Source organism: Pseudomonas sp. ICMP22404 (assembly GCF_006227205.1).
Classification (GTDB): domain Bacteria; phylum Pseudomonadota; class Gammaproteobacteria; order Pseudomonadales; family Pseudomonadaceae; genus Aquipseudomonas.
Genome location: NZ_VCNG01000013.1, coordinates 1 through 57,671, shown reverse-complemented (window position 1 = coordinate 57,671; position 57,671 = coordinate 1). Strand labels below are relative to the sequence as shown.

Here is a 57,671-nt window from a genome sequence, read left to right as displayed (position 1 = left end):
CAATGCTTCTTTAACTTTATTCTCATAAAAAACTTTATAGGCAGAGTTATTGAAATTTCTATCCTGAGGAAAGAGGTTGTATCCGTCACAGGTACCGCCCTGGCTGCATGCTTGCGCATGCCCACCGACATCTGTCTCACGCCCCTCTTTACCCGCAGCCGTTTGTCTGGAGTCCCTTGGAACCTTGACCTTACTGGGAGTAAACGTCAGCTCTTCAACCATACCTTTACTGTTCGTGACAAAAGAGTCGCCATTATCAAGCTCGTATCGCGTGTTAGGGCTCCGGACATTTGGATTGTTGAGTATCTCGTACGTCGGAGATCCTTTTACTGACTCGCCGGTGTTTACCTTTACGACGGCTTGGGATGACGTTGCGTTACTACCAGTGCCTGTTTTCGATTCATTAGGCGAAACAGATGACTGATCGCCTCTTGGCCCGGCCTCTACCCATCCCTTCGACGGCGTTTCCCCAAACTTCTTATCCCAATCAGGATCTATCGGCCCTCTTCCCAGCCCATCGGCACCGTCCGTTATACCATCCGAACGCCCTTTCCCTACAACACCAACAACCTTACCTGTCGCCGCACCCGCCGCATTCGTAACCGTCCCCAAGGCGATATTCAGTAGCGTCGTTGCGCCACGAACATACACATCTCCCTTCTGCTCATCCCGGCCCTGTTCGTAGCGAACCTTAAAGAGATTGTCGCTAACCTCCAGGTCATTCTTGTTCTTGCCGCTGAGCTCGCTGGCAATCGATTTCGATATCGAATCCTTGGCCGTAGCGATCTTGTCGCCAAACAGTTTGTTGACTACCACGTTGCCAGCCAGACCGACCGCCATCTTGCCGGGGCCCATAACGGCCTGAATTCCCAAGCCCAAGAGCTGCGCTTGCTCAACTGGAAGGCCATCCAGATAGGTTTGCAGCTTCGCTGTTTCTTGCAGCAACTTCCTGCCAGGGGTGTTTACCTGAACGTCGGTGACGTATCTGAACTTCAAGGTGCCATCCACGTCTTTGTAGATGGCAGCAGTACGCTGCTTGTCGCTAGGATCGCCCGGTGCACAGCCTCCTGTGACGTCGCAGGCCTCTTGCAGTTTGGCGAAGTCCGAGAATCGCTTCGCGAAACTCTGGATAACAGCGACGTCCTCGGACTTCAGATCCTTAATCTCGCCAGGATCCCGACCATTTCGAACGAGATTCTTCGCGATATTCAGCGCAGCCTCATCCCCCAACGCAGCTCGGGCCGAAGCAGGCACCTCCTCAATCGAAACCCTCTGCGCCTGGATGCTGTTCCAGGCTTGTTCAGCGGATCGAACCGGTCCCTGAATCAGCTCAAGGGCTTCTTTGTAGGCCTTCTGACTGTTCTCCGGATATTTTTCAATGCTGGTTTTCCAGGCATGCAGGGTGCCCGAAGCATCGCCCACCGCCTCCAGCGAAGACTTGGTCACATACAAATCAGTGCGCGACTCATCATCCTTGGTGATCTCGTAGGCCTTGCTCACATCCCGATTTAGCCCCGTGGTCGAATCAGCTCCGGTCCGGGCGTCATCACGCACCACAATCTCGCCAGCCCCCACCGTGGCCCTGACGATCTGCTCACGGTCTTTCTCATACTCCCAGCCGCTGACGCTCCAGCCGTTCTCTCCTTCCTTGCCCTTGCCGACCTGACTGGGGTCCTGGGTGGTTTCGCCGCTGCTGCCAGCGGAGTAACTGCCGCCGACGTTCAGGTAATAGCCGTGCTCCTTGTCCTTACCGGCAATGTCACTGAAATCCAGGGTCCCGGTGTCCAGTTTGAGGTTGCCGTTGTCGGCAGCAATCAAAGCACCGTCCAGTTGGGTATGATCTTCAGTGCGAATGTCGACCTTGTTTTTGCCGATGATGCTGGCTTGCTGCTCGACCCAATTAGTCTCACCGGTTGTCTTTCCATACCCCACCGATCCACTGACGCCAGCACCCGGCCCAAAGGTGGCTGTGACACTGAGGTCGAATTCCTTACCCTTGACTTTGCCGGTGTCGGGTGCCGAGGAGACATTCAGGTCGCCGCCAACGCGGCCAACGACTTCATCGCCACGCAACGTGGCGCCCGTGATGTTGGTGTCTTTGTCACTGTCGAAGCCCAGTCGGTTTCCGGCGTACAGGTAGGCTTCTTGCTGGCGCTTGCCTTCACGTTCCAGGTCGCCCTTGCCAATGTTCACACTGACGTAGACGCCGAAGCCTTGTGAGCCGAACGTCAGGCCCGCTTCACCACCGCCATTGTGGCGGTTGTTTTCGCTGTTGCTGTCGTTCTGCGCCGACCGGATGTTCAGGTCATTGCCGGCATCAAGCGCGATATCCCGCCCGGCCTTGGCCTGGGTTCCAACCAGATTGATGTCATGGCTGGCATCGACATTGAAGTCTCTACCGGCAGCGACCTGGGTCGGCGTCGAACTGCCGTAGACGCCATCCCCGGTGGCTAAGCCGTAGCTGCCACCCACGCCCAGCTTGAGGCCGCCACTGGTGCCACCATGAATACCGCTCCAGCTTTGGCGCTCGCTGCTTTCCTGGGTGACACTGCCCTTTGCCACGTCCAGCGTGACGTCGCGACCTTTGATGTTGATGTCACGTCCGGCCTGTAGCTGAGCGCCCTTGACGATGACATCGTTGCCAGCGTCCAGGGTAACGTCATTGCCCGCATCCAGCGTCGACGCTCGATTGGTCTGTTCGATAACCTGCTGGCTACTGGTTTGGGTGCTGTTGCCGAATTTGACGTCCGCCGTCGGGCCGTTGACGAACTGGGTGACGGCATCAATGCCCTTGAGGGTGCTGGAAGCCTTGCTGACTCCGTTCTCACCCTTCCCCGCGCCGCTGACCGCATCCCTGGTGCGGCCATAGTTGTGACTGAAAGACACGCCAAGCCCGTTACGACTGGCTTCGCGTTCCTGTTCAGTCAGTTGGGTTTCGCGCGCGGCATCGATGTTGATATTGCGACCAGCCGTGAGGTCGATATCACGCGTGGCGCGAAGGTCGGAACCGGTCTGGTTTATGTCGCGCAGGGCGTTGATGGCAACGTCCTGGCCCGCACTGATCCGACTGACGGCAGCTGTCTGCTGTTCGAGGCGATCCTTTTCCTTGACGCTATCGGTACCGGCGAAGAAGTTGATTCCATTGGCATCGCTGGAAACGCCTATACCCGACTGCTTCTCCTTGGACCATTGCTGCTCGGAGTTTTCGTTTCTCGCCGCGGCCACATTGACGTCACGTCCGGCATTAAGGCTGACGTTACGCCCGGCATCGATACCGCTGCCAATCAGATTGATATCGCGCTCTGCTTGCAGCATCGCGTCACGATCCGCCGTCACCTGACTGCCCACACTGGTACTGCTCTGCGCTATTCGCCCCGCCTCCTTGGCCGAAGCAAACGACAAGAACCCACCCGAAACCGAAAGCCCGGTTTTCTTCTTGTATTCCTCAGTACGGCTATAAGCAGTGTCGTTGGCAGAGACGAGATTGATATCGCCCTCTTTATTGACCAACCCCGCACGTAGCTCGACATCATTGCCAGCGGTGGTTTGGCTGGCCCGCACACGTAGATCGTTGCCGGCGGCCACCACCACATCGTTGCCTGCGTCCAGTTCACTGGCGACCTGAGACGCGGTGGTCTTCAGTTCGCTCTTGCCGCTTTTGGACAGGCCGAGGAAACCCGATTTGGTCTTCTTGCTGTAGGAACCGTGCTCTTCAACCCCCGATAGCACGGCGATATCACCCGTGCCCCCCAGCATCAGGTCACCCTGAGCCTTGAGCTGGCTGCCAACGACCGTTACATCGCGCCCACCATTGATGCTCATGCCACCATTGGCGTTTTTGCGGGTGTTGACGGTCAGGTCTTGTCCGGCCTCGACCACCGACGCGACATTGGTGCTGTCGTAACTTTCCCGCTGTTCGCTTTTGCTGCGGCCAAAGGAGCCTTTGCTTTTCTTCGAATAGAACTCGGCCGTTTCGTCCTTTGCCGACAAGAGATTGATGTCTCGACTGGCATCGAGGGCAACATTCCCGGCGCCTTTCAGGCGGCTGGCGACCAGGCTCAGGTCCTGCCCCGCTTGGACGCTTAGATTCCCGCCCGACTGGACAACCGAGGACTGCTGGCGAACAAGGTCGTTGCTGCTTTTGATTTTTTTGCTTTGCGAAGAACGGTGGCTTTCGTTGGCGGCGGACTCGATAGCGATATCTCGCCCGGCGCTCAGCGCCAAAGCGGTCTGGGCGATGAGGTTGCTTGCTACAACCCTCAGGTCCTGTCCGGCCGTTACGTTCAGATCACCGCCAGCCGTAACGCTGGAACCGTTCTGGGTGATGGTTTGATCCCGATATCGGTTACCCAACCGGTTGCTATCGGCCTGCTCGGCAGCCGTAATCTTCAGATCCCTGGCAGCGCGCAAGGTGGTGTCGTTACCGCTCTTCAGCGCGCCGCCCGCGTTGTTGAGATCGCGCCCGGTACCCACGCTCAGGTCATGACTCGCCTCGATCCGCGCCGCGCTGTCGACGAAATCCCGCTGCTCAGTCTTGTAGCCCGTGCTGCTGGCATGACGGGTGACAGTCCGCTCGTTGGTCACATCCCCCGCAAGCGCAACAACGCTGACATCCCGGCCAGAAATAACCCCACCCGCCCGGTTAGTCAGATCATTACTCGCCAACGCATCCAGCCGATTCCCCGCCTCCAGCAACCCACTGTTCACCAGGCTGTCGTTAGCCGTGGCAACCAGGTTATTGGACGCCCGCAACGTCCCGGCGTTGTTCAGGTTCTTACCGGCAATCAACGTGACGTCGCTGCCCTGGATCAACGCCCCATTCGGCGCCAGCCGATGGTTGGCGTTCGCCAGGTAAAGCACCGGCACCAGCACTTGCTGGCCGTTCACCGTCTGGTTTTCCATCCAGACGATGTCGTGGGTCAGCGCCGCGACCTGTTCGCCGGTCAGGCTTACGCCCAAGGACAGGTTGAGGGCGTCCTTGCTGGCGATGGCGTTGTTCATCAGGTACTTGAACATGCCTTCATCGGAGGTCTGGCCGTCGAGGAAACGCTGGCCGGTGCGGGCGATGACGGCTTGCTGAATCAGGCGTTGTTCGTAGAAGCCGTCGCCCAGGCGCTTGGCCGCATCGTCGGGGTCGTAACCCAGGTTGGACAGCAGGTAATCCGAGCTCATGAACCGGCGCATGTCGGTCAGCGTCGGGTTGGTTTCGATCAGGTATTTTTGCGGGTTGGCCTGGAACGAGCGGTCCGGCAGGCCGCGCACTTGGGTCAGGCCGCTGCCTTGGGTCGGAGTGCCGCTACCTTCGTTCAGGCGGAACAGGCCGTTCTGGCCGGTGGGCAGGTCGAAGCCGGGCAGGGTTACCGGGTTGACTTGCTGTTGGGCGAGGTCGGGTGAGAGCTGTTGGTTGACGGTGATGCGGGTTGAAAATTGCCCGTCGGCGCCCGTGTCGGTGCGCGGGCCGGCGCCGACGTAGTTGTAGCCGCCCCGGATGACACTGTTGTTGGCGTTGCTCTGGGTGCGGATATCGATTGCACCGCCGGACTGGATGATCGCGGCGTAGGTCTGGGTATCGTGGGACAGGGCCCGGCTGCTGCCGAATTGCAGTAGTTCGCGCTCGGTCGTGCCGATGAAACGGCTCATGTCAGCTTCCAGGCCGCCGAGGTTGGCAGGGTTGTAGCCGGGGCTCTGGAACCAGTACTTGTTGGTGAAATTATCGGCGAGGGTACGCCAGCCGCCAGGACTGCGCGTGCGCTCGGACACGAAGGTGCGCGAGGTTTCGGTGTCGTGGGTTTCGATGCCGATGTTGTTCAGGCTGACGAGGTTGGCGGTGAGGGCGCCGCCTGCGCCGATGGTACTGCTGCTATTGGTCAGGTCACCGGCCCGGATATTCAGGTTGCCGCCGGAGGTGATGCTGGAGGCCACGCTGGCGGCGGTGACCTCAAACTTGTCACGCTGGATGATCTGCCAGACGTGGTTTTCCTTGCCGCCGCTGCAATCCCCAGCGTTGACGCCTTCGATGCAGGCGACTTCCCTGATCGACGCGGTGTAGATGCCGGCGTCGTGGGTGGTCAATAGGGTTCGCACGTTTTCAATCGTGCTGGCGGCCAGGTTCATGTTGCCGTCGCTTTGCAGCGAACCCGAGCTGTTGACGATGCTGGAGGCCTTCGTGCCCAGGCCGTCACGGTCGATGCTCAGGTTGCCCAGGCTGTAGATGTCGGCGTTGAGGTTGGTCAGGCTGTCGACCTTCAGGGCCATGTCGGCACCGCTGAAGATCAGGCCGTTTTCGTTGTGCAGTGCACCGGTGCCAACGCTCAGCAACCCGGCGCTGCCCAGGGTGCCCTGGTTATTGATGCCCTGCGCCGTGACATTCATGCCCGCCGCCGAGGTCACGCGGCCGCGGTTGTTGAATACGCCGTCGGCATGCACCGTGGTATTCCCACCGCCGGCGACACTGGCGTTTTCCTCAAGATCGATCAGTGCGGCCTTGAGGCCCAAGGTGCCCAGGCTGCTCAAGCGGCCGTTACCCGCGTATTGGCCGGAGAGCTGGACATCGATCAAGCCGTCGCTGCCGATCAGGCCGTCGTTGCGCCAGTCGATACCGGTGCCGGTAAAGCTGTTGGCGCTGAGTAACTGGCCGGTCGCAGTCTGGGTCAGGTGCTTGACGTTGACGGTGAGGTGTTCGGCCTGGATCGAGGTGCTGTTGGTCCAGCGGTCAGCATCGAGCACGAGGGTGCCGTAGGTCACCAGGCTGCCGCCGACTGCGCCCAATTGCGTGAGGTTCAGGCCGAATGCGCCGGCACCGATGTGGCGCAGCTTGCCGCTCTGGTTGTTCAGGCTGCCGAGGGTGAAGCCGACGTCGTTACTGACGGTTTCCAGGGTGCCGTTGCTGTTGTCGAACAGGCCACCGATGGAGAACACGGTGGTGCTGTCGCGGCCCAGCGTGCGCAGCTGGCCGTTGTGATTGACGAGGCTGGCGGCGAGGACATCCAGGCTGTTGTCGCCTTCGATGATGCCTTGGGTATTGTTCAGAATACCGTTGAGGTTGAGATCGATCTGCCTGGCACTGATCTGGCCGTGGCTGTTGTCCAGGTTCAGGGCGTCGACCTTCACCTTGCCGCTGGCATAGAGGCCGCCGTTGCTGTTGTCGAAACGGGCGCTGCCGGTATCGAGCACGGCATCCCCAGCCTGCGCCGCGATGCGTCCGCCGTCGTTGAACAGCCCGGCGAGGGCTTCGAGGGTCAGGCCTTTCGCCTGGATCGTGCCGCCCTGGCCATTCAGGTCATGGCCGTTTTTCAGCACGCCGCTGACCTGCGCCTCCAGCGCAGCCTTGACGCTGGACAGCACACCGCCGCGGTTGTCCAGGTTGGTGGCGAAGACATTCAGGTTCGCGTCCTGGGCGATGATCGAGCCGGCCTGGTTATCGATATCGCCCGCAATGTCGACCTTCACCAATCCTTTGCCCTGCAGGGTGCCCTTGGCGTTGTCCAGGCTGGCGGCGGTCACCTTCAGCTCGGCGTTGCGGCTGGCAATCAGGCCATTGTTGCCGTTGTCGATTGCCCCTTTCGTGGCGGTCACGATCAGGTTGCCGTTGGCGGCGATGGTGCCCTTGTCGCGGTTGTTCAGGCTTGCCGCCTTGAGGGTCATCAGGCCTTGGGTCGACAGTTCGCCGCCCTGGTTGTTGACCGCGCCGGTCGCGGTGATATCCAGCTGCTTGCCGGTCATCACCAGGCCGGTGAGGTTGTCCAGGCTACCGAGCACCAGCGTCGCGGTGTTCAGGCTCGACAGTTCACCGGCGTTGTTATCCAACTGGCCCGCCATCACTTGCAAGACGTCCTGGCTATTGATCAGGCCGCCGCTGCCGTTGAGCACTTGATCGGCCTTAACGTTCACCTCGGTATTGCCCAGGATGCGGCCTTTGGCGCGGTTATCCACGACCTTGGCCGTGACGGTGGTCTTGCGCTGGCCGCTGAGCGTACCGCCCTGGTTGTTCAACGTATCGGTCGTGGTCACCGTCAGGTCGCGACTGGCAGCGACTGTTTTGCCGCTGTTGTTCAGTTGTTTGGCGGTGAGGGTGACGTCGCCGCTGGTATTGCGCGTGTTATCGGCGTTGACCCCAGCTTCGATGATCCCGTTGTTACGCAGGGTGCCGCCGCTGTCCAGGCGAATGCTGTCGCGGGCCACCAGGTTGTTCTGGCTCGTCAGGTCGCCCTGGGTTTTCACGGTCAACGCGGTGCCGGCGTAGACCGGTCTCTGGGCGTCGAGACTGGCGGCGTTGACGTTGACGGCACCGGCTGCAGCGGTCTGGGCCAGGCTCAAATGCCCATTGGCATCGAGCTGGATGTCGCCACCGCTGGCGATCAGTTTGCCGTCCAGCTTCACCCCGACGCCGGCCTCGGTGCCCACCAGCTTGATCGCCCCGGCGTACATGCCGCCCAGGGCCGAGGAGTCGATGGCCAGTTGCGGCTTGGCGCTGCCGTCGTCGGCCCGGGCGGTGGCGTTGAGGGTGGATGCGTCGACGTCGTTGCGGCCGGCGACGATGGTCAGGTTCCTGGCCTGGATCTCGGCGTTGATCCTGGCGCTGCGGGTGATGATTTCGAAGCGGTCGACGTTGTTGGCGTTGAGGCCCGCGCCTTCGACGGTGACGCTGCCCTGGTCGACCTGGTAGCTCCGGAGTTGGCCGTTTTCAATGACTGGTTTGCCGGTGGTCAGGGTCGCCTGCGGAGTGTTGATGAAACCGCAACCATTACAGGTGATGCCATAGGGGTTGGCGACGATGACGTGGGCCGACTGCCCCGCCACTTCGGTGTAGCCGCGCAACTGGCTGGGGCTGCCACCGTTGACTTCGTTGAGAATGACCCGGGCCGCCGTCCCCTTCAGATTAGGGTTGCCGAGGATGATCCCGCCCAACTGCGTGGATTGAGCCGGGTTGGTGGCGTTATTGAGAATGACGCCGTTGCTGCCGACGTTGTAGTCCTTGAACTGGTTGTGGGACAGACCGCTGCCGTTGGGCTTGGCGATGTTGACGATGGGCACGCCGTTGCCCGCCTGGCCGAGGCTGGTGCCCGGCGCACTGACGACGATGCCGTCGGCCTGGGCCCACATCGGTTGCCAGAACATGACGTTGGCCAACAGGAACGCCAGGCCGCGCTTGGGCATGCCCCAGAACAGTTCTCGGGTTTTCAGGGCGGCAGAAGGTTGGCGGGCCAGCAAGGCGTATTGGCGGTCGTCCATGATCAGGTCTCGTTGCTACAGCATTTAAAAGGGCAGAATTTAAAAAAGAGCTTCCACGCGGAAATAGATCGGCGCTTCGCGCTCGGTCAGGGCAGCCGGACGTTCCAGGGAGTGGGCGAAGGTGACGCTGGCGCTCAGGTGCTCGCCGCGGGCGAACAACTCCACTGAGTTGCTCGACATGCGCCCGCTCGGTTCCTTGTTGTAGTGATTGCCGCGTATCACGCCCTGGTCATAACCGAGGCTGGTGCCGTATTCGGCAAACACCGGACGCAGCCACTCCAGGGTCACCGGGCGGCTCCAGCGCAGGTCGTTGCGCCAATAGCCACCGCTGTCGCCAGCCAACGACTGGTCCTTGTAACCCCGAATCGAGGACTCCCCGCCCAGGCTTATGCGTTGCGGCGCGAACAGCGCATCCTCGCTGCGCTGGCCGGTCATCAGGCTGCTGAAGCTGAGGGACTCGCCCCATAGCTGGAAGGGTTGCAGGTAGCTGACGGTGGCGGTGTATTTGCGGTAGCGCGCATTCGGCAGTCCGCGGCCCGGGTCATGGTCGCCCTGGGCATCGAACGCGCCGATGCCTTGCTGCATGCCCAGGTCCAGGTTGACGAAGGCACTGCCGACCCGACGGCCGTGGTTGATACCGAACTGCGCCTCACTGATGCGATTGCTGCTATCGCTGAGCTTGCTGTCTTCGATGAAGTTATTGCTGCGCAGATACGCCAACCCGGTGTTGAGGGAGGTCTTGCTCATGGCATCGCGATGGATGACACGCTCGACCCGCAACTGATGGTTCTGGCTGTCGCCGCTCTGCTTGAAGTTGAAACCGTTGGCCGCGATCTGTGAGCGGTACTCGCTCTGGCTGTAGGTGTAGCTGATGTTCCACCAACCAAACGGCAGGTTGTAATAGAGCATGGCGTTGCGGGAGGTGTGCTGGTGATCGCTCATCGCGTCATGACCGCCGCGCAGCATCAATTGATCGGCCAGGCCCAGTGGACTGTCCCACTCGAAGCGGGTGCCCCACTGCTGCTCGCCGGTGCTGCGCTGGCCGTCGTTGCTGCGGGACAGCCCGGCGCGCCAGGGCTTTTGCGGGGTATTCTTGACCAGCACTTCACTGCCGCCGACGTTCTGGCCGGGGGTCAGCTCCATCTGCGCCTGGTTCGACGGCAGGCGGTTGAGCTGGTCCACCATCTGCTCGATTTCTCGCAGGTTGACCAGCTCGCCGGTCTTGCCGGGAAACGCCATAGCCAGTTCACGCTCCGACAGTTGGCTGTTCTCGGCACCTTTCAGGCCTTCGAGCCGGCCTTCGACCACCAGCACTTGGAGGTGACCGCTGGAGAGATCTTGCTGCGGCAGGTAGGCACGACTGGTGACCAGGCCTTTTTCGATGTAATGGTCGGTGATGACCTTGAGCAGTTCATTGAGCTGGGGCACGCCCAGGCATTGGCCGATGTAGGGCTCAAGCAGCCGCTCGCGCTCACGGGCCGAGAGGCTGTCGGCGCCCTTGAGTTCGATGGTCTTGATGGGGAAGCAACGGGTATCGGCCGGCGCGGTCGGCTGGGTCGGTTTCGCCTCCTGGCCGGGCAAGTCCTTGAGCTCTTCCAGACGGCGGCGCTGCTCTTCGAGCAAACGGTTCTGGCGCTCGCGGATCAGGTCGGTTTCACCAGGAGTCGGGGCGGCGAGAGCCAGGGTAAGCGGAGACAGGCACAGCAAAGCCAGGCACAACCTCGCCCAATGGGCGGGTGAGAACATGTTCGATCCCTCGATACGGAAATGACAGCACGCTCGCGAGCTGACTGAAGACAGGTCTCCAGTGCTGTTTTCGAAGGTGCCAGGCGCTCAAGGCTGCCTCGAAAACCGCTCACGCTGCTGATACGCAAAACCACGCGCATACCAGACTGTGCATATCGCTTTCGGTTCAAGGGGGAGGGAATTTTCTGTTAAAAAAAGAGACGTGTCTCACAAGACGCGTCGTTAACCTCGACTGTAGCGGAGCCCCGCAAAGCATGGCTGCCGGCAGCCCAGCGGGAGCAAGCTCCCTCACCACGGAGTCGTCGGCCTGTCCCAGAGCGAGATCAGGCACCACCGAACCTGTGGGAGCCAAGCTTGCTCGCGATGGCGTCTGTACATTCAATAGAGATGTTGACTGACACACCGTCATCGCGAGCAAGCTCGGCTCCCACAAGAAATCCAGGGCGACACATGGATTTTCGTTCACACAGATCGCTGTGGGAGCTGAGCTTGCTCGCGATGGCGTCTGTACATTCAACAGAGATGTGACTGACACACCGTCATCGCGAGCAGGCTCGCTCCCACAAGGGATCCAGGGCGTCACACGGATTTTCATTCACAACAGATTGCTGTGGGAGCTGAGCTTGCTCGCGATGGCGCCGGTACATTCAATAGAGATGTTGACTGACACACCGTCATCGCGAGCAGGCTCGCTCCCACAGGGAATTTCGGCAGGTCTGTACCAGGGAACGGTCATGACGAGAGATCGCATGAACTTTTCTTCACCCTACGCACACATTTGATTCGGTAAAGTCCCCTCGCTCATTCAAGAAACTAAGGTTTTAGCCCGCTCTCCCGCGGGCTTTTTTTTGCCCGCGATTCAGGCGCAGGACTGTGGATCAGCCAGCCCAGGCAAGCCTTCCGTATCCTGCAATGAAGCCTTGGTCGCTACCGGCTGTTCCAAGGCCACACGCCCATAGAAAGCCAACGCCATCAGCAAACAACTCAACCAGACGAAGATCCCTGCCCAAAATGTATGGGACATGTAGTGCCATCCCTGCAGGACTCGCGTTGTGCCATAGACAAACCCCAAGCCCAGGGCGCCATACATCAGCGCTTTCGAGTATCGCCAGCGGTAGCGGCGTGCGACGAAGTACAGCGCCAGCATGGTAAAGCCACCGGAAGCATGACCGCCGGGCCAGCAGCGACCGTCGCCGGCGACCTTCAGCAGGTCGAAGTTCTGGTACCACTCCTTGTGCTCGATCTTGCCCGCGTATTGGGTGGTTTCTACCGGGCAATACACGCTGGTATGTCCCTTGAGGTAATGGATTACCCCGGTACTGAGGGAAAATGCAAAGACCACATAGAGGAAATCACGACGGTGCTTGTAGGCAAAACGTAGCGGCGCGGCCAGCCGGGTTTTCTCCAGGAAACGCAGCAGTCCAGGGCGCTTCTCCGGCTTGAAGATCGGCCAGAGAAACGACAACAGCGCACCGATGATGGCCGCCTCGCCGGTCCAGTTCGGAATGATCCTGGCCCATTTGTGGGTAATTTTTTCGAACAGCTTTACGTGTTCCAGGGGGAACAGCTGGTGCACGGGGTCATAGAACAGATCGCTGAAAGCAATGTCGATGCGGGTCATGTCGAACAGCAAGAACACCACGGCAGCGCAAACCAGGGGAATTCCGAGATTGAGCCCGTAGAAACGGGAGCGAGCAGACGTCAGCATGGGCTGTCCTAATCGTGGGAAAAGTTACTTAAATGTCACCGAACGCCAGTCAGACGCTTCGATAAAACCGATTAACCGAGGCGCCTGTGGCTCAGCTGTGGAAACAAACAGCGACGCACCATAGCCAAACGTCGAGGTCGGTAGCTTGAGCGAGGTTTCCAATGCCTGCATGCATTCGCTATGGGTCACCAGGATCAGGTTGTGCCCGGCTACCTTGTGGGCCAAGGCATTGCGCAACAGGTCACGCCGGCAATTGATCAGCCAATCGTCGCCAGCACTCACCTTGTTGAACATGTACCCCGCCGTCTGGGCCGTGCGGGTGGCCGGACTGTTGTAGATGTCGGTGTTGTCCAGGCCCAGGTGCTCGAACTGGGCACCAAGACCTACCGCGACGGCACGGGCCCGGTCAGTGATGCCAGCGGGATCGTTCAGACACTCAGCCTTGGAGTGATCGCAGCGCTCGACATGGCGCACCAGCACAATCACCTCCCCCTTGGCCCAGCCTTCGGCCAAGGTCCGGGCGCCGGCGACATTGCCATGGGCCAGGTCCGGCAACGCCGCCGGGCTCAGCAACCAGAGAGCCAATGGAATCACCAGCAATGCCGAGGCCAGGACGACGATGGCGTTTCGGTAGCGGGCAAACCGGCGGGGCTCGATCGAGCGCGTCAAGCCGAAAAAACTCAGTCTCAGTTCCACATCAAGCCGCCCCGACGGCATCCACCCCAGTCATTCAATGGCGTGACAGTAGAGACGGTGGCGTAGGCAGCTAGTGAAATGGATGTGAAAAAAAGCTTGGTACACGCGCCTGAAAATTCGGTGAATAGCTGGGTACCGGGGAAAAATCTTTCAGATATCAAGCCGGTGGCCGATACAGGCCTGCTCCCTATTTTGCTGGCTTAACAACAACAAACTTCCAGCCAACCGACGATCAAGCAGCACAACGTTCCTGGAGGAATTTGATGAATAGCTGGTTTGGCAACATTAGCGTCAATATGAAACTGGGCCTGGGCTTCGGCCTGGTGCTGCTCCTGACCTGCATCCTGGCCATGACCGGTTGGAACAGCCTGGGCGGGCTGATCGACCGCAGTAACTGGATGAGTGACATCACCCAGCTCAACGCCGGGCTGACCAAACTTCGGGTCACTCGCTTGCAATACATGCTGACCAACGGCGACGAGACGGCCGCACAGAATGTGCAAACCACCCTCGATGGCTTCGTGGCGCAACAGAACGCGCTGCTGAGCAGCTTCAAGAGCCCGGAAAACGTCAAGCTGCTCAAGGAGCAGAGCGCGACCATCGGCGCCTATCAGGCGTCCCTGAACAAAATGCGCAGCGCCTACCGCACCGGCAATACCGCCCGGGACGCCATGGGTGCCAACGCCGAAACCGCCTATAAACTGATCGAAGTGATCGGTACCGATGTAGCGCAAATGGCCCCGGGCGATGAACGCTTCGAACAGTTCCAGGCGATCACCCAGGCGAAGCAGGCGTTCATGCTGGCTCGCTATGAAGTTCGTGGCTACACCGCCAACAGCAACGCCGATACGGAGCAGAAAGCCGTCGGCCAGTTGGACGCCGCCATCGCTTCGCTCAAACCGCTGAACCAACATTTCACCAGCACCCGTCAGGCTGAACTGCGCCAGCTTGAAAACGCCTTGACGCAATATCGCAGCGCCTTGCAGGCCTTCAAGTCGGCCACTGCCGACGCCGTGCAGGCGCGCAAGGAGATGACCGATCAGGGCGCGACCATCGTCAACCTGAGCGACCAGCTGTATCAGATCCAGCTCGACCGCCGCGACGCCGAAAGCGCCCAGGCCCGCACGCTGCAACTGATCAGTACGTTGCTCGCCTTGCTGGTGGGCATCATTGCCGCTGTGATCATCACGCGACAGATTACCCGGCCGCTGAGCGAAACCCTGGCCGTGGTCGAACGCATTGCCAGCGGCGATCTGTCCCATAACATCATCGTCACCCGCCGCGATGAACTGGGCGTGCTGCAGCAGGGCATCGCTCGCATGGGCGTGACGTTGCGCGATCTCATCAGTGGCATCCGCGATGGCGTGACCCAGATCGCCAGCGCCGCCGAAGAGTTGTCCGCCGTCACCGAGCAGACCAGCGCCGGGGTCAACAACCAGAAAGTCGAGACCGATCAGGTCGCGACCGCCATGCACGAAATGACTGCCACCGTGCAGGAAGTGGCCCGCAACGCCGAGGAAGCTTCCCATGCCGCGGCCGCGGCGGACGGCGAAGCCCGCGCCGGCGATCAGGTGGTCAGCGAAGCCATCGCCCAGATCGAACGCCTCGCCAGCGAAGTGGTACGTTCCACCGACGCCATGACCGTGTTGCAACAGGAAAGTGACAAGATCGGCAGCGTCATGGACGTGATCAAGGCCGTGGCCGAACAGACCAACCTGCTGGCCCTCAACGCAGCGATCGAAGCGGCGCGCGCGGGTGAAGCCGGTCGCGGTTTTGCGGTCGTCGCCGACGAAGTCCGTGGCCTGGCCCAACGCACGCAGAAATCCACCGAGGAAATCGAAGGCCTGGTGGCCGGCCTGCAGAACGGCACCCAGCAAGTGGCGGCCGTGATGAACAACAGCCGCAGCCTCACCGACAGCAGCGTGGCCCTGACCCGCAAGGCCGGGGCGTCACTGGAGAATATCACCCGCACGGTGTCGAACATCCAGGCGATGAACCAGCAGATCGCCGCCGCGGCCGAGCAGCAAAGCGCCGTGGCCGAGGAAATCAGCCGCAGCATCATCAACGTGCGCGACGTATCCGAACAGACCGCCGCCGCCAGCGAAGAAACCGCTGCCTCCAGCGTTGAACTGGCGCGACTGGGCAATCAGTTGCAGATGATGGTCAGCCACTTCAGGGTTTGACCATGAAAAACGCCCGTTTCCGGTGGGAGACGGGCGTTCTTGTGAGGCATGACTCAAGCGTTCCAGGGGTTGATAGTTTCAATTCCTGAGAATTCGAAATCTCTGGTATTTCGAGTTGCAACCAGCGCCCCATGAGTCCGACAAATAGCGGCAATTTGCGCATCGGCCATACCGGCAGCCCTTCCCCTGGCCTCACATGACGCAACGAGGGTTGCATACTCAAGCGCTGCATGGGCATCAAAGGGCAGAATCCTGCCGGCAAAATCCTCTTCGAACATTGCCATTGCATGGGATTCAAGCTTTTGCTTGCGTTTGCCAAAGGGTAGCCGGGCGATGCCATGAAGAATCTCCGCTACCGTAATAGCGCAAATGACCAGATCCATCGCCAACCAGCAGTAACCTCTCGACCGTCCCTGCGGTCAACCAACCCGCACAACGCATCGACATTTCGTACATATCTTCCCTTTCAGTCCTACCCTCTTTTTCTGCACGCTCCTGTACGGTTTTCCCCTGGATAAGCACCTTCAGTGCGAACAGGAGATGGACCACACATGGACGCAAGCAACGACTCGCTGTTGCACAGACTCGTCGCCTTCCCCAACGGCGAGGACACCGTAAAAGCCAGCTTCAGAACCGCCGTGCAGCGCATGGGCTTGAAGTCGGTCTTCGACATCGTGCGCATGGGCAAGGCGCCGTTCGCCCTTGTATTCGCCAAGTATTGCGACGTGGATGCCGGACAGGTCTATGACAACGCTGCCAGCTATGCCAGGCAAATCAGCCGCCTGTACCAGGAACATCGCGTCTCGTCCGGGAGGGATGCCCAGCGACGTGTCCGACGCAGCCTGGGTTCGGACTCGACGTCAGCGTCCGCCGGTTATCAGGCACTCTTTGAAGAAAATTGGGATCAGTTCTGCAACGAAGGCGATATCGGCGCAATCGATTCGCCCGTGGCGTATCTGCGGGCTCTGTATCTGTTTGCCAGGCAACTGGAGCAGCTACCGGCGGTGCCGGCGCAATCCGCCAGGATCACTCTGGAGGAGCGACGCCCAGACCTCAAGAAGCTGACCCTCGATCAACAGAGTGCCTTCGCTACGCGTCCGATGCTCGACCTCATCAATGACACCCTGCGCAGCAACATCGAGGCGTACCTGGAAGATGAAGGCAAGGGCAGGACAGTCCAGCAGGCGCTGGCCAGCGAGCGCTATCCCTTTTCGCTGCCCTACAACCTGCACCATCACCAGTGTCTGCTCGGGTTGGGGGCAGGCAAACCCGCACTGGGCGAGCTGAACTATCGGATCAGCCTGCAATTGCCGTTTTCACCAGGCAACTCAACCTACGGCAGCCTAACGACGTCCCACCTCGACGCGCAAATACTGCTGTCCGGACTCAGTCCGGAACAACAGAACCTGCTGCTCGCGCCAATTGCGTCGATCTCCAAGTCAGATCCACTGAAGAAGAGCTACGGTACCCGAAACATAACGAACCTGGGCCAGCTGGAGTTTTTCAAGGAGCGCACCGGGCTGACGACGGAGCAGGTGGAACAGCTGCTGGCGCAAGGCAGCTACAGCCCTCGGTCCTCAATCAATAGCCCAGACGCCAGGCAGACCGGCTATGGCGCCAGCTACATCAACGGGCCGGAACAGACTTCCGTCCTGAGTATTGAAACCCAAGGGGAGATGCGGGTCTTCACCCACCACTCCCATGAGCGTTTCGACCGTATCCAGCGAATGATCCGCCTGCATCGCTGGACCGGTATCCCCGTTGCCGAACTGGATACGCTGATCGTCAATGCCCAGCGATCCGAAGGGACTGACGCACTCAACGCCAACACGTTGCGCACACTTGGCGTCTATCGCTACCTGAATCAACGCCATGGCATTGCTCCTGAAGAGTTTGCCTCTTTGCTACACGACATGCCGGTTGACGCTTGCGGCGACCGCATGCCGTTGTTCGATCAAGTGTTCAATCGCACCCGACTGCTTGAAAGCCCCGTATGGCAGCTCCCCCTGAGCCCAATGACCGCCACAGACCGGCAGACCCTCAGCTACCTGAGCGCAGGTCTCGGACTTCCCATGACCCAGGATTCGCTGCTGTTGCTTGTGGGACAGAGCGAGAAGTACCTCGGCTCGCCGAAACACGACTTGCCCACAGTCTCTTCTCTCTACCGCCAGGCCCGTATCGCCCGGACGCTGGGCCTGTCGCCTCTCGAATGCACCGAGCTGGCCCGGTTATTGGGAGGGGACGACTTCTGCAAGGCACTGGTAACCGGACGATTGCAAACCTCGGAGTCCGCAGGGGCGGACATTCTCGACGTGTTGATGGCACTGGATTGGGCCGTCGGCTGGCTCAGGCAAAACGAGCTTGATGTACTGCAGTGGTGTCGCCTGTTCGATGAACCGGAAACGAGCTTGTCGCTCAATCAGAATCTGGAGACACGCCTGGCGAAACTGCAAGCGGACGCCAACCACGACCCACAGCATCTGATTGAAACCCTGCTGCATGACGTTACCGACCTTGGCGCCGAATACGTCCCTTGCGTCATGCAGCTGGCTGGCACCGATGCGCTGGCGGTCGTCGCCGCGATCAAGGCCGCCCCGGGCATCATGCCCCCTGTGCTGGCAACAGTACTTCGCACCGCCGAGGCTTGCCAGCGTCTGCACTTGGGCAGCAGCACGCTGAAAGCCTTGATGGAGAACCCGACATGGCTTGCCTCGAACACCTCCAAAACCCTCACACCCCATACGCTGTATCTGCTCGAGCGCTTCAGTCATTGCGCCCGTCATCAGGCGCAGTCGGAAGAGAACCTGCTGCACTACCTGCAAGTTGCCAATCAGGATGGGCGGCACTCGGAAAAAGAGATCAATAACCTGCTGGCCAACCTCCTGAACTGGAGCACCGAGGAAGTGAGTCGTCTGACGGCGCAGTTGGAGCCAGCACAGGCGAACTCAATGGAAGCGGTGGATTGGATCATGCGCTGCCAGGCGTGCTGCGTCAGCACAGGACTGTCGGCAGACCTGTTGCTCCAGGCAACCTCACTGAAAACCCAAAGTCCCGTATCGGACTGGAAAGCCGTTGGCGCAGCACTGATCGCGGCCTGCCATTGACCGGCGCCCCGCTTCAACATTCAAGGATTGAACATGACCGTTGCCATTAAGAAGCAGCTCGATGAAAGCCTGCGCGACGCGCTGCTGGCGCTTTACCTGAACAAGGTCGCGCCTGACCGGGACAGGATGAAACCCTACAAGATCAAGACCGCCCGGGACCTCTACGAATATTGGCTGCTCGACGTACTGGTCAGCCAGGACGTGCCTACCACGCCCGTGGCCTGCGCCATTGCCAGCCTGCAGCAGTACATCAACCGCATCCTGATGCACCTGGAGCCCGGCTACGACCCCACCAGTATCACCGCCGAGCTTCGGCAAACGTGGCGCGACGAGATGCATCAATACCCCACCTGGGCGGCTCATCAAAAACTGCTCCACTTTCCTGCGACGTATCTCGATCCGGCCCTGCGAACCCAAAAAAGCGACAACTTCCGGCAACTGGAAAACACCCTCAGCCAGAACCAGATCCAACCCGATGCCGTTCAATCGGCGATCATGGCTTACCTGGCGCGCTTCGAAGAAGTCGCCAACCTGAATATCCTCAATGGCTACATCGACGGCGAAGACTTCGCCAACAGCACCTACTATTTCATTGCCAAGTCCCGAACCGAAAACAGTTACTTCTGGCGTTCGCTGGACATGGCCCAGCGCCCGCTCGATGGCGCGCCGCCACAACCGCCGGCCACCGCGCCCAAACTGGACCAGCCAGATCCATACGCCTGGTCGGACTGGGAAAAAGCCGACGTGCCCATCCCCGAGCATGCGGCCGAACACTCGGTGCGACCGGTCTGGTTCAACAATCGCCTGTTCGTGATCTGGGCCGAATGCATCCATCAGGATCCCTCGACCTCAAGCAGTGCCCCTTCGCAGGACAACACAACGCTACCGGGCAAGCATCACCCGCTGTTGCGCCTGAGCTATTGCTTCAGGAAACAGGATGGCAGCTGGAGTACACCGCGGGTTGCCCTGCAAGGCTATTGCGAGGACAAAACGCTGGGCAGCAAGAACCTCGTGGTGATCAATACATTGATCAGAACAGTAGCCGTGCATCTGCGCCAGGGTTCGCGCGACTCACTGTTCCTAGCCTTATATGGTTATCAATCCCAGGCAGCGTCGGGCAGCGCCACCGGTAACCGCCCCGCCTTCAGCAAGACGATGTGTATCGACAAGCACCTCAGCCTTGAACCGGGTCGCTCAACGGACTCTGCTGCCGAGAAGGAACTGCTGAGTGCCGCCGTCCAGCGCATCCAAGCCACAAGCTCCGTAGACCTCGAACTGGCAGAAGCTTCCCTGCCCGGCAACATGGCCCCCACCCTGTCGGATTTCGAAAGCGCCTACCGTGATCGCATCAATCTCCGCTACACCAGGCACGACTCCACGCTCACCTTGCACCTGGAGGCAAACATTGGCATTACCAGCGCAGGGGACATGAGATACCTGCCGCGCAACATCATGCGCTTGCGGATTGAGACCGCCTTCAGTCGTGAACCTCACCTCCAGATGGATCTGGTGTTTCCTGCCCAAAGCCTGCCGCAGACTCCTTACATGAGGCTGCATAAGGGGTCGAGTTTTAAGCTCTCCAAATCCCCGGCCTCCCTCGACCGAAGCTTCACGTTGTCCTTCACACACACGACTGACGCACTGAGAAACAATGAGCGTGTGCCCAATATCACGCTATCCAGCCAGACCAGCCTTGAAGGAAAATTCATTTCCACGCAGGCCGTCAGACACCTGATCAAGGCCAGCCGGCTCGGCAATAGAAGCGCCGCCGCCACCGAATCGGAAACCATTACCCTGAAGGCAGAGCACGCCGATCCTTTTGACGTGGAACACGTCATCGTTCTCTGCGATGAACCGTTGGATAAGCAGTATGTCGTCTTCCGGCCACCATCTGCCTCATTAGACCGGCCGCTGACCTACGAAGACCTGACCGTCGTGGCCGAGTCCATTCCCGCCGAGCATCTGGCGCCGTCCTTTGATTTCCAATGGCCCGACACCGACCCCGGCGACGACGACACCCTCCTTATTCTCGGGGTGGCGTTCGTCCACCCCTTCGAGCCGACAAGAAAGCTCTACTCCGTCCTCAGGGCCATTACGCTGAAATATCTGGTGAAAAACCAGCAACCGCCAGAGATTACCCAGGTCACGACACCCGGGTTGGGAACCACCCAATTCATCGACTTCTCCCTGTCCGCGATCAAAAACAGCGACGCCTCCAACGCACTACGCTCGCCAATCAGATTGAACACCGTATTCGCCGCCGAGCTGATCCGTCGCACCGAGAACAGCCTGGATGAACTGTTCGACTGGACGACCCAGCACCTGCCGGAACCCTCGATCCCCGGCGACTCGGCCAACGCGATGGATTTTCACGGTGCCTATGGCCGTTACTTCACCGAACTGTTCCTCCATGTGCCATGGCTGGTCGCCCATCGCTTGAATGTCGAACATCAGTACGAGGAAGCCGAGCGCTGGCTGCGCTACACCTTCGATCCGGGTCGCAACAACGACGAATGCTGGAGGAGCGTGCCGCTGATCGATAACAGCATGCCGTCATACGCCAATCAGGCACCCCATGATCCGCACCAGATTGCCCTCAGTCATCCCGTGCACTTCTGCAAGGCGCTGTACTTCCTGTACCTGGACATCCTCATCAACCGAGGCGATGCCGCGTACCGCGCAATGACGCCTGACGGTCTCAGCGAAGCCAAGCTCTGGTACGTGCGGGTGCTCGACCTGCTGGGCCCACGCCCGGTCGTTCGACTGGCCGCCCCCTGGACGGCCGTCAGCCTGCAGACGTTGGTCGACACCCCCGATGACGGCCTGCGCACCTTTGAATACTCGGTGACCCGCTTGACCGACGACCGCGCACTGGTCCTTCACGAAAGCAGCTCGCGCTCGACCCTGCCGGCTATCGATAGCCCGTACCTGCATCTGCCATTCAATCCGCAGTTGCTCAAGTGCTGGGATACGGCCGAAAGCCGCCTGCATAACCTGCGACATAACCTCGACATCGCCGGCAAGCCGCTGCATCTGCCGGTCATCGCGGCGCCGCTGGACCCTCGCGCCCTCCTCGGCACCAATGCCCTGGGACTTTCGGACAGCTCGTCGACAAGCCTGCCGAGCGTCGCCATTCCCCACTATCGCTTCACCGTCATGCACAACCACGCCCAGTACGCCGTGGAAAGCCTCAGCCAGTTCGGCACCCTGCTGCTGTCGCTGATCGAGCGCAAGGAACAGACCCAGTTGCAGGAGTTGCAACAACGGCAAGCCTGGGACCTGGCAAAAATCTCTCTGGACTTGCAACGCCAGGCCTTGAACATCGACCGTCAAAACCGCCAGGCGCTGCTGGCCAGCCAGGCCATTGTTCAAAACCGCAGTACCCATTACAAAAAACTGCTGGACGATGACCTGAGTGACACCGAAACAAAGGCCAGTTACTTCTACGTGGCCAGCGGTACCTTGGAAGCCGGTGCAATGGCCTGCCAAATCGCGGCGGCGGGGCTGATGATGGCGCCGAACATGGCTGGACTCTGCATTGGCGGCAGCCGTTGGGAAGGCCCGGCGCTCGCAGCCTCTGCCGCCGCCCATAGCGCCGCGATTATCAGTCGTACGGTAGCGGCCCAACTCGACCGTCAGGCCATATTCGATCGCCGTCGGGATGAATGGCATCACGCCTACGATCAATCACAACTCGAACTGGCCCAGATCGACGCACAACTGGCGCATTTCACCGAGCAGGAAACCGCCACCCGCCTGCAATTGCGCCTGGCGGAAGCGACCCTGGGCCAGGCCAAGGCCAACTACGACTTCCTCGTCAAGCGCTTCACCAAAGCGCAACTGTACCAATGGCTGAATAGTCAATTGGCTATGCTCTATCGCCAGGCCTACGACGCGACACTGAGCCTGTGCCTGGCCGCCGAAGCCTGTTGGCAGTATGAGACCGCCGACTTCAACAGCCGCTTCATTCAACCGGGGGCATGGCATACGACCTATCGAGGGCTCGGCGCGGGCGAGTTGCTGAAGCTGAACCTGCTGAACATGCACGCCGGGTACCTGCAACGTCACGAGAGGGAGCTGGAGATCCACAAAACGATATCGCTGCGACAGTTGAAGGGTAAAACCACCACCAGCCTCAATAAAGAATGGTCGCAGATGCATACCGAGCTGAAGAAAGGAGGATGTGAGTTCGAGCTGACCCATCAGTTATTCGAAGACGATTACAAGGGCCAGCAACACTACCTGCGGCGCATCAAGACCATCAGCGTGACCTTGCCGGCCGTGGTCGGTCCTTATGAAAACATTCGGGCCACGCTGACCCAGACCGCCAGCACGGTGTTCCTGTCGCCAGGTGATCGAGGCAAGGCCATGGAAAGCCGCCGCGCCAACCAGCAGATAGCCCTTTCGACAGGGATCGACGACAACGGTCTGTTTACCCTGAGCTTCAACGATGAACGCTACCTGCCCTTCGAATACACCGGCGCCATTTCCAAATGGCAGCTGACCTTCCCGAACCCCGAGGCGCAAAAAGACCTGCTTGAATCGCTGACCGACATCATCGTGCACGTGAGCTATACGGCCCGGGTCGGCGGAGGTGTGCAATGAATGAACAATCCCCATTGCCGGTCACCGCACCCTCACTGCCCAAGGGCGGTGGTGCCATTCAAAGCATCGGCAAAGGATGGAACCCCGTCGGCGCCCACGGTACGGCCTCCTATGAAATTGCCTTGCCCATTTCACCGGGGCGCGGCTTTGCGCCCCCCTTGTCCCTGAACTATGCCAGCTCGCTCGGCAACGGTGTGTTCGGCATCGGCTGGGGGCTGTCATTACCCAGCGTGGCGCGACGTACCAGCAAAGGTGTACCGGCCTATACCGAAGATGACGAAATCGTCGGCCCCACCGGAGTGATATGGCTACCCGAGCGTGATTCGCAAGACGTCACCGTCTCGACACGCGTCGACCATTACAACGATCTGGACCTGGGCACGGCCTACACCGTCACCCGACACTTTCCCAGAACCGAAAGCCGCTTCGAGCGCATTGAACATTGGTCCTCGCAAGGTGATGAAGCAGGCTTCTGGCTGGTGCACGGTGCCGACGGCAGCCTTCACCTGTTTGGAAAAGACCCGGCATCGCGTCGGGCCGATCCCCAGGATACGAGCCGTGTCGGCGAATGGCTGCTGGAGGAGAGCCTGAACGCCCACGGCGAACACATCCTTTACCGATATAAATCAGACACCACCGCACAGCGCTATTTGAGCCAGGTCAGCTATGGCAACTTCAAGGCCGACGCGCATCTCTACTCATGGACAGCGGATCGGCTCGCGGCTGTGCAATGGCACTTCGAACTGGTGTTCGACTACGGCGAGCGGACGACTGCCTACACCGAAAAACCGCTGTATGAAGGCCGGCAGTGGCACGTCCGTAGCGATCCATTTTCCAACTTCGCCTACGGTTTTGAATTACGCACCGAACGACTGTGCCGCCAGGTCCTGATGTTTCACCGTTTCCTCGACGAACTGGGTGCGGGCCCCGTCCTGGTGCGGCGCCTGCTGCTTGATTATCGTCAAACGCCGTTGGGCTACCAGCATTTGAGCGCCGCCCACGACCAGGCGTTCGGCGAAGGTGAAGCGGTCGAACGCCGCCCTCCCGTCGAGTTCAGCTACAGCACTTTCAAGCTCACGCCTGAGCCCCTCGCCTGGCGGCGTTTCCCGGACATGCCGGGTCTCAACGACGGCCACACCTATCAACTCGTGGATTTGTACGGCGAAGGCCTGCCGGGCGTGCTCCATCGAAACGAAAAAGGCTGGCATTACCGCGAACCCGTGCGCGCCAGGGCCAAAGGCAATGAAGTGGCCTACGCGCCGTGGCGAACGCTCCCCAACATCCCGGTAGCCGACACGGCAACACCGGTGCACCAGGCATTGAGCGATCTCACGGGGGACGGTCGTCTGGACTGGCTCGTCGCCCGGCCGCAAGTGAGCGGTTTCTTCTCCCTCGATGCCGATCGAAGTTGGTCGGACTTCGCCACGTTCGATGCATTTGCCCCAGAGTTTTTCAGTCCTCAAGGACAGTTGGCCGATCTGATGGGCGACGGGCTCGGCGATCTGGCATTGATCGGCCCGCGCAGCGTTCGCCTGTACGCCAATCAACGAACGTACGGTTTTTCGCCGCCATTCGAGGTCCCCCGAGAGGAGCATGAAGACGCCCTGCCCGTATTTACCGGCTCTCCCGGCGAGCTGGTGGCTTTCAGCGATGTACTGGGCAGTGGCCAGCAGCATCTGGTGCGCATTCGTCATGACGAAGTGAAGTGCTGGCCAAACCTCGGCCGCGGGCATTTCGGCCAGGGCAGGACGCTGGACTTCCCCGGGCTTGCCTACGAAAGCTTCGACGCCTCGCGTATTCGCCTGGCGGACCTGGATGGTTCCGGCGCCGTCGACCTGATCTACCTGCAAGCGGATCAGGCACTGATCTTCATGAACCGCTGCGGCCAGGGCTTCGCTCCCGCCGTTGCGCTGCCCTGGCCGGAAGAGCTGCGCTACGATCCGTTGTGCCAAGTGAGCGTCGCTGACCTGCACGGGCTCGGCTGTTCCAGCCTGATCCTGAGTTCACCGTACATGAGGTCGCAACATTGGCACTATGACTTCGTCAGCGCTAAACCCTATCTGCTCACCGGCACCAACAACAACATGGGGGCCGACCATCGCATCGACTACCGCAGCTCGGCGCAGGAATGGCTGGATGAAAAACTGGAAAGAGCAGCAGCCGGCAAGCCCCTCACCTGTCGCCTGCCCTTGGCCCTGCACCTGGTATGCCGTCAAACCCAACGGGATGAAACGACCGGCAATCAACTGACCCAGGAGCTTTCCTATCGCCTGGGTTATTACGACGGCATCGAGCGCGAATTTCGGGGTTTCGGTCTGCTGTTGCAAACCGACACTGAAACAAGCCCAGGCGATACCGACGCAAAGAGTTTCACGGCAACCTGCCTGAAGAAAAACTGGTTTCACACCGGGCGAAAAACGGATCCGCCACGCAACGGCTATAGCCGCGCAGACAAAGAAGCCGTGGCGCTGGGCAAGACACTGCTTTGCCAATACCTGCCTGAGTCGCAAAGCGACCGGATCATCGCCTTGCCAGACGCAGCGACCGATCTGGAAATGGCCCGCGCCTTGTCGGGTCGCTTGCTGCGAAGCGAGGTCTTCGGCGTCGATAGACACCTGAAAACCACTTGTTTGTACTCGGTCCAGGAAAACCGCTATGGGCTCCGTCTACTGCAGGCACCCGACAGCGCTCGGCACCATGCCCGAATGCTGCCGCTGCTGCTGGAGACCATCACCTACCAGTACGAAGGCATTACCGATGACCCGCAATGCCAGCACACCTTGAACCTGCAACACGATCTGTGCGGTGCGCTGACCCACAGCGTGGACATCCATTACGCCCGCCGAAAAAACGCCAGCGATACACCGCCGTTCAGCGACGCCGACCAGCAGCAGTGGTGGCGCGACGCTCATGATCCGGCGCAGCAGCTCTACCACCTAAGCGAAACCCACGCGGAGTTCATCCATCTGCAAGCCCCTCAGCAATGGCGATTGGGCCTGCCTTATCGCCAGCGCACCCAGGCATGGCAATGCCCCAAGGCCCCTGAAGACGGGGGGCTGGCGCCACAGGACCTGTCTTTTGAAACACTCAACGAACGGGTAAAGCAGACCGCCTGGAAAACCCAAGCCGTGCTGACCGGCCTCTCCGTGCAGCGCTACAAAGACGCGTCGAGCGGGGCAACCCTGCCCGATGGCGTCGCGGATCTGCAGGCCCTGGCCGATCATCTGGAACGCGCCGAGCTGGATGAAACAGCGTTGGACGTCTTTCGGTTACTGCCAGAGGACAACCGCCCCAAAGAAAAAGAGCTGGAACAAATGGGGTATCACCCAATGACCGATTTTCTTCCCGCGCCGCAACCAGCGAGAAAGCGCTGGTCAGTCAAGAGCGGCTTCGCGACCTACGCTCCGCTGGAAGGCTTCTACAAAGTCAACGCCGTACAGCCGAGCCAAAGCCACGGAGTCTCCGAAATCGGCTACGACAAGTACGCCTGTTTCGTCACCGCCTTCAAACTTCCCGATGGCTGTACCACCCAGGCCACTTACGACTATCGCTCGCTCCAACCCCTGCGCATCGTCGATCCCAACGGTAACGTACAGGAAGGCCTGTTCGATGCTTTCGGCCAGGTACTGGCCACGTCCTTTTATGGTGACGAACACAACACCCGCGTGGGCTTCAAACCGCTCGCGCAGTTCAAACAGCCTTCGTTCAAGCGTCTGGCAGAAGTGGTCAGCCAGGCAAAGAACGCTGTGCAGGATGCCGCGACGGCCCTCTATTACGCGCCCTTCAGCTGGATGGGTAACGTATCGAAGGCAGCATTGGCAGACACCGACTGGCTGACCCGTTGCGTGGCCAAGGGTGACCTGCTTCCCAGCGGACATATCTGCGCCTCGGCCCGAACCAGGCTGCCGGCTCTCCAAGCATTGTCGGCCGATGAGCTGAAGCTGAAAGACGAACTCGAGGCTTCGACACGTGAACCTGTGCAGGTCGCGACCCTGGCCGCCGATCGTTATCCCGACGATGAGCAGCAACAAATCCGCGTCGCGATCACCAGTTTCGATGGCTTTGGTCGAGCGCTGCAAAGCAAGCATCGCGTCGAGTCAGGCATGGCCTATGTTGTCGACGCCAAAGGTAACCTGGCACTGACGGATGGAAGACCAAAAGAGCAGATCGCCACGGTCCGCTGGCGTGTCAGCGAGCGAGTGGAATACAACAGCAAGGGACTGGCAATCCGCATCTATCGTCCCTATTTTGCCGATCGGCACTGCCACATCAACGATGTGTCCCTGCGCCAGTCCGGGCATTTCGACCAGCAGTTCTACGACCCTCTCGGACGCCCCGTCCACAGGCTTCTCGCCAGGCAAAATGGCCTCTGCTACATGCGCCGTCACACGCGCCATCCCTGGTACACCGTGGACGAAGACGAGAACGACACGCTGCAGGAGGTCATGTCGACCACCGGGAGTGAAGCATGAGCGCCCGTCTTCACCACAGGACACCCACGATCAACGTCATCGACAACCGTGGCCTGCCCGTGCGACAGGTGGCTTATTACCGACGCAACGCGGACGAGCAAAGCCAGGCGCGCATTACCCGATACCGCAACGACGAGGCCGGACGACGGGTGGAGCAATGGGACGCCCGGCTGTTCATCAGCGCCCCCGCGCCCAACCTGCGAACCGTCCACAGCCTGTCCGGCAAGACCCTACTGGTGGACAGCGTCGACGCCGGGTGGCGCTTGAGCCTGCCGGGCGATGCCGGGCAGTTACTGCACAGTTGGGATCAACGGGGAAATCATCGGCGGACGACCTTCGACAGCCAATTGCGGCCGACCGTCCTGCGCGAGCAAACGCCAGGACAGAATCCGCGCAGGGTCGAATGCCTGCGCTACGGGGACAGTTCGCCGACGTCTGCCGCGCACAACCTGTGCGGTGCCGTGGTTCGTCACGATGACAGCGCGGGCACCCTGCTGACCCATGGCTATGCGCTCTGCGCCACACCTCTGCGCCAGACAAGGCATATGCGGGCCGACGCTGGACCAGCCGACTGGCCAACGGAGGAAAAGGACCGTGACCTGCTGCTGGAAAAAGGCGACGGCCATACCACGAGCTGGCGCTACGACGCACTCGCGCAGATCATCCAGCAGTCCGATGCTGCCCGGCACCAACGGCGGTACGCGTTCGACCTCGCAGGCCAACTCCGCTCCGTGAGCCTGAAGACCAGAGACGCCGCCATCGAACAAACCATCGTCAGCCACCTCACCTACAACGCGTTCGGCCAGCTCGAAACCCAGACAGCCGGCAACGGCGTCATGAGTCACGCCGTATTCGACCCTGCCAATGGGCGCCTGACCGCCCTTCGCGTGTCGCTGTCCGCCAGGATCTTGCAGGATCTGCGCTACACCTACGACCCGGTGGGTAACGTGACGCATATCGAGGACAAGGCCCAACCGGCGCGGTTCGGCAGTAACCAGCGGGTCGAAGCCATCAGCGCATTCACCTACGACAGCCTTTATCAATTGACCAGTGCGACCGGGCGTGAAACTGCCGGCCTGGCGCCTACGACCCTCGATCTACCGATCGACGCCAATCAGTTGTTCAACTACACCGAGCACTACGAATACGATGCCGGCGGCAACCTGACCGAACTGCGCCATGTTAGCGAACGCAACAACTACACCCGGACATTGAACGTCAGCGCCACGAGCAATCGCCTTCTGTCGTGGAACACGGGCCACTCGGCGGCCGATGTCAGGGTGGACGTCGATGCCCATGGCAACCAGCAGGCGCTGTCACCGGGTCAGGCACTGGCCTGGAACACCCGTAACCAACTCGACAGCGTGGTGCTGGTCCAGCGCGATAACGCGCCCAATGACGTTGAACGCTATCACTACGACTACACCGGCCAACGGGTGCGCAAGGTCCGGACAACCCACACCGCGGCAGTCACCCACACCCGTGAAGTCCGTTATCTGCCAGGGCTGGAAATCCACAGCCGCCATAACGAACGCCTGGAAGTCATCACCCTGCAAGCCGGTCGCTTCAACGTGCGCTATCTGCACTGGACCGAAGGTCGACCGTCCGGTATCGCCGCCAACCAGATGCGCTACAACCTTGGCGACCACCTGGGCTCCAGTTCACTGGAACTCGACGACCAGGGCCACCTGATCAGCCAGGAAAGCTACCTGCCCTATGGTGGTACCGCTTGGCTGGCGTCCCGTTCGGCCGTGGAAGCCGACTACCGGACCATTCGCTACTCCGGAAAGGAGCGCGATGCCAGCGGGCTGTACTACTACGGGCAACGGTACTACGCGCCGTGGTTGCAACGCTGGATCAGCCCCGACCCGGCGGGGGCGGTGGATGGGTTGAACCTGTATTGCATGGTGGGGAACAATCCGCTCAGGTTTGTCGATCATCAGGGATGGCTGAAGGATGACGTGGTCGAATCGGTGAAGCGCGATGGTCATGCCCGTTCCGTGACGATGATGCAGGATCCACTGGCAAGGAGAGCTGCCAGGGCTGACCGAGATGACTCCGCTCCCGGACTCGCCCTCCGCCCCACCCCCAGCTTCAGCAAGACAAAGCGCAAGGACTTGGTTGTCCACTCATTTGGCGTGGTCAAGGATCGCACGGAAGGTAAGCACAGGAGCCTCTATGAGTCCTACAATCTGCCCGGCCCCAAATCTGGTCCGACGGGATACCGTGGCGTAGACAGCAGCTACGATGGCAGCGCGAAAAGCGAGCACTTCTACCTGAATTTCGGCAGCTACAAGATCGGGAATACCAGCGAATACCTGGCAGACCTGGCCGAACGATACAGCGCGACGAAAAACGACCCGGTTCATAAACTCGAACTGGATCCTGAGATGCTCAAGCGCGAGCCAACGCTGAGTCGAACCATCGACACCATTTCCGACCTCCAGCAACACACCCAGCATCTCATTGCGACGCATATCGAGGAATCCAACGCAATCATTCCTGTGCGCACCGGGGGACCGGGAGCTCATGGCGAAGTCCGGGTGTTGAACACCGTCGTCGCGCTCTACCCGGGCCAAGCTGAAAGAGTGCTTTCGGATACGTACCTGTTTACCGAAAAATTGACCGGCGTGACCGAACCGGAAGCTTTCATTGCCTGTTTCAACTGCAGCGGCATTATCCCGGAAAGCGTCAATATCGAGACAGGGCGCCACCCCAGGAATTATGAGGCGTACAACGCTCATATCCTCGCGCTCACTCGACCTTAGCGCGTGGGCTATTCAACACTCAGACACAGATCGCATCGGTAAACACCAACCGATTCCCAAACGGATCGACCACCGCCATGTCCTGGCTGCCCCAGGGCATGGCCTGGATCTGTGGACGCGCAAAGGCGTATGGCTTGGCGACCAGCTGTGCCTGAAACATTTCCAGCTCATCCGTCTCGACTCGCAGCGCCGAGCCCGGCGTGCAATCGCCATGGTGCTCGGACAAATGCAACACGCAGTCGCCGCGGGAAACTTGCAGGTAAAGTGGAAAGTCGTCGCCAAAGCGGTGTTGCCAGTCGACGGTAAAGCCCAGGAAGTCGACGTAGAACGCCAACGCCTTGGCTTCATCGAAGATCCGCAGGACGGGGGTAGTTTTACCGAAGCTCATGGGTTGCTCCCTGGCTGAAGGACCCGTTTAGACAGGTTGAACCCACTGCTTCGGCCTTGGCGCCGGCTTCTTTAATGTCGCAGTGCCACCACCCACCGACACTGCTGTCACGTGAAGAACAGAAGTGAACCTGTGGCCAGGGAATTCATGAGCCCGTCTGTCCCTCTCTCGCCAGGAACCGCCCCTCCCTGCGTCCGTTCGCCTGCCCATCGCTGTAGCTCAGAACGCCGTTGATCCACACCCCATCAATGCCTTCGGCAGCACGTTGCGGCTCTATGAAGTCTGCGACATCGCGAATGGTGTGCGGGTTGAACAGCACCAGGTCCGCCCAATGCCCTTCACGAATTTCACCGCGCTCTTTCAAGCCGAAGCGTGCCGCGGAGAGACCGGTCATTTTGTGCACGGCGGTGTGCAACGGAAAAAGTCCGATGTCACGACTGAAATGTCCCAGTACCCGTGGGAAAGCGCCCCACAAACGTGGATGGGGAAACGGGTCTTCGGGCAAACCGTCGGAACCGATCATGGACAGCGGATGCGCGAGGATTCGCCTGACATCAGCTTCGTCCATGCCGTAGTACACCGCACCAGCCGGTTGCAAGCGGCGCGCCGCCTCCAACAACGACACCCCCCATTCGCTGGCAATGTCGACAAGGTCGCGACCGCCCATCGCTGGGTAAGGCGTCGACCAGGTGATGGTGATGGGATGGGCATCGGTCACCTGCTTGAGATCCAGTGTCGAAGAGCTTGCCGCATAGGGGTAGCAGTCACAGCCGACCGGGTGGTTCCTTGCGGCGCTCTCCAGCGCGGCAAGCACCTGCGGACTACGCCCCCAGTTCCCGACGCCGGCACATTTTAGGTGGGAAATAATCACCGGGCTCTGTGCATGGCGCCCGATCTGGAAGGCCTCGGCCATGGCCTCGAGCACCGGTTCGAACTCGCTGCGCAGGTGAGTGGTGTAGACCGCGCCGTATGCATTCAGCTCTTCAGTCAGTTGCATGACTTCCTCGGTAGACGCTGAAAACGCGTTGGCGTAGGCCAGGCCGGTGGACAAGCCCAACGCACCGTCTTCCAGGCTTTCGCGAAGTTGCTGACGCATGGCGGCGATTTCTCCCACGCTGGCCGTGCGCAACAAATCGTCCATGTGGTTACTGCGCAATGCCGTGTGGCCCACCAGGGCGGCGACGTTGATCGCCGGAGCGGCGGCTTCTACCGCGCCACGATAATCGCTGAAGCGCGGGTAAACGAATGCCTGGGCGGTGCCCAGCAAGTTCATCGGGTCCGGCGGATCGCCCCGCAGACGCACCGGTGAAGCACTGATGCCGCAGTTGCCGACGATCACCGTGGTCACGCCCTGGCTGAGCTTGGGCAACATCTGCGGTTGGCGGATGACCATGGTGTCGTCGTGGGTGTGCACGTCGATGAACCCTGGGGCCAGCACACGGCCAGCGGCGTCGACTTCCGCGGTGGCCCGGGCAGCGCCCAGGTCGCCGATGCGCTCGATGCGCCCGGCACGAATCGCCACATCGGCGGTATAGCCGGGTGTGTCACGGCCATCGATGACCTGCGCATTACGGATAAGGGTGTCGTACAGCATGTCAGTCTCCCAGCGGCAGGTCATCGTCGCCGCCACGGTAATCATCCAGGGCGAGTTTGACTCGTCGCAGGCGTTCTTGATTGTCTTCGGGGTTGGCCAACGCAAGCTCAGTGGCGAGCACATCGATAGCCAGCAGCATGCCGTAGCGCGCCGCCGTGGGCTTGTAGATGAACGAGGTTTCGGCGCCTTGCAGGGGCAGCACGACATCGGCCAGCCGGGCCAGTGGGGAGCCGGCCCGGGTGATCGCCAGGATCGCCGCGCCGTAACTCCGAGCCAATTCAACGGCACCGAGCAGTTCCGGAGTGATGCCGGTGAGTGAGCAAGCAATGACCACATGCGCCTCGCTCAACGAGGTGGCGGTGATGCGCATCATCACCGGGTCGCGGCACACGGCAATCGGATAGCCGAAACGCACCAGCCGCACCTGCAACTCTTCGCTGCACAACGCCGACCAGCCACCGAGCCCGAACGCATGGATCATCCGCGCCTTGCCGAGCATCCGCACGGCATCGGCAAACTGCGTCTCCTCGAATGCCGACAGATGCTGACGCAATGTGGATTCGATATCGCCGACAATCTGCCCATAAAACGCCGATTGCTCGGGCGCGCCCGCAGGGTCGAGAAAACGGCTGCCGACTCCGCTGGCCTGGGCCAGTTGCAGCCTCAGGTCCCGCAGGTCGCGACAACCAACGGTGCGGGCGAACCGCGACAGCGTGGCGCTGCTGACTTCGGCGCGCCGAGCCAGGTCGTCCAGGCTGGCGGAGGCGGCAAATCCTACGTCGTCGAGCATCAGCCTGGCGATTCGTCCTTCGCCGGCGCTGAAGGAATCCTGACGGACGCGGATCTGGTAGAGGATGTCCATGACGGCTCCTGTGTGATTGCGTTGTGCTCAGAGCAAACGCGCGAGCCCAAGGGTCAGGCCGAAGGCGACCAAGGAGATCAGCGTTTCCAGCACGGTCCAGGTCTTGAAGGTTTGGGCAACGGTCATGTTGAAATATTCCTTGATCAGCCAGAAACCGCCGTCGTTGACGTGGGAAAAGATAACCGACCCGGCCCCGGTTGCCAGCACCAGCAACTCGGGATGGGGATAGCCCAGGCCGATCGCCACAGGCGCGACGATGCCCGAGGCAGTCGTCATCGCCACCGTGGCTGAACCGGTGGCGACCCGCATCAACGCGGCGAACAGCCAGCCCATGACCAGTGGCGACAACTGGAATTCCTGGGCCAGCCCGACGATCTGTTGCGTGACTCCGGCGTCCACCAGGATGCGGTTCAAGCCACCACCGGCGCCCACCAGCAAGGTGATGCTGGCAGTGGGTGCCAGGCACTCATTGGTAAACTTGAGGATCGACTCCCGGTTAAAGCCCTGAGCCAGGCCGAGGGTCCAGAAGCTGAGGACAGTCGCCAGCAACAGCGCAATCACCGAGTTGCCGATGAACAGCAGGAACTGGTTGAAACCGCTGCCCGGCGTAGAGATCAGGTTGGCCCAGCCACCGATCAGCATCAGGATCACCGGCAACAGGATGGTCCCCAGGGTGATGCCGAAACCCGGCAGCCTGGCGCGAGGTTCGCGGTCGAGAAACTGTCGCTCCAACGGGTTCTCTGCAGGCAACTGGATGCGCGGCACGATGAATTTCGCATACAGCGGGCCCGCGATGATGGCGGTGGGGATGCCGATCAGGATCGCGTACAGCAGGGTCTGTCCCACCGAGGCCTGGAACGCCTGCACCGCCAGCATCGCCGCCGGATGCGGCGGCACCAGGGCATGGACCACCGAGAGCCCGGCGACCATCGGCAGCCCCACCATCAGGATCGACACACCCACGCGCCGGGCGACGGTGAACGCGATGGGCACCAGCAGCACAAAACCGACTTCGAAGAACAACGGCAGCCCGACTAGGAAGGCGATGCACACCATCGCCCAATGGGCGTTTCGCTCGCCGAAACGTTCGATCAGGGTCTGCGCCATCCGCTCCGCACCGCCGGACTCGGCCATCATCTTGCCGAGCATCGTACCCAGGGCCACCACCAGCGCGATGTGCCCCAGCGTCTTGCCCACACCGGCCTCATACGCCCCCACCACACCCGACGGCGGCATCCCCGCCAACAGCGCGAGACCGATGGAGACCAGCGTGATCACAATGAACGGGTTGAGCCGGTAGCGGGCGATCAGGACAATCAGCGCAATGATGGCGATGGCCGCGTAGACCAGTAGCCAATAACCGAAAGCAGGTGCCATGCGGTACTCCTTGAACAGGGTCACGTCTATGAGTTGTGAAACTCATAAATCATTTCAAGGAACAATCTTCAAATGCTTTGAAAATAACTTTCGTACCTGGATAAGACCTGTCGCTGACGGACATTGCGAAGCAATCGTCATGAAAATCCATCGCGAAACTTTCATGCCTGTGGGAGCAAAGCTTGCTCGCGACAGCGGCAGACCCGCCAATGCCGTTGCGACTGACTTGTCTGGATCGCGAGCAAGCTTTGCTCCCACAGGTCCACTGTTCCTACGTCCGGCAATTGCGTACCATCCTTCTGCTTTTTGCACCACGTCCCCCGGCAGCCGACTCCCAACCGGCGCCCAGTCAGGTAAACCATGAAACCAGCACGCCTTCGCGCCGACGTCCTCGCCGGCCTCACCACGTCTTTCGCCTTGCTCCCCGAATGTATCGCCTTCGCCCTGGTGGCCCATCTCAACCCACTGATGGGGCTGTACGGCGCTTTCATCATCTGCACCCTGACCGCGCTGTTTGGCGGACGGCCGGGCATGGTGTCAGGCGCAGCGGGGTCGATGGCGGTGGTGATCGTCGCACTGGTAGTGCAACACGGCGTGCAGTACCTGCTGGCCACGGTGTTGCTGGGTGGGCTGATCATGATGGCATTCGGGCTGTTGCGGCTGGGCAAGCTGGTGCGCATGGTGCCGCACCCGGTGATGCTCGGCTTCGTCAACGGCCTGGCGATTGTCATTGCACTGGCCCAACTGGAGCATTTCAAGAACGGTGAGGCCTGGCTCAGTGGCGCACCGTTGTACTGGATGGCGGGCCTGGTGGCGCTGACCATGGCCATTGTCTACCTACTGCCACGCCTGACCCGTAGCGTGCCGCCAGCCCTGGTGGCGATTCTCGGGGTCGGCCTGGCGGTCTACCTGCTCGGCCTGCCCACCCGCACGCTGGGCGACATGGCACACATTGCCGGTGGCCTACCCGACTTTGCCTTGCCGGGCATTCCCTGGAACCTGGAAACCCTGCAGATCGTGCTGCCCTATGCGGTGATCATGGCGATGGTCGGTTTGCTGGAAACCCTGTTGACCCTGAACCTGACCGACGAAATCACCGAAAGCCGCGGTTATCCGGACCGCGAGTGCGTGGCGCTCGGCGCGGCCAATATCGCCTCCGGTCTGTTCGGCGGCATGGGCGGTTGCGCCATGATCGGCCAGACGGTGATCAACCTCAGCTCGGGGGGACGCGGCCGGTTGTCCGGGGCAGTGGCCGGGGTGATGGTGTTGCTGTTCGTCTTGTTCCTGTCGCCACTGATCGAGCGCATCCCGCTTGCTGCCCTGGTGGGCGTGATGTTCGTCGTGGCGCAGCAGACCTTTGCCTGGGCCTCGCTGCGGGTGATCAACAAGGTGCCGGCGAATGACGTGCTGGTCATCATGGCCGTGACCCTCATCACCGTGTTCACCGACCTGGCCGTGGCGGTACTGTGCGGGATCATCGTCGCAGCGCTCAACTTCGCCTGGGTACAAGCCCGGGAACTCTACGCCGATACCCACCTGGAGGCTGACGGTAGCAAACTCTATCGCCTGCACGGCACGCTGTTCTTCGCCTCGACCACGCCGTTCCTCAACCAATTCGACCCGACGAACGATCCAACCCACGTGACCCTGGACTGCCGTCACCTGCGCTTCGTCGATTACTCGGCCATCGCCGCTCTGAAGACCCTGCGTGAACGCTACAGCAAGGCCGGCAAACACCTGCGGGTGTTCCACCTCTCGGAGCGCTGCAAGCAGATGCTCAAGCGTGCCGGCGTGCACCACGACTGATGCAACTGTGGGAGCGGGCTTGCTCGCGAAAGCGGTCTATCAGCCGACTCAAGATTGACCGGCCTGACGCCATCGCGAGCGGGCTCGCTCCCACAGGGGAACCGGGCTGGATCGGGATTTTGCGGTCGTCGCTGAACAACTGTGGGAGCGGGCTTGCTCGCGATGGCGGTGCATCAGCCAACTCATGATTGACCGGTCTGACGCCTTCGCGAGCAAGCCCGCTCCCACAGGGGGAAGTGCTGCGTCTTACACCATTTCGTTGAGAATCCACTCCACCACCGACGTCCGCTTCGGTGCCCAGCCCAGCAGTTCGCGGGCATGCAGTCCTCGCACGCGGCTGTTGGAGCCCAGGCCGTAGTTGGCCATTTCATAGCCCCACTCGGCCTCGGCATCGGCCAGCGGCCAGTCCTGGGGTTCGCCAAGGTTCAGCGCCCGGGCCATGGCCGTGGTCATGTCGAGGAACGAGGCCTCGCCGCTTTCGACGAAGTAGAACGTGCCAGGCAGGTTGCGGGTCAGGGCGAGCCGGTACAACTCGACCACGTCCTCGATGTGCACGTTGGACCAGATATTCCGCCCCGGTCCGACATGCCGCACCACCCCGCTTTTACGAGCCTGCTTGAGCAGGCGCGGCAGTTGCACGCTGTCGCGTTTGACACCCAGGCTGTGGCCGTAGATCAAGGTGTTGCAGATCACCGCCGAGTTCACGCCGTCCTTTGCCGCGTCAAGGACGAGGTTATCGATCGCGACACGATCAGCCTTGTCGACGGTAGGCTCCGGCAGGTTGTTCTCCTGGTAGATGTCAGCACTGGCAAGACCACCCGAAGCATCGCCGACAATGCTCGAACCGCTGGTGTGCAGCAGGACTTTGTTCGAGCCCCTGAGGCCCTCGAGCAGCGCTTCGACCGCGCCGCGATGGTCGCTGCTGGCGGCGTTGATCACCGCATCGGCGGCGCGGGCCTGTGCGGTCAGCAACGCGCTGTCTTCCAGGGTACCGATCACCGGCTGGATACCCAGGGCAGTGAGCTCTCTCGCCTGCTCGGCGCTGCGTACCAGGCCGATGACTTGATGCCCGGCCCGAACCAGACCGGTGGCAATGGAGCCGCCAATAAAACCGGCAGCGCCAGTGACGAATACGTTCATGGAAAAACTCCTTGGCAGGATCAGTGATGGAACGAGTATCGAGGACCGATCCTTGGCGAAACAGTCCACATTGCCCAAATCACTCTTGCCTTGAAGTCACGAATCAGTCTCAAAATCCCGCGAGGCGTATTCGGCGAGTTTGTCCTGGATGAAGTCCAGAAAGCACTGAATGCGCAACGCCAACTGAGAGTTGCGGTAGTAGACGGCGTTGATCGGCTGGCGGTACCCGCTATTGGTCTCGGCCAGCAGCACCTTCAATCGACCGGCACGGATGTCGTCGCGGGTCATGAAATCCGACAGACAGGCGATGCCCTGCCCTTGCAGCGCCAGGTGGCGCACCGTTTCGCCACTGGACGCGCTGATGGCCGCCTGGATGGGCCAACGGTCGCCGTGAAGATGGCGCAGAGGCCATTGGTTGAGGCCATCGTTCTGGGCAAACCCCAGCAATGCATGCTCCGTCAGTTCGGCGACGGTTGAAGGCGTACCGTGCCGCTCCAGATAGGCAGGGCTGGCCAGGATGTGCAACGGACTGCAACCCAGGGGACGGGCATGCAACGTCGAATCGGTGAGGGCGCCGATGCGGATGGCGACGTCGGTGCTCTGCTCGAGCAAATCAATGATCAGGTCATTGGTGTTGAGCTCGAGCTGGATGTCCGGGTAGAGCCTGCGGAACTCATCGATGTGCGGCACGATGGCATGCAGCATGAACGGCGACGCAGCGTTGATCCGCAACCGCCCTGAAGGCTTCTGCTGGCGGGAGGACAAGCGTTCCTCCAACGCTTCCAACTGGTCGAGAATGCTTTTGGCCTGTTCGAAGAAATACCGGCCCTCCTCGGTCAGGTCCATGCGTCGAGTGGTGCGGTTGATCAGCGTGGTGTCGAGCTTGGCTTCCAGTCGGGACAACGTGCGACTGACCGCCGACGGCGTCTGCCCGACCTGCTCGGCGGCGGCGGAAATCGACCCGCACTCGATCACGCAGACGAAGATCTGCAACTCGTCGGATCTGGCTTTCACAAATGTCCTCTCATCGGATGCACAGTCAATGTGGCGAGAGTAGCCGGATTACCGCGAAAGGCCGAATACCTCGATCAAATGCTGTTCATACCGCGCCACATCAGCCTCTATGTTCGGACGCTTCATCACGTCGACGCACAGGAAGGTCGGCAAGCCGGTCATGCCCAGGAACTGGTTGGCCTTGTGGAACGGGAAATACACCGCGTCCACACCCTTGCCTTCGAAGAAGTCGGTCGGATCATCGAAGGCCTGCTGCGGGGCGTTCCAGGTCAGCGACAACATGTATTGCTTGCCATGCACCAGGCCACCGCTGCCGTACTTCTGCGAGGCGTCGGAGCGGGTGCGGCCGTCGCTGGCGTATAGACTGCCATGACCTTCGGTGAACACTTCGTCGATGTACTTCTTCACGGTCCATGGCGCGCCCATCCACCAGCCCGGCATCTGATAGATGACGACATCGGCCCAGAGAAACTTGGCGACCTCTTCCTTGATGTCGTAGCCACCGTCGATGAACGTGCTTTTCACGTCCAGGCCACCACGGTCCAACACACTCAGGGCCGTGTCGTGGAGGGTCGCGTTGTAGCGGCCGTCGGAGTGAGCGAATTGTTTACCACCGTTGAGCAGCAGGACTTTTTTCATGGGGAGCCTCATCGGGTCCATGGCGAGCGCCACGCAGGGCTGCCGAATGGAAAGGGTTGGAAAAGATGGGGGGCAGACTACCGATGAGCGTCACGCGGAGTAAGCGCAACCGAGGCAAAACTGTTTTGACTTACATGCACGAATCAACAGCCGATTGTTGCCGTAGGATTCAACTCACTTTCACTCAGGAGACACGCGATGAGCGAACTGCATGGTTTCATCCTCCACGCCAAGACCCGCCCGGAAAAAGCCGAAGCCTTCGAAGCCCTGTTTCGCGCCTACGTCGAACCGAGTCGCGCCGAACCGGGCTGCATCGAATATCACATGCTGCGGGACCAACAGGATCCGACGCTGTTTATCTTCTATGAAATCTGGCAATCCCAGGCCCACCTGGACGTGCATTCGAATCTGCCACACATGAAGCAGTTCTTTGAACATCGTATGGATTACCTGGAGCGCGACTTCGAGATCCGCCGCGTCGAGATGCTGAGTGCCTCGTCTAGCCGCTGATCAGCAAATGAGTGCCAAGGCCGCCAAGGCCAATGAAAAACACCCGCCGAAATAACATGGCGCTGATCCGTTGGCGCAACCACTGCCCCAGCCACATCCCAAGCAGCGCCGGTGCCAACGCCAGCATCGACGCGCACAGTTCACCCCCGCCCAAGGCGCCGCGCCACAACAGGCCGGCCGCCAGGGCCAATGTCGATACGGTGAAGGACAGACCCAGGGCCTGCACCAACTCGTCCTTGCTCAAGCCCAGTGCTTGCAGATAAGGCACCGCCGGAATGACAAACACACCCGTGGCGGACGTGATGACACCGGTCAGCAGCCCGCAGAGCGGGGCGAGCCAGGGTTCAACGTGGCCGCCGACCCGGAGCGTCGGCAGCGCCAGTCCACTCAGGGCGTATACCAATAACGCGCCGCCCAAGGCCCGCACCACCCAGGGACCGCCCGCCATGCCAATCCACAAGGTTCCAAGGCCGGTGCCGAGGAAAATCGCCAGCAACAGCGGCCACAAGCGCCGGATCAAGGTACGCAAGTGACCGCCGAAGGCCAGTTGCCAGAGGTTGGTCAAAGTGGCCGGGATGATGAGCAATGCGGCAGCCTGCACCGGAGCCATAGCCAGCCCGAGTAACCCCATGGAAATGGTCGGCAGGCCGAGGCCGATCACCCCCTTGATCGTACCGGCCAGCAGGAACGTGGCGATGACCAACAGCGATAGCGCCGGCCCGAGGTTCTGATAGAAAGCGATGAAGGTGTCCATGGGGCTATCCTGGGCCCAAGCGGATCGTTTTGAAATCTGCCATATACTGAGCCTGCCTCTTGCTCAACAAGAGGCTGAAGACTTTGGCGGTGCTACTGGCCCCTTCGCGAGCAGGCTCGCTCCCACAGGGTGAACACAAATCTTGTGCTCACACCGATCACTGTGGGAGCGAGCCTGCTCGCGATGGCAATCCATCAGACACCACAAAACCCGGCACAGGATCCCCCCATGCACTTCGACCTCACCGACCTGCGCCTCTACCTGAACATCCTCGACACCGGCAACATCACCGCCGGTGCAACCCGCAGTCACCTGTCCCTGGCGGCGGCGAGTGCGCGGGTCCGTGCCATGGAAGCGTCCCTGGGCACCGAATTGCTCGAACGCGGGCGGCGTGGCGTGACGCCCACGCCGGCCGGCAAGGCCCTGGCGCAGCATGCCCGGGTGTTGCTGCAACACGCGGAGCACTTGCAGCAGGATTTGGCGGAGTACGCCAAGGGGGTCAAGGGCCGGGTACGGCTGCTGTGCAACACCAGCGCCATGAGCGAATACCTGCCCGAGTTGCTGGCCACTTTCCTCAAGGACCATCCCAATCTCGACATCGACCTGCAGGAACTGCCCAGCTCACGCATCACCCATGCCTTGCGCCAGGGTGCGGCAGACCTGGGTGTGGTATCCGACGCAGTCGACACCGATGACCTTCAGACCCGGCCTTTTCGCAACGATCCACTGGTATTGATCCTACCGTCCGAACATCCATTGGCCGACGGTCGCGCGGTGAGCTTCAGCGAAACCCTCCATCATGATTACGTGGGCCTGAACGCCTCTAACGCCCTGGCGGTGTACCTCGAAGAGCAGGCCCTGCACACCGGGTTACGCATGCGAATCCGCATTCGCGCCGACAGTTTCGATGGGATGATTCGCATGGTGGCCCATGGCGCAGGTATCGCCATCGTGCCGAGGGCCGCCATCGACCGTCGATCTGCCGGGCCATCGTATCGGTGCGTGCCGCTGCACGAGGCCTGGGCACAACGGGCCCTGTTGTTGGCGGCTCGTAATTTCGAGGCGTTGCCGGCCTATGCCAAGGCTCTCGCCGTGCATCTGTCCGAGCATTGATTTGCGTTTCTGGGTAGCCCGATGTCGAGTACAGACAACTGGAGGAACGCAGACGCCTATAGGGTGCCTCTTCAGCTTACGTCCATTGCCCGGAGTCCACATGACCGCACCTATCACCGTCCTGCGCGATACCCATCCGCTGCCCGTACTCGATGCCTGCAAATGGGAGAAGCTCGCAGGCGACCCGCATACCGTCAACCTCAACGCCTACACCAGCGAAGATGGCAGCAAAATCATGGGCACCTGGATCTGCACGCCGGGCAAATGGTACGTGGAATACGTAAAGTGGGAATACTGCCACTTCCAGGAAGGCTACTGCATCATCACCCCGGAAGGCATGGAACCCATCCATCTGCGGGCCGGTGACATCTTTGTCATCGAGCCTGGGATGAAAGGCACCTGGGAAGTGGTTGAAACCGTGCGCAAATACTTCGTCTTTGCCTGACGCGGTTCGATACATCTGCGGCACGTGTGGCGAGGACACTGCACTCACGCCCCTCGCCACGATCCGCCTCGCGTTTATTGAGGCTTGCGATAGCTGTTAACGATGGCCGAAAAATCCTTGCCGCCCTCGCCTCTCTGGCTCATCGCTTGATATAGCTGCTGCGCCACTGCACCCAGCACCACCGGCTGATGAACCTGCCTGGCGGCTTCGGTGGCCAGGCCCAGATCCTTGAGCATCAGGTCGGCACCGAAACCACCGGTGTAGCCACGGGAGGCGGGTGCCGTTTCGATCACGCCCGGCCATGGGTTGTAGGTATCCGAACTCCAGCAACGCCCCGTGGAACTGTTGATGATGCCGGCCAGCACTTGGGTGTCGATTCCCAAGGCATCGCCCAGGGCCATGGCCTCGCTGACGCCCACCATCGAGATGCCCAACAGCAGGTTGTTACAAATCTTGGCGATCTGGCCGGTGCCGACTTCGCCGCAATGGACGATGTTACGGCCCATCTGCGCCAACACCGGTTGCAAGGTGGCGAACAACTCGGCGGTGGCACCGACCATGAAGGTCAACGTGCCAGCCGCCGCACCGCCGGTGCCACCCGAGACCGGCGCATCGGCCATCGCCACGCCTTGCTTGGCGGCAGCGGCGGCGACGTCGCGAGCGGTCTGCGGATCGATCGTGCTGCAATCAACCGCTGGCGTACCGGCGGCAATGCCGGCCAGCACGCCGTCTTCACCCAACCAGACGCTGCGCACATGAGCGGCGGCCGGCAGCATGGTAATCACCAGCGCCGCGCCTTGGGCCGCATCGCGAGGCGAGGCACTGACCGTGCCGCCCAACGCCGCGAGTTCGGCCAGCACGGCCTGGTTCAGGTCGAACAGGTTCAGCGAATGGCCGGCCTTGAGCAGGTTGCGCGCCATGGGCGCGCCCATGTTGCCCAGGCCGATAAATGCGATGTTCATGTCCGACTCCTTAGCGCAGGTTGATGGTGGTGTTCACGCCGTCATTCACGCTGTCATCATCGAACCAGCGCGCGGTAACGGTCTTGGTCTGAGTGTAGAACTGCACCACCTGTTTGCCGTATGGACCAAGGTCACCGAGTTTCGAACCGCGGGAGCCGGTGAAGCTGAAAAACGGCACCGGCACCGGAATCGGGATATTGATCCCTACCTGACCGACGTCGATTTCACTCTGGAACTTGCGCGCCGCCGCGCCGCTTTGGGTGAACAGGCCTGTGCCATTGCCAAACGGGTTGGCGTTGACCAGGGCAATCGCCTCGTCGAGGGTGTCGACTTCCAGCACCACCAGCACCGGCCCGAAAATCTCTTCGGTGTAGATACGCATGTCGGTGGTCACGCCGGAAAACAGCGTTGGCCCGACGAAGTTGCCCTGTTCGAAGCCCGGCACGCTGACGCCCCGGCCATCGAGCTCCAGCTTCGCGCCCTGCTGCACGCCGCTCTCGATCAATTCGAGGATCCGCGCCTTGGCCCGCTTGGAAATCACCGGGCCGATGTCGGTGCCCGGCTCACTCCCGGCGTTGACCTTGAGTTTCTGCGCCAGCGTTTTCAGGTCCGGCAGCCATTGCCTGGCCGCGCCCACCATCACCACCACGGAGGTCGCCATGCAACGCTGGCCCGCCGCGCCGAAACCGGCCCCAACCAGGGCATTGAGGGTTTGTTCGCGATTGGCATCCGGCAGCACCACCGCGTGGTTCTTCGCCCCCATCATCGACTGCACGCGCTTGCCATGACGTCCCGCCAGGTCATACACATGGGTGCCGACCGCCGTCGAGCCGACAAACGAAACGGCTTTGATGTCCTTGTGAGTGCAAAGCGCATCCACCACGTCCTTGCCGCCATGCACCACGTTGAGCACACCCGCCGGCACACCGGCTTCGACCGCCAGTTCGACCAGCAACATGGTCGACAGCGGATCCTGTTCCGATGGCTTGAGGACAAAGGTGTTGCCGCAGGCGATGGCCATCGGGAACATCCACAGCGGAATCATTGCCGGGAAGTTGAACGGCGTGATGCCCGCGCAGACACCGATCGGCTGGCGCAGCGTGTAGGTGTCTACGCCACCGGCGACGTTCTCGGCAAACTCGCCCATCTGCAGGGTGCCGATGGAGCAGGCGTGCTCGACCACTTCCAGGCCACGGAAAATATCGCCTTCGGCGTCCGCGAGGGTCTTGCCCTGCTCCGCGCTGAGCACGGCGGCAATGCGTTTGGAATGTTCGCGAATCAACGCCTGGAGCTTGAGCATGATGCGCATGCGCGCACCGATGGGCGTCAGTTTCCAGGTCTGGAAGGCACGCTGGGCAGCGGCAATGGCGGCATCGACTTCCGATGCGGTGGCAAACGGGACCTTCGCCAACACTTGCTGGGTGGCCGGGTTGACGATGTCGTGCCATTCGCTGGAACGGGATTCAACCCACTCGCCGTCGATCAACAGCTTAACGGTCTGCAGGGTGGTGTCACTGGGCGTGAGGGAAACGTTCATGCTGGCCTCCGGGATTGTTCTTATAGAGAGCGTTGATTCAGCAGAGACCAAGGCGCAAAAGACACCTTGGTGATGAGACGATTTTTGGAGTATAGATGTGCAAACTTCTAATAAGAACGCACATAAAAACCGGTCCATCATGCAAAAAAACATCACCTCCCTCGGTTCGCTGAACTGGGACGACCTCAAGTTTTTCCTCGAAGTGGCCCGCACCCGCAAAGCCAGCACGGCAGCCAAGCGCCTCGGCGTCGACTACACCACGGTGTCGCGACGCATCAGCTCGCTGGAAGCTTCATTGGGAACGCTGCTGTTCGAAAAATCCCGGACCAACGGCTTCGTGCTGACCGCCGAAGGGCAACGCCTGCTGAGCTACGCCGAATCGATTGAAAGCACCCTGCACATGGCCTGCGAACAGGTGTCCGGCTCGGGCGTCGCGCTGTCCGGTCATGTGCGCATGGGCTGCACGGAAGGCTTTGGCAGCTACTTCATCACCCCGCAACTGAGCCACTTCGTCGACGCCTATCCCGCCATCTCGGTGGACATTCTGCCGCTGCCGCACTTCATCAGCCTCTCCAAGCGCGAGGCCGACATTGTCATCGCTCTGGAACGCCCCGAACATGGCCCCTACGTATGCTGCAAACTGTGTGACTACCGGTTGCAGCTCTATGCCACCCAGCCCTATCTGGACAGCCATCCGCCCATCCACCGTCCGTCCGACCTGAGCAAGCACTCGTTCATCAGCTACGTGGATGACCTGGCGTTCAGTTCAGAGCTGCTCTACCTGGCAAACGTGCTACCCGACGCCAGCGCCCATCTGCGCAGTACCAGCGTGATTGCGCAGTTCGTGGCGGCGCAGCAAGGACGTTCGCTGGCGATTCTGCCGTGCTTCCTCGCCGCCCAGGATCCACGGTTGCTGCCGGTATTGCCGGAGGACATCACTATCACCCGGCAGTTCTGGATGTACTGCCGGGAGGATCTGCGCAAGCTCAAGCGGATTACGTTGTTGTGGGATTACATCAGAGAGGTGACCGAACAGAATCGGGCCCTGCTGATGGGCGAGACCCGGGAAATGGTATTTGCCGATTAATCGGCAATGACCACAATGGCCACACGACGGTTCTCCGTCCGGCCTTCGACTGTGTCGTTGGATGCGACCGGTTTGCTGCTGCCCAGGCCGCGGGACTGAATGTTTTCTTCGCGCATGCCAACGCCAATCAGCACCTTGCTCACGCTATTGGCCCGACGTATCGACAGTTGATCGTTATAGGCCTGGGAACCCGATGCATCGGTATGACCATCGACGCGTACCCGTTCGATTCCAGCCTCCAGCAGCGCCTTGCCGATTCGCTCGACGATTTCTGTGCTGGCTTCATTCAGGCTTTCCACGTCGCTGCCAAACAGTACCTTGCCCGACAGACCGAACGCCCAACCCTCGTCGGTCAGTTTGAACCCTTGCTGCTTGAGCACGGCAATCTGCGCAGGTGTAAGGCCTTTTGGCGGTGCCGTCTGGCAACCGCTCAGGGCCAGGACGGCCATGAACACAAATGAAATGAATATTTGCAGGACAGATTGAGGGTATGAACGCACGCGTCAGCTCCTGGTTTTGAAGTTAGGCAACGGGGTGCTCCGTCCCCATCGAATGTTGGCCGCCTCGGGCAAGGCGCTTGGCCTGGTACATCGCTGCGTCGGCGGCATGCAGCAAGGCGCCTGGAGTGGCGCCATGATCGGGATAAACCGCAATGCCGACGCTGAGCGAGGTCAGCACCGAAGCGTTACCGGGCAATTGAATCGGTACATCCATGCTGGCGATGATCTTCTCAGCGATCCGTTCGGCGTCCTCGAGCTTGTGCAACGGTGCAAGCAGCACCGCGAACTCGTCCCCCCCAAGGCGCGCCACCAGGTCATCCTCACGAAGCTGGGCACGGACCCGGGTCGCCACCGCCGTCAGCACGGCATCACCGGCAGCGTGACCGAAATTGTCATTGATGCCCTTGAACCGATCACTGTCCAGGTACAACACCGCCACCTGCTCATCGAGCTTGCTGGCATTGCGCAAGGCACGAATCAGCCGGCCTTCGAAAAACGCCCGGTTCGGCAGTCCGGTCAGGCTGTCGTGGCTGGCCTGATGGGCCAGGGTTTCGTTCTCGCTCTGCAGGTGGGTCTGCCAGGATTCAAGTTCGGCGAGCAACGCGTTGAAGTCGTTACCCAGATTATCCAGTTCAGCAATGGCAGCCGGCGGCACCCGTCGATCCAGGGCTCGCTCGCTGCGTGCCGCGTGGGCCACATCCGCCAGGCTGCGCAGGGGGCCGGTGATCGCCTGCAACTGGCGCCGGGCCAAGTACAACGCCACCCAGGCACTCACCGCCGTGCACACGATGATCCCCGCCAGACCGCTGAGCAAAAAGCGCAACAGGCTGCCGCCATGCCCCGCCAGGTGGACACTGCCAACGGCCTGCCCTTGATGAAGGATCGGCATGCTGATGGGTTTTTCCAGGAATGCCTTGGCGATGTGCATCTCCAGTTCCGACAGCAGACCGGTTTCCGGTCGCTGCCAATGCGCCAACAGACGGCCATGCTCATTGAATACCCGGGCATCGGCGACCTCTTCGGTGGTGGCAATCAATGCCAGCGCCTCGGTGGCTGCCACCGAGTCATCGAATACAACGGCCGCCTCCACGGTGTAGTTGATCGACCGAGCAATCAGGTGCAGGTTGTGATCAGCGTAAACCCGTAACGCCAGTACCCCCAGCAACGTCAGGGAGACACTGGCCATGGCCACCGCCACCAGCGCAACGATCAGATGGCCGCGACCGATGACCGAGCCCAGGGTGGGACGGATACGCGAGGCTGGCAGGTTCATGGCGCCGCTGACCTGCGACGTGAAAGTTGCAAGACACTCGGGTGGATGCGTACGCCACTGCGCGCGACCGAATCGAGGTTGACCTCGAACGCCACTTGTTCATCACCCACCCGCAGACAGAACAGGCTGCCCACGGTGCACTGGTCACCGCCTTCGCTGATGCTCAATACCGGTTTGCCGGACAAGGAAGCGAACAGTTGAGCGTGCTCATCGGCGGTCAGCCTGCCGACATAGACCGCGTTGCATTCATCGGCGATGCCGGGGTGATCTGCCAGCAAGCGCTGCACGTTCACCGTTCGACCAGTGGCTTGGATTGTGCCTTTGACCAGATCGTCGGTGTATTGGGTCGGCCCGACAATGCAGAGCTGCAGTTGGGTTGGCTCCACAGGCCAACGGGCGTAGCTGAGAATGCCCAATACGACCTGGGTCACCGCCTCGGCCCGCACTTGCGCGTGAGTCACGGGCTCTTGGTTTTCAGCCACCAGGACAGGCGACAGCAAACACAAAAAACTGGCGAGCAGATAATGCCTCCAGTCCTTGGCGCGCAGTGCTTGCCGAACAGCCCCACCCATGGAAAATCTCTTGATCGATCCAGTAAATGTCGGAACGATAGCACAGTGCCAAAAAGCCAGCGAGACAACGCCTTTACGGCGATTTCCGACAAAAAATCGACGTCATTAAATCCATTGTCATGAACGTCTGTTCATTCAGCTCCGAGACTCCAGATCCAGCATCAGCCCGCTCAGGCGCTTGACCCTACGCCGAACCGCTTCCTCGAATATCCCTGGCCGTGGCTCGATCAGGCTGAACCACTGCTTGGCCCGGGTAATGGCTGTGTACACCAGCTCCTTGGTCAATACGGGGTTCAACGCATCCGGAAGAATCAGCGCCGTATGGGTGAATTCCGAGCCCTGGGATTTATGCACGGTCATGGCATACACCGTTTCCACATCATTCAAGCGGCTGGGCAGGACGAAGCGCACACCGCCCTGTCCGTCGTTGCGAGGGAACGCCACACGCAGGACCTGCTTGCCCGCGTCCGGTCCATCATGCTCGGGCAATTTGAGGGCAATCCCGATGTCGCCGTTCATCAACCCCAGACCATAGTCGTTGCGGGTCATCAAGACCGGACGGCCCTCGTACCACTGATGATCGCTGTCGATAAGACGGGCCTTGAGCAGCGCAGTAGTCACTCTCTGGTTCAACCCTTCCACACCCCACGGGCCTCTACGCACGGCACAGAGCAGTTGGAAAGCGTCGAATGCAGAAAGGACCTCCCGAGCCCAATCGACCCAGCAGGCATCCGCCAGTGGACGGGTAGCTGCCGGACGTCGTTGCCGCAGCAGGCTCAGGTAATGCCGATAACCCTGGGGACCTTCTGCCTGGCCTTCAAGCAGCAAGTGCTCCAGCGCTCCGTCATGCTCACCTTTCAAGGCCAGGGAAAACAGATCGGCATGTTGCTTGCCCACCAGCAACTGACGCGCCTTTTCGGGCTGCTGTTGGTTGACCCATCGAGCCAGTTGGCCGATACCGCTGCCCTCGCCGAAACGGCGGGAGTGCCGGAGCATGACGACCTGCTGTGCCAACGGATGAGTGCCATCGATGTCTTGCTGCAGGTCACTGGCCGCCAGGTCTTCGCCGCTGACCGATTCAAGCCAGGCCCGGGTTCTGGCGTCGTACCAGCCCTCCTCGGCATCCCGACACAAATCCGCCAGCACCGCTCCGGCCTCCACCGAGGCCAACTGATCCTTGTCCCCGAGCAGCACCAACCGCGCATGGGGCGGCAACGCATCCAGTAGATTGGCCATCATCTCCAGATCGATCATGGACGCCTCATCGATCACCAGTACGTCCAGTGGCAACCGATTCCCCCCATGGTGCCGAAAATGCCGGGTTCCCGGCCGGCTGCCCAACAAACGATGGACAGTGGTGACGTCACAAGGAATCCGCTCGCGCACGGCATCGGGGACGTCCAGGGTCCGGACCTGTTGGCTGATGGATTCGGTCAGGCGCGCCGCCGCCTTGCCGGTAGGCGCTGCCAGGCGAATCCGCAGCGGCTTTCCGGCCTCGACGGCGGGAGCCTGAAGCAGCGCCAGCAAACGCACGACGGTGGTGGTCTTGCCGGTGCCAGGACCGCCGGTCACGATGCTGAAGGCGCGCCGGGTCGCCAGGGCACAGGCCAGTTTCTGCCAGTCGATCGGACCTGCGGCAGCGGCTGGCCCGAACAGCCCGTTCAGGCGCTCGCCCAGATCGACGGGGGTGGCTTCCTGTTCGGCCAGCCGTTGACGCAACGCCTCATCGATCTGCCGCTCATAGGTCCAGTATCGCCGCAGATAAAGACGTTTACCGGACAGCACCAACGGGCGTTGCAGCGCCTGCTCGCGCTCATCGGCAGCCAAGGCCACCAGACGGCTGGACGCCAGGGTCTTGCACCAATGAGCTCCCTCCAGGGTCCGCAGTATTTGCGATGGCAACAGCATCGCACCCGTTTGCGGATCGCCCTCGGGGGGAAGCGACAAGGCAAAATCCGGCTCCTTGAGCGTTTCGAACAGGTCCAGGCAGACATGTCCATGGCCCAGCTGATGACTGGCGAGCGCCGCGGCGAGCAACACCAATGGATCGTCGTCGGGCGCCAGCTCATGAAGGAATGCAACGAAGGCTTTGTCCAGAGCGCGCAACCAACCGCGCTCGACCCAGCGCGTCAACAACAGCAGCAGATCATTTGCACGGTCCAAAGGCGCCAGTTCGACCAGGCTCTCGTCGTCCGACGATTTGGGCAGCAGATCGACAAACGTCCGACTCATAGCAATTCTCCCTGTACCCATGCTGGCTCAGCCTTGGGCTCGGGCGCCCCTTGGAAAAGGCGATCCAATTGTTCGATCAGTGCTCGCGCCGGCTTGGTGAAATAGACCCCTTGACTGGCCGCACGGGTGCCACGGAGAAACAGGTACAACGCACCGCCGACATGTCGGTCGTAGTCATAGTCGGGCAGGCGCGCCTTGAGCTGACGATGCAGCGCCAACAGGTACAGCACATATTGCAGATCGTAGCGATTGTCGAGGATCGATTGCTCCATGGCTTGAGGGGTATAAGCCGCGTCATCGCTCCCCAGCCAATTGGATTTGTAGTCCGCCACGTAATATCGCCCTTCATGCTCGAACGTGAGGTCGATGAATCCCTTGAACATGCCGTTGAGCAGCACAGGTTCCGCGGCGACGCGGGCCACACCGCCATGGGTGAATCGGCAAACCAGCTCATCAAGCTTGAGCACATCGACCTTATGGCTGGCGAACCAGAACTCCATCTCGACCTGGAACCGGGTCAAACGCTCAAGCACCACCGGCGGCTGATCATTGCCAATCCGCATAGGCGTTGCCATCAAGTGCTGCAGCCAATCGCTGAGCGTCGTGATCCAGCCTTTCCAGCCTCGACGATTGCAACGTCGGGCAATGGCGTCCTCGATGGCCGTTGGCGCGACGGCAAACCCTTCGCCGGCGACCCACTCAAGGAGGCCGTGGAGGAAAGTGCCGGGATTGGGGCCGCGGGGGAAGCGATGAATGTCCCCCCCGATAGCGACAACTTCCCTGGGCGCATCCGGATCAAGCCGCTCATCGTCGAACAGTTTCTGGGCCTGGGGATCTTCCGGCGCCGTGTCGCTGCCCGCACTCAGGGTCTCGCCGATGCGCAAGGCGCTATACGAGGCAATCCACCAGTTTTCACTGGCTTTGCGTACCGGCCTCAAGGGGGCGAGCAGCACGGCTTCGTTGCGCGGGGGACGGTAGCGTTCGTCGGTGGCCTGGGGCATCTCCTGGCAACTCACCGCAGCACTGCCTTGTTGCAGGTCTTCCAACCAGCGCCGCAATTGCACCGAATCGGACAGCGGCGCACCGCCACCCAATAGATACCCCAGCGCAGACAGATGCAGGATCGAGCTGCTGTTATTCCCCCGCTTGAGATCGGCAACCCCCAACCAGCAGGCATGTTGGGCGCGGGTAAGCGCCACGTAGAGCAGGCGCAGGTCCTCGGCCAGACGTTCGTCGTCAGCTTTGGCTATCAGTTCGGCTGATGGCTTCAGGCTGATTTGTGCCCTGCCGGCCTCATCGTGGTAATGCAAGGGCAACCGGCTGCCATCCACTGGCTTCGTCGAGCAGATGAACGGCAGGAACACCAACGGATACTCCAGCCCCTTGGACTTGTGGATCGTCACCACCTTGACCAACTGCTCATCGCTTTCCAGGCGCAGGATCTGCTCTTCTCCGGCCTGACCGGACAAGGCCAGGTGCTCCGACAGATGCCGGATCAGAGCCTGTTCACCGTCCAGCTCACCGGCTGCCTGTTGCAGAAGCTCGCTGAGGTGCAGCAGGTTGGTCAGCACCCGCTCACCCTCATTGCGCGCCATCAAGGCCTGGGGCAGTTCGAAATCATGCAGCAGGCGCCGCAACATGGGCAGCACCCCCTGGGTGCGCCAGACCGTACGGTAGCCACGGAACTGCATGACCCGCGCTTCCCAGGCCAGCTCATCCCGGTTGAGTCGCTCCAGCTCCGTGAGCGGCAGGTTCAACGTGATGCTCGCCAGCGCAGACCGCAATGGCCGCTCGACATCCGGTTCGGCACAGGCCCTGAGCCAGATCAGCAGGTCGCGCGCTTCCTGCGAGGCAAACACCGAATCCTTATCGGACAGATAGACACTGCGTACGCCCCGGGCAGACAACTCATCCCGCACCGCCTGCGCCTCTTTACCGTCCCGCACCAGGATCGCGATATCCGCTGGCAACAGCCCGCGCAGTGCCTTTCCATCCTCGATGAAGCCGTCGTGCCCCGCCTGGCCGCCATTGAGAAGCGCCGTGATCTCACTGGCGCAGGCAGCCGCCATTTGCTGCCGATAGACCGCACCGGAGAGCGGCTTGTCCGACGGCAAGTGCCAGAGGTTCATCGCTGCAAGGGGCTGCCCCTCGACCTGCAAGGACTCCTTGCGGCCCTGGGCATCAACGGGCAGGAACGGCACCGGGTTCCGGTCCGGTGCTTCGCGAAACAGGAACGCACCGCGTCCGTTCGGACGGGATTCGGCGTTCTGGAAAATATGGTTTACCGCGCCCACCATGGCGTGGCTGGAACGGAAGTTGGTGCCCAGGGTATGGAGCCTGCCTGCGGTCGCCTCACGGGCACGCAGGTAGGTATGGATATCGGCGCCACGAAAGGCATAGATGGCCTGTTTCGGGTCACCGATCAGGAACAGCCCCGTCTCAGGGTTATTGTCTTCGATGCGGTAGATGCTTTCGAAGATCCGGTATTGAACCGGATCGGTATCCTGGAACTCATCGATCAACGCGACCGGAAACTGCTCGCGTATCAGGCTCGCCAGACGCTCTCCACCCTCGGCCAGCAGGGCTGCGTCCAGCCTCAGCAGCATGTCGTCGAAGCCCATCTCCGCGCGTCGGCGCTTCTCTGCCTCAAAGCGCGCGCCCACCCATTGGGCCGCATGCTGCAACACCGCTGCATCCGGGGTGGGCAACGCCTCCAGGCTGGCCTTGAGACTGGCCATGGCCTCCAGCCCGGGATGGCTGGGCACTTCGCCTTTCCAGGCCTCTGCCATGCCTTCGGGGGTCAGCCGCGTAAACCCGGTACCGATATCCAGGAGTTCGAGGCTCTCGTCATCCACCCAGGCGAAGATTTTCTGAAACCACGGTTCGAAATAGCGAGCCTGCATCTTGCGCCCGTCGACGCTCTTGTTGGCTACGCCTTGCTGGCAGATCTCCAGCAGCTCCGCCGCCCATTGCCGCCAGGGCGCCTTGAGGTCGAGCAAGGCGGCGCTGCGCTCCTGAAGCGATGCCAGGATGAGCTCGGCAGGCTCAAGCCCCTCACCGTTGTCACGCTCGCTGGAAAACAGCCCCCTTACCCGCGGCAGCAGGGCAGCAGGCCCTCCCCAATGGGTGCGCACCCAGTTCAGCGCTTCACCTTGCATCGAGTAGCAGAACAGCCGCCAATAATCGCGCAGCACTTCGCCGAGTAATTCGCTGTGATCGGTTTCCAGGGTTTGGGTGAACAGGCTCCCGCTGTCGAAGGCGTGTTCACGCAACATCCGCTGGCACCAGCTATGAATGGTCGAAACCGCTGCTTCATCCATCCATTGCGCGGCGATGTCCAGCCGATTGGCGCAACCGGGCCACTGCGTTTCGTCGAACTCGTCACGCAACTGGGCAATCAGTGAATCGGGGGCCGGAATCTCATCCCGAAAGAAACGCGCGGCTTCGGCCAGGCGCGTGCGGATACGTTCGCGCAACTCTTTGGTGGCGGCGTCCGTAAAAGTCACGACCAGGATTTGTGGAGGAAGCAGTTCACGACCGAACCCGGTCGCCGAGCCGCCATGGCCCAATACCAGTCGCAGGTACAGCGCTGAAATGGTGAAGGTCTTGCCAGTGCCCGCACTGGCTTCGATCAATTGGCTGCCGCGCAGGGGAAACGCCAAAGCCAGAGGTGTCTGCCGACTCATGATTACGCCTCCTCGCCGATTGCGGAACGCCATGGAGCCTCGAACAGCGGCCGATAAAGCGCATCGCACCAGTCAGGAAATGTCTCGTCTGCCGTCAGGGCATCGAAGTCGGCAAACTGCCGGGCCAGGGCCGGACTCTCCCGTCGCTCGCCTTCAGAGGTCAGCCCATCGCCTTCGTAGGCTTTTCGGGCCGCCGCCTCGGCTTTATCCGGATCCGTCTGGCCAAGCCAGGCGAAGGCGGTTTTCACCGCAATCGGAAGCGGCTGGCGCATGCCCGACTGCCAAGCCTGCAACAGGTCACCGAGCAGTCTTCGCGCCACAGGTTCTTCAAAAGGTGCCAACAGCAAGCTGTCATCACTGGCCACCAATGCGGTGGTCATCGACAGTCCGCTGGCGCACGCCACGAGGTGATTGACCCAGGGACGTATCAGGCGGTGCCACTTCCGGGTCCTGACGGAGCCGATGCTGTTGGGTATGGCAGTGATGGCAAGGACCGCCCCGTCGGAACGCTGGTGCAGGCCGCTGAGCCATCCTTCGACACTGACGCCATGCAATTGGAGACTGACAGGCACTGCGCTGGTCAACGGAGTGGGCCATAACGCCAGAAGTTGCTGATAACGCTGGAGCAGACCCGGCAGAGGCTCGATCAGTTCGCGTTGCATGCACTCACCGAAACCCGCCATCGGTAACAGGCCGCTGTTCTGCAGACGCTTGGCATGGGCCTCCAGGGCAAGATCCGGCTGGTCCAGGCGCACCAGGGCGGCTTCCAGCAAGCTGTCGCTCAGACTGTAGCGTTGAAGGGCATCGAGCACGAAGGGCTCGTCATCGGCCAGCGGGGCTTCGATGGCTTCGAAGAACACCTTGAGTCGCTGGCTGAAAAAATGGCGGACGGGGTTGCGCAGGAAGTCCTGCAATTGCCCAAGGCTCAGGGGCTCTTCCTGAACATAGGGATCCAGCACCTGGACACCGCTCCCATGGTCCTGGTTGTCGTGAAGCATCCGCCACTCGCTGGCATAGCTGAACAGTTCATTACCCTGAAGGAAATAACGAGCGCTGAACGGTTGCAGGGGATGCTCCTGGGTCAGCGCCTCGAGAAGGTCCTTGCTGTCGTCGACCAGTCGCCATCCACTGGACAGATGATCCCGCAACTGACCGATCAATACCGATGCGGGTCGCTCGCTGTTATCGCGGATACTGCGTCCTACCCAGCTGATGTAGAGTTTTTCCCGGGCCGACAGCAGCGCCTCCAATAGCAGATAACGATCGTCCTCACGCCGGGAGCGATCACCGGGCCGATAGTCACTGCCCATGAGATCGAAGTCCAACGGCGGCTGAGCTCTCGGATAATCGCCGTCGTTCATTCCCAGCAAGCACACCAGATTGAAGGGAATTGCACGCATCGGCATCAAGGTGCAGAAGTTGACCGCGCCGGCGAGAAAGCGTTGGGACAGCCGACCTTGATCCAGACCTGCCAGCCAAGCCTCCCGTACCACCGTCAGCGGCAACTCATCCTGCAGCCCCACCGACTCGCAGGTTTCCAGCCAGGTTTCGCGTAGGTCTTCGAGCTGGGCCAGCAGATAGTCGTCATGCTCACTGCTCGCCTGGAAAAACAATTGCATCAAGTCACGCAGACGCGATCCCCACACCTGTGGAGATGCGGACTCGGTGAGCGACTGATGGGCGACGTCCAGCGCATCCAGTAATGCGGCCAGGGGCCCGATCAACGCTGCGTCAAGGCCACCGATTTCGTCATAGGGTTCAATGCCTTCATAGGCGTCCGAACTGCCGACGGCATACCCCAACAGCATCCGCCGTAAACCAAACCGCCAGCTGTTCTGCTCAAGCTCGGCGGGCAGACCGAGCCCGGCGCGGTGTTCGGCGTTCATGCCCCAACGAATACCGGCACCCTCGATCCAACGGTGCAGTGTCGGCAAATCAGCCTCATCAAGGCCGAATCGCTTGCGCAGGGCCGGGACATCCAACAAGTCGAGGATTTCGCTGACGGGAAAGCGGCTATCGGGCAGCTTCAGCAAATGCTCGACGGCAATCAGCAATGGATCGCGTCCACGCTGTCCCTGGTCGGTGAGGGTGAAGGGAATGAAGCGCGGATCCGTCCTGTCGAGCTGACCGAACACGGCACGGATATGCGGAGCATAACTGTCGATGTCCGGAACCATGACGATGATGTCCCGAGGACGTAGCGTCGAGTCCGCGCTGAAATGGGCCAATAACTGGTCATGCAGAATTTCGACTTCACGCTGGGCGCTGTGGGCGACGTGGAAACGGATCGATCCATCTCGCTCCGTATCGACGGCAGGCCAGCGTTCCCGGGTTTCAGCCAGGGGGCGCAGCTCAAGGATGTCATCCTGCAACTGGCTGAGCAGGGTCGTGGGATTGCCGTCACTGAACAGGTCGATTCGGCCGTCGCGAAACACCGAGCGATAGCGATTGGGGTCGTCATAGCTGTCGAGCAGGTTGATATAGTCGCGCCCCTGCTTGCCCCATGCCGCGAGTAACGGATGAGCATGTTGATGCAGGGACTGCGGATCGAGGATAGCGGGCATACCGGCCTTGCGTGCCTGACGTTTGTACTGATGGCGCAGCAGGTCCTTGTCGGCCACGATGTCCGCCCAATGATGACGACAAGGGTTATGGACACACAGTAGAACCTGGCTGAACCGCGACAGACCGGCCAGCGCCTCCAGGGCCTGGGCCGGTAGCGAGGAAATACCAAACACTATCACCCGTGCAGGAAGTCCTTTCGGAGCGGCTTCCAGGCTGTTGATACGTTCAATGTACCGTTGATGGACGCCCGCACGGCTTTGAGCCATGCCCTCTTCTCCCACATCCACCAGCAAGGCTCGCCACAGTTCGGCTTGCCAGCAATTAGCGGGCGCAAGCGCCTTGATTTCGCCTCGGACATTTCTCGTCTGGTGCCGGCCCTCTGCCCAGTCTTCGAGCCAGTCGGCCCGGTACACCTGATACTGGTCGAACAGATCGGCAAGACGTTCGGATAACTGATAGCGCTTGCGCAGATCAGTGTCGTGGGTGAGGAACCGACGCAGGGGCTCGAAATGAGGCTGCTCGATCAACTGTGGCAAAAGGCGCATCAGTCGCCAGGTGAGGGGGGCTTTATCCAGCAGGGACTTGGCCGGAATCTCATCGCGTCCCAAAACCGTTCGATAAAGCTGCCACATGAAGCTGCCGGGCAGTTGTACATCAATGGCTGCCGCAATGCCGCAGCCGCCGGTATCGTCGTCTTCCGGATCCTCTGCCAGTGCCAGCTTGAGCCATTGGGCAATACCGTTGCTCTGCACCAGTGCAATTTCATTCTCAAGCGGAGCCAGCGGATAACGTCGCATCAAGCTGATTACCAGGCTGCGCAGCTCATCAAGGCGATTGCCATGAATCACCATGAAGGCTGGGCTGAGGGACGTTGCGTCCGGCATAAAGGCATCCTTGAAAATGCAAAAAGCTAGGGCCGAACCTTAGCACTGTCGGGGGGTTGTAGCAGCCGGGAACGGTCCGCGCTTGTCGTAAGAACTTTCCTACGGGCAAAACAAAACCCCTACCTGCGTCAGCAGATAGGGGTTTCGGAATTTAATCTTGACGATGACCTACTCTCACATGGGGAAACCCCACACTACCATCGGCGATGCATCGTTTC

30 protein-coding genes and 1 pseudogene (1 of these 31 running past the window's edge) are annotated in these 57,671 nt (G+C 60.8%); 10 read left to right on the top strand and 21 right to left on the bottom strand.

What is annotated here, in order from left to right:
- The 4 genes from FGE05_RS21485 to FGE05_RS21470 all read right to left on the bottom strand — a co-directional run.
- A protein-coding gene (locus FGE05_RS21485) for a hemagglutinin repeat-containing protein (protein ID WP_139648089.1) crosses the window boundary here: on the bottom strand, window positions 1-9,231 show its 5' portion. 162 nt of this gene lie to the left of the window's left edge; only the first 9,231 of its 9,393 coding nucleotides appear in the window; its start codon is at window positions 9,229-9,231; its stop codon lies beyond the left edge, outside the window.
- A 39-nt stretch (window positions 9,232-9,270) separates the two neighbouring features.
- A complete protein-coding gene (locus FGE05_RS21480; protein ID WP_139648087.1) occupies window positions 9,271-10,977 on the bottom strand; it encodes a ShlB/FhaC/HecB family hemolysin secretion/activation protein in 1,707 nt (568 codons plus the stop codon).
- An 859-nt stretch (window positions 10,978-11,836) separates the two neighbouring features.
- Window positions 11,837-12,685 carry a phosphatase PAP2 family protein gene (locus tag FGE05_RS21475; protein WP_139648085.1) on the bottom strand — a complete coding sequence of 283 codons (849 nt, stop codon included), beginning with the start codon at window positions 12,683-12,685 and terminating at the stop codon, window positions 11,837-11,839.
- Window positions 12,686-12,709: 24 nt separating this feature from the next.
- Window positions 12,710-13,381, bottom strand: a complete 672-nt coding sequence (locus FGE05_RS21470; RefSeq protein ID WP_139648083.1) for a histidine phosphatase family protein — start codon at window positions 13,379-13,381, stop codon at window positions 12,710-12,712.
- Window positions 13,382-13,644: 263 nt separating this feature from the next.
- On the opposite strand from FGE05_RS21470, the gene FGE05_RS21465 reads away from it, so the two are divergent.
- Window positions 13,645-15,564: a methyl-accepting chemotaxis protein gene (locus FGE05_RS21465; RefSeq protein WP_139648080.1), complete on the top strand. Its 1,920-nt coding sequence runs from the start codon at window positions 13,645-13,647 to the stop codon at window positions 15,562-15,564.
- Window positions 15,565-15,617: 53 nt separating this feature from the next.
- Here FGE05_RS21465 and FGE05_RS21460 read toward each other — a convergent pair.
- Window positions 15,618-15,950: pseudogene (locus tag FGE05_RS21460) on the bottom strand (type II toxin-antitoxin system VapC family toxin); the annotation flags it as partial.
- A gap of 165 nt (window positions 15,951-16,115) precedes the next feature.
- Here FGE05_RS21460 and FGE05_RS21455 point away from each other — a divergent pair.
- From FGE05_RS21455 to FGE05_RS21440, 4 genes are read left to right on the top strand one after another with little or no spacing between them, the layout of a single operon-like run.
- Window positions 16,116-18,668, top strand: a complete 2,553-nt coding sequence (locus FGE05_RS21455; protein ID WP_139648077.1) for a Tc toxin subunit A — start codon at window positions 16,116-16,118, stop codon at window positions 18,666-18,668.
- 33 nt (window positions 18,669-18,701) lie between these two features.
- Entirely contained in the window at window positions 18,702-23,273 is a 4,572-nt protein-coding gene (locus tag FGE05_RS21450) for a neuraminidase-like domain-containing protein (RefSeq protein WP_139648075.1), read from the top strand.
- Window positions 23,270-27,745 carry a SpvB/TcaC N-terminal domain-containing protein gene (locus FGE05_RS21445; RefSeq protein ID WP_139648073.1) on the top strand — a complete coding sequence of 1,492 codons (4,476 nt, stop codon included), beginning with the start codon at window positions 23,270-23,272 and terminating at the stop codon, window positions 27,743-27,745. The genes FGE05_RS21450 and FGE05_RS21445 overlap by 4 nt, the downstream gene beginning before the upstream one ends.
- Window positions 27,742-30,513 (top strand): RHS repeat-associated core domain-containing protein, encoded by a 2,772-nt coding sequence (locus tag FGE05_RS21440; protein WP_139648071.1) that lies wholly within the window; start codon window positions 27,742-27,744, stop codon window positions 30,511-30,513. The genes FGE05_RS21445 and FGE05_RS21440 overlap by 4 nt, the downstream gene beginning before the upstream one ends.
- Before the next feature lie 19 nt (window positions 30,514-30,532).
- On the opposite strand, the gene FGE05_RS21435 is transcribed toward FGE05_RS21440, so the two are convergent.
- The 4 genes from FGE05_RS21435 to FGE05_RS21420 form a co-directional block, all read right to left on the bottom strand.
- Window positions 30,533-30,901, bottom strand: a complete 369-nt coding sequence (locus FGE05_RS21435; RefSeq protein WP_139648069.1) for a glyoxalase superfamily protein — start codon at window positions 30,899-30,901, stop codon at window positions 30,533-30,535.
- A 145-nt stretch (window positions 30,902-31,046) separates the two neighbouring features.
- Entirely contained in the window at window positions 31,047-32,495 is a 1,449-nt protein-coding gene (locus FGE05_RS21430; RefSeq protein WP_139648068.1) for an amidohydrolase family protein, read from the bottom strand.
- A 1-nt stretch (window position 32,496) separates the two neighbouring features.
- Complete coding sequence (locus FGE05_RS21425; RefSeq protein ID WP_139648066.1) at window positions 32,497-33,357, bottom strand: MurR/RpiR family transcriptional regulator; 861 nt, start codon at window positions 33,355-33,357, stop codon at window positions 32,497-32,499.
- Window positions 33,358-33,384: 27 nt separating this feature from the next.
- Window positions 33,385-34,734, bottom strand: coding sequence for a gluconate:H+ symporter (locus FGE05_RS21420; protein WP_047698413.1), 1,350 nt, complete (start codon window positions 34,732-34,734; stop codon window positions 33,385-33,387).
- 360 nt (window positions 34,735-35,094) lie between these two features.
- Here FGE05_RS21420 and FGE05_RS21415 point away from each other — a divergent pair, with 360 nt between their 5' ends.
- Entirely contained in the window at window positions 35,095-36,540 is a 1,446-nt protein-coding gene (locus tag FGE05_RS21415) for a SulP family inorganic anion transporter (protein WP_139648064.1), read from the top strand.
- Between the two features lie 246 nt (window positions 36,541-36,786).
- Here FGE05_RS21415 and FGE05_RS21410 read toward each other — a convergent pair whose 3' ends face one another.
- The 3 genes from FGE05_RS21410 to FGE05_RS21400 all read right to left on the bottom strand — a co-directional run bounded on the left by FGE05_RS21410 (window position 36,787) and on the right by FGE05_RS21400 (window position 39,333).
- Window positions 36,787-37,680 (bottom strand): NAD-dependent epimerase/dehydratase family protein, encoded by an 894-nt coding sequence (locus tag FGE05_RS21410; protein WP_139648062.1) that lies wholly within the window; start codon window positions 37,678-37,680, stop codon window positions 36,787-36,789.
- A gap of 96 nt (window positions 37,681-37,776) precedes the next feature.
- Window positions 37,777-38,694 carry a LysR family transcriptional regulator gene (locus FGE05_RS21405; protein ID WP_139648060.1) on the bottom strand — a complete coding sequence of 306 codons (918 nt, stop codon included), beginning with the start codon at window positions 38,692-38,694 and terminating at the stop codon, window positions 37,777-37,779.
- A 48-nt stretch (window positions 38,695-38,742) separates the two neighbouring features.
- On the bottom strand, window positions 38,743-39,333 hold the full coding sequence (locus FGE05_RS21400) for an NAD(P)H-dependent oxidoreductase (protein ID WP_139648059.1): 591 nt from the start codon (window positions 39,331-39,333) through the stop codon (window positions 38,743-38,745).
- 198 nt (window positions 39,334-39,531) lie between these two features.
- On the opposite strand from FGE05_RS21400, the gene FGE05_RS21395 reads away from it, so the two are divergent.
- Window positions 39,532-39,843 (top strand): putative quinol monooxygenase, encoded by a 312-nt coding sequence (locus FGE05_RS21395; RefSeq protein ID WP_139648057.1) that lies wholly within the window; start codon window positions 39,532-39,534, stop codon window positions 39,841-39,843.
- Here the strand turns inward: FGE05_RS21395 and FGE05_RS21390 are convergent.
- Window positions 39,833-40,597 carry a sulfite exporter TauE/SafE family protein gene (locus FGE05_RS21390; protein WP_139648055.1) on the bottom strand — a complete coding sequence of 255 codons (765 nt, stop codon included), beginning with the start codon at window positions 40,595-40,597 and terminating at the stop codon, window positions 39,833-39,835. The two genes, FGE05_RS21395 and FGE05_RS21390, sit on opposite strands and share 11 nt — an antisense overlap.
- A 228-nt stretch (window positions 40,598-40,825) precedes the next feature.
- On the opposite strand from FGE05_RS21390, the gene FGE05_RS21385 reads away from it, so the two are divergent.
- Together FGE05_RS21385 and FGE05_RS21380 are read left to right on the top strand one after the other, a co-directional pair.
- Window positions 40,826-41,710, top strand: coding sequence for a LysR family transcriptional regulator (locus FGE05_RS21385; RefSeq protein ID WP_139648053.1), 885 nt, complete (start codon window positions 40,826-40,828; stop codon window positions 41,708-41,710).
- A 100-nt stretch (window positions 41,711-41,810) separates the two neighbouring features.
- Entirely contained in the window at window positions 41,811-42,155 is a 345-nt protein-coding gene (locus FGE05_RS21380) for a cupin domain-containing protein (protein WP_139648051.1), read from the top strand.
- A 74-nt stretch (window positions 42,156-42,229) separates the two neighbouring features.
- On the opposite strand, the gene mmsB is transcribed toward FGE05_RS21380, so the two are convergent.
- Both mmsB and FGE05_RS21370 read right to left on the bottom strand, forming a co-directional pair.
- Window positions 42,230-43,117, bottom strand: coding sequence for a 3-hydroxyisobutyrate dehydrogenase (gene mmsB, locus FGE05_RS21375; RefSeq protein WP_139648049.1), 888 nt, complete (start codon window positions 43,115-43,117; stop codon window positions 42,230-42,232).
- Window positions 43,118-43,127: 10 nt separating this feature from the next.
- Window positions 43,128-44,654 carry a CoA-acylating methylmalonate-semialdehyde dehydrogenase gene (locus tag FGE05_RS21370; RefSeq protein ID WP_139648047.1) on the bottom strand — a complete coding sequence of 509 codons (1,527 nt, stop codon included), beginning with the start codon at window positions 44,652-44,654 and terminating at the stop codon, window positions 43,128-43,130.
- Between the two features lie 139 nt (window positions 44,655-44,793).
- Here FGE05_RS21370 and FGE05_RS21365 point away from each other — a divergent pair, with 139 nt between their 5' ends.
- On the top strand, window positions 44,794-45,741 hold the full coding sequence (locus FGE05_RS21365; protein WP_139648045.1) for a LysR family transcriptional regulator: 948 nt from the start codon (window positions 44,794-44,796) through the stop codon (window positions 45,739-45,741).
- Here FGE05_RS21365 and FGE05_RS21360 read toward each other — a convergent pair.
- The 6 genes from FGE05_RS21360 to recC all read right to left on the bottom strand — a co-directional run bounded on the left by FGE05_RS21360 (window position 45,738) and on the right by recC (window position 57,453).
- Window positions 45,738-46,190 (bottom strand): OmpA family protein, encoded by a 453-nt coding sequence (locus tag FGE05_RS21360; protein ID WP_139648267.1) that lies wholly within the window; start codon window positions 46,188-46,190, stop codon window positions 45,738-45,740. The genes FGE05_RS21365 and FGE05_RS21360 overlap by 4 nt on opposite strands.
- A gap of 73 nt (window positions 46,191-46,263) precedes the next feature.
- Window positions 46,264-47,514 (bottom strand): diguanylate cyclase domain-containing protein, encoded by a 1,251-nt coding sequence (locus FGE05_RS21355; protein WP_139648043.1) that lies wholly within the window; start codon window positions 47,512-47,514, stop codon window positions 46,264-46,266.
- On the bottom strand, window positions 47,511-48,086 hold the full coding sequence (locus tag FGE05_RS21350) for a YfiR family protein (RefSeq protein WP_139648041.1): 576 nt from the start codon (window positions 48,084-48,086) through the stop codon (window positions 47,511-47,513). Before FGE05_RS21350 ends, FGE05_RS21355 begins: the two co-directional genes overlap by 4 nt.
- A 135-nt stretch (window positions 48,087-48,221) precedes the next feature.
- Window positions 48,222-50,318: an exodeoxyribonuclease V subunit alpha gene (recD, locus tag FGE05_RS21345; RefSeq protein ID WP_139648038.1), complete on the bottom strand. Its 2,097-nt coding sequence runs from the start codon at window positions 50,316-50,318 to the stop codon at window positions 48,222-48,224.
- On the bottom strand, window positions 50,315-54,004 hold the full coding sequence (gene recB / locus FGE05_RS21340; protein WP_139648036.1) for an exodeoxyribonuclease V subunit beta: 3,690 nt from the start codon (window positions 54,002-54,004) through the stop codon (window positions 50,315-50,317). Before recB ends, recD begins: the two co-directional genes overlap by 4 nt.
- Before the next feature lie 2 nt (window positions 54,005-54,006).
- Window positions 54,007-57,453: an exodeoxyribonuclease V subunit gamma gene (gene recC / locus FGE05_RS21335; protein WP_139648034.1), complete on the bottom strand. Its 3,447-nt coding sequence runs from the start codon at window positions 57,451-57,453 to the stop codon at window positions 54,007-54,009.
- Window positions 57,454-57,671: the final 218 nt, after the last annotated feature.

Coding starts and splice junctions, on each gene's coding strand:
- FGE05_RS21480 (WP_139648087.1), bottom strand. CDS start 10,977: ATGTTCTCACCCGCCCATTGGGCGAGGTTGTGCCTGGCTTTGCTGTGC.
- FGE05_RS21475 (WP_139648085.1), bottom strand. CDS start 12,685: ATGCTGACGTCTGCTCGCTCCCGTTTCTACGGGCTCAATCTCGGAATT.
- FGE05_RS21465 (WP_139648080.1), top strand. CDS start 13,645: ATGAATAGCTGGTTTGGCAACATTAGCGTCAATATGAAACTGGGCCTG.
- FGE05_RS21455 (WP_139648077.1), top strand. CDS start 16,116: ATGGACGCAAGCAACGACTCGCTGTTGCACAGACTCGTCGCCTTCCCC.
- FGE05_RS21450 (WP_139648075.1), top strand. CDS start 18,702: ATGACCGTTGCCATTAAGAAGCAGCTCGATGAAAGCCTGCGCGACGCG.
- FGE05_RS21445 (WP_139648073.1), top strand. CDS start 23,270: ATGAATGAACAATCCCCATTGCCGGTCACCGCACCCTCACTGCCCAAG.
- FGE05_RS21440 (WP_139648071.1), top strand. CDS start 27,742: ATGAGCGCCCGTCTTCACCACAGGACACCCACGATCAACGTCATCGAC.
- FGE05_RS21435 (WP_139648069.1), bottom strand. CDS start 30,901: ATGAGCTTCGGTAAAACTACCCCCGTCCTGCGGATCTTCGATGAAGCC.
- FGE05_RS21430 (WP_139648068.1), bottom strand. CDS start 32,495: ATGCTGTACGACACCCTTATCCGTAATGCGCAGGTCATCGATGGCCGT.
- FGE05_RS21425 (WP_139648066.1), bottom strand. CDS start 33,357: ATGGACATCCTCTACCAGATCCGCGTCCGTCAGGATTCCTTCAGCGCC.
- FGE05_RS21420 (WP_047698413.1), bottom strand. CDS start 34,734: ATGGCACCTGCTTTCGGTTATTGGCTACTGGTCTACGCGGCCATCGCC.
- FGE05_RS21415 (WP_139648064.1), top strand. CDS start 35,095: ATGAAACCAGCACGCCTTCGCGCCGACGTCCTCGCCGGCCTCACCACG.
- FGE05_RS21410 (WP_139648062.1), bottom strand. CDS start 37,680: ATGAACGTATTCGTCACTGGCGCTGCCGGTTTTATTGGCGGCTCCATT.
- FGE05_RS21400 (WP_139648059.1), bottom strand. CDS start 39,333: ATGAAAAAAGTCCTGCTGCTCAACGGTGGTAAACAATTCGCTCACTCC.
- FGE05_RS21395 (WP_139648057.1), top strand. CDS start 39,532: ATGAGCGAACTGCATGGTTTCATCCTCCACGCCAAGACCCGCCCGGAA.
- FGE05_RS21390 (WP_139648055.1), bottom strand. CDS start 40,597: ATGGACACCTTCATCGCTTTCTATCAGAACCTCGGGCCGGCGCTATCG.
- FGE05_RS21385 (WP_139648053.1), top strand. CDS start 40,826: ATGCACTTCGACCTCACCGACCTGCGCCTCTACCTGAACATCCTCGAC.
- FGE05_RS21380 (WP_139648051.1), top strand. CDS start 41,811: ATGACCGCACCTATCACCGTCCTGCGCGATACCCATCCGCTGCCCGTA.
- mmsB (WP_139648049.1), bottom strand. CDS start 43,117: ATGAACATCGCATTTATCGGCCTGGGCAACATGGGCGCGCCCATGGCG.
- FGE05_RS21370 (WP_139648047.1), bottom strand. CDS start 44,654: ATGAACGTTTCCCTCACGCCCAGTGACACCACCCTGCAGACCGTTAAG.
- FGE05_RS21365 (WP_139648045.1), top strand. CDS start 44,794: ATGCAAAAAAACATCACCTCCCTCGGTTCGCTGAACTGGGACGACCTC.
- FGE05_RS21360 (WP_139648267.1), bottom strand. CDS start 46,190: ATGGCCGTCCTGGCCCTGAGCGGTTGCCAGACGGCACCGCCAAAAGGC.
- FGE05_RS21355 (WP_139648043.1), bottom strand. CDS start 47,514: ATGAACCTGCCAGCCTCGCGTATCCGTCCCACCCTGGGCTCGGTCATC.
- FGE05_RS21350 (WP_139648041.1), bottom strand. CDS start 48,086: ATGGGTGGGGCTGTTCGGCAAGCACTGCGCGCCAAGGACTGGAGGCAT.
- recD (WP_139648038.1), bottom strand. CDS start 50,318: ATGAGTCGGACGTTTGTCGATCTGCTGCCCAAATCGTCGGACGACGAG.
- recB (WP_139648036.1), bottom strand. CDS start 54,004: ATGAGTCGGCAGACACCTCTGGCTTTGGCGTTTCCCCTGCGCGGCAGC.
- recC (WP_139648034.1), bottom strand. CDS start 57,453: ATGCCGGACGCAACGTCCCTCAGCCCAGCCTTCATGGTGATTCATGGC.